At 58.5% G+C, this 56,762-nt stretch carries 51 protein-coding genes, 2 pseudogenes and 1 riboswitch (2 of these 54 running past the window's edge); of the genes and pseudogenes, 29 read left to right on the top strand and 24 right to left on the bottom strand.

Annotation, left to right across the window (positions count from 1 at the left end; translation table 11 throughout):
• The 3 genes from rpoD to rpsU form a co-directional block, all read right to left on the bottom strand.
• On the bottom strand, window positions 1-127 hold the beginning of the coding sequence (rpoD, locus tag DT594_RS10435; RefSeq protein ID WP_149332600.1) for an RNA polymerase sigma factor RpoD. 1,730 nt of this gene lie to the left of the window's left edge; 127 of the gene's 1,857 nt are visible here — the first part of the coding sequence; its start codon is at window positions 125-127; the stop codon falls past the left edge of the window.
• Window positions 128-226: 99 nt separating this feature from the next.
• Complete coding sequence (gene dnaG, locus DT594_RS10430) at window positions 227-2,095, bottom strand: DNA primase (protein WP_149332599.1); 1,869 nt, start codon at window positions 2,093-2,095, stop codon at window positions 227-229.
• A gap of 296 nt (window positions 2,096-2,391) precedes the next feature.
• On the bottom strand, window positions 2,392-2,607 hold the full coding sequence (rpsU, locus tag DT594_RS10425) for a 30S ribosomal protein S21 (RefSeq protein ID WP_022961595.1): 216 nt from the start codon (window positions 2,605-2,607) through the stop codon (window positions 2,392-2,394).
• Between the two features lie 240 nt (window positions 2,608-2,847).
• Between rpsU and tsaD the strand changes: the two genes are divergently transcribed.
• On the top strand, window positions 2,848-3,876 hold the full coding sequence (gene tsaD, locus DT594_RS10420) for a tRNA (adenosine(37)-N6)-threonylcarbamoyltransferase complex transferase subunit TsaD (protein WP_149332598.1): 1,029 nt from the start codon (window positions 2,848-2,850) through the stop codon (window positions 3,874-3,876).
• A gap of 8 nt (window positions 3,877-3,884) precedes the next feature.
• Here the strand turns inward: tsaD and plsY are convergent, their stop codons facing one another.
• Window positions 3,885-4,469, bottom strand: coding sequence for a glycerol-3-phosphate 1-O-acyltransferase PlsY (plsY, locus tag DT594_RS10415; protein ID WP_149332597.1), 585 nt, complete (start codon window positions 4,467-4,469; stop codon window positions 3,885-3,887).
• 105 nt (window positions 4,470-4,574) lie between these two features.
• Between plsY and folB the strand changes: the two genes are divergently transcribed.
• Both folB and folK read left to right on the top strand, forming a co-directional pair.
• Complete coding sequence (gene folB, locus DT594_RS10410) at window positions 4,575-4,937, top strand: dihydroneopterin aldolase (protein WP_149332596.1); 363 nt, start codon at window positions 4,575-4,577, stop codon at window positions 4,935-4,937.
• Complete coding sequence (gene folK / locus DT594_RS10405) at window positions 4,934-5,482, top strand: 2-amino-4-hydroxy-6-hydroxymethyldihydropteridine diphosphokinase (protein WP_149332595.1); 549 nt, start codon at window positions 4,934-4,936, stop codon at window positions 5,480-5,482. Before folB ends, folK begins: the two co-directional genes overlap by 4 nt.
• A 91-nt stretch (window positions 5,483-5,573) precedes the next feature.
• Here the strand turns inward: folK and DT594_RS10400 are convergent, their stop codons facing one another.
• The 11 genes from DT594_RS10400 to DT594_RS10350 form a co-directional block, all read right to left on the bottom strand.
• Window positions 5,574-6,818, bottom strand: a complete 1,245-nt coding sequence (locus DT594_RS10400; RefSeq protein ID WP_149332594.1) for a multifunctional CCA addition/repair protein — start codon at window positions 6,816-6,818, stop codon at window positions 5,574-5,576.
• Between the two features lie 105 nt (window positions 6,819-6,923).
• Window positions 6,924-8,477, bottom strand: coding sequence for a SpoVR family protein (locus DT594_RS10395; protein ID WP_149332593.1), 1,554 nt, complete (start codon window positions 8,475-8,477; stop codon window positions 6,924-6,926).
• Window positions 8,474-9,745: a YeaH/YhbH family protein gene (locus DT594_RS10390; RefSeq protein ID WP_149332592.1), complete on the bottom strand. Its 1,272-nt coding sequence runs from the start codon at window positions 9,743-9,745 to the stop codon at window positions 8,474-8,476. The genes DT594_RS10395 and DT594_RS10390 overlap by 4 nt, the downstream gene beginning before the upstream one ends.
• 162 nt (window positions 9,746-9,907) lie before the next feature.
• The gene (locus DT594_RS10385; RefSeq protein ID WP_149332591.1) at window positions 9,908-11,830 is read right to left on the bottom strand and encodes a PrkA family serine protein kinase; all 1,923 of its coding nucleotides are present in this window, start codon (window positions 11,828-11,830) and stop codon (window positions 9,908-9,910) included.
• 329 nt (window positions 11,831-12,159) lie between these two features.
• Window positions 12,160-12,480, bottom strand: a complete 321-nt coding sequence (glpE, locus tag DT594_RS10380; RefSeq protein WP_149332590.1) for a thiosulfate sulfurtransferase GlpE — start codon at window positions 12,478-12,480, stop codon at window positions 12,160-12,162.
• Window positions 12,477-13,295 (bottom strand): symmetrical bis(5'-nucleosyl)-tetraphosphatase, encoded by an 819-nt coding sequence (locus DT594_RS10375; RefSeq protein ID WP_149332589.1) that lies wholly within the window; start codon window positions 13,293-13,295, stop codon window positions 12,477-12,479. Before DT594_RS10375 ends, glpE begins: the two co-directional genes overlap by 4 nt.
• Window positions 13,296-13,334: 39 nt before the next feature.
• Window positions 13,335-13,718 (bottom strand): Co2+/Mg2+ efflux protein ApaG, encoded by a 384-nt coding sequence (apaG, locus tag DT594_RS10370; protein ID WP_149332588.1) that lies wholly within the window; start codon window positions 13,716-13,718, stop codon window positions 13,335-13,337.
• Window positions 13,715-14,521: a 16S rRNA (adenine(1518)-N(6)/adenine(1519)-N(6))-dimethyltransferase RsmA gene (rsmA, locus tag DT594_RS10365; protein WP_149332587.1), complete on the bottom strand. Its 807-nt coding sequence runs from the start codon at window positions 14,519-14,521 to the stop codon at window positions 13,715-13,717. Before rsmA ends, apaG begins: the two co-directional genes overlap by 4 nt.
• Complete coding sequence (gene pdxA / locus DT594_RS10360; protein ID WP_149332586.1) at window positions 14,518-15,510, bottom strand: 4-hydroxythreonine-4-phosphate dehydrogenase PdxA; 993 nt, start codon at window positions 15,508-15,510, stop codon at window positions 14,518-14,520. Before pdxA ends, rsmA begins: the two co-directional genes overlap by 4 nt.
• A complete protein-coding gene (locus DT594_RS10355; RefSeq protein WP_149332585.1) occupies window positions 15,510-16,814 on the bottom strand; it encodes a peptidylprolyl isomerase in 1,305 nt (434 codons plus the stop codon). Before DT594_RS10355 ends, pdxA begins: the two co-directional genes overlap by 1 nt.
• A complete protein-coding gene (locus tag DT594_RS10350; RefSeq protein WP_149332584.1) occupies window positions 16,804-19,482 on the bottom strand; it encodes an LPS-assembly protein LptD in 2,679 nt (892 codons plus the stop codon). The genes DT594_RS10355 and DT594_RS10350 overlap by 11 nt, the downstream gene beginning before the upstream one ends.
• A 138-nt stretch (window positions 19,483-19,620) precedes the next feature.
• Here DT594_RS10350 and DT594_RS10345 point away from each other — a divergent pair, with 138 nt between their 5' ends.
• Genes DT594_RS10345 through djlA form a run of 3 tightly spaced genes read left to right on the top strand, consistent with a single transcriptional unit; the run spans window position 19,621 to window position 22,144 of the window.
• Window positions 19,621-20,646, top strand: coding sequence for an aminoglycoside phosphotransferase family protein (locus tag DT594_RS10345; RefSeq protein WP_149332583.1), 1,026 nt, complete (start codon window positions 19,621-19,623; stop codon window positions 20,644-20,646).
• The gene (gene murU, locus DT594_RS10340) at window positions 20,643-21,311 is read left to right on the top strand and encodes an N-acetylmuramate alpha-1-phosphate uridylyltransferase MurU (RefSeq protein WP_149332582.1); all 669 of its coding nucleotides are present in this window, start codon (window positions 20,643-20,645) and stop codon (window positions 21,309-21,311) included. Before DT594_RS10345 ends, murU begins: the two co-directional genes overlap by 4 nt.
• 5 nt (window positions 21,312-21,316) lie before the next feature.
• Window positions 21,317-22,144 (top strand): co-chaperone DjlA, encoded by an 828-nt coding sequence (djlA, locus tag DT594_RS10335; RefSeq protein WP_178091499.1) that lies wholly within the window; start codon window positions 21,317-21,319, stop codon window positions 22,142-22,144.
• On the opposite strand, the gene DT594_RS10330 is transcribed toward djlA, so the two are convergent.
• Window positions 22,119-23,015, bottom strand: coding sequence for a DUF3530 family protein (locus DT594_RS10330; protein ID WP_149332580.1), 897 nt, complete (start codon window positions 23,013-23,015; stop codon window positions 22,119-22,121). The two genes, djlA and DT594_RS10330, sit on opposite strands and share 26 nt — an antisense overlap.
• Window positions 23,016-23,114: 99 nt before the next feature.
• On the opposite strand from DT594_RS10330, the gene rpe reads away from it, so the two are divergent.
• The 8 genes and pseudogenes from rpe (at window position 23,115) to DT594_RS10290 (ending at window position 29,902) form a co-directional block, all read left to right on the top strand.
• Window positions 23,115-23,789: a ribulose-phosphate 3-epimerase gene (rpe, locus tag DT594_RS10325; protein WP_149332579.1), complete on the top strand. Its 675-nt coding sequence runs from the start codon at window positions 23,115-23,117 to the stop codon at window positions 23,787-23,789.
• Window positions 23,789-24,571: pseudogene (locus tag DT594_RS10320) on the top strand (phosphoglycolate phosphatase). Before rpe ends, DT594_RS10320 begins: the two are co-directional and overlap by 1 nt.
• Before the next feature lie 70 nt (window positions 24,572-24,641).
• A complete protein-coding gene (gene trpE, locus DT594_RS10315; RefSeq protein WP_149332577.1) occupies window positions 24,642-26,120 on the top strand; it encodes an anthranilate synthase component I in 1,479 nt (492 codons plus the stop codon).
• A gap of 10 nt (window positions 26,121-26,130) precedes the next feature.
• On the top strand, window positions 26,131-26,727 hold the full coding sequence (locus DT594_RS10310; protein ID WP_149332576.1) for an aminodeoxychorismate/anthranilate synthase component II: 597 nt from the start codon (window positions 26,131-26,133) through the stop codon (window positions 26,725-26,727).
• 17 nt (window positions 26,728-26,744) lie between these two features.
• Entirely contained in the window at window positions 26,745-27,791 is a 1,047-nt protein-coding gene (trpD, locus tag DT594_RS10305) for an anthranilate phosphoribosyltransferase (protein WP_149332575.1), read from the top strand.
• Window positions 27,788-28,582, top strand: coding sequence for an indole-3-glycerol phosphate synthase TrpC (gene trpC / locus DT594_RS10300; protein WP_149332574.1), 795 nt, complete (start codon window positions 27,788-27,790; stop codon window positions 28,580-28,582). The genes trpD and trpC overlap by 4 nt, the downstream gene beginning before the upstream one ends.
• A 173-nt stretch (window positions 28,583-28,755) precedes the next feature.
• Window positions 28,756-29,325, top strand: a complete 570-nt coding sequence (locus tag DT594_RS10295; protein ID WP_149332573.1) for a cytochrome b — start codon at window positions 28,756-28,758, stop codon at window positions 29,323-29,325.
• Between the two features lies 1 nt (window position 29,326).
• Window positions 29,327-29,902 (top strand): YceI family protein, encoded by a 576-nt coding sequence (locus DT594_RS10290; RefSeq protein ID WP_149332572.1) that lies wholly within the window; start codon window positions 29,327-29,329, stop codon window positions 29,900-29,902.
• A 60-nt stretch (window positions 29,903-29,962) separates the two neighbouring features.
• On the opposite strand, the gene DT594_RS10285 is transcribed toward DT594_RS10290, so the two are convergent.
• Complete coding sequence (locus DT594_RS10285; RefSeq protein WP_149332571.1) at window positions 29,963-30,871, bottom strand: LysR family transcriptional regulator; 909 nt, start codon at window positions 30,869-30,871, stop codon at window positions 29,963-29,965.
• A gap of 251 nt (window positions 30,872-31,122) precedes the next feature.
• Between DT594_RS10285 and DT594_RS10280 the strand changes: the two genes are divergently transcribed.
• Both DT594_RS10280 and DT594_RS10275 read left to right on the top strand, forming a co-directional pair.
• Window positions 31,123-32,307 (top strand): acyl-CoA dehydrogenase, encoded by a 1,185-nt coding sequence (locus DT594_RS10280; protein WP_096347023.1) that lies wholly within the window; start codon window positions 31,123-31,125, stop codon window positions 32,305-32,307.
• Window positions 32,308-32,467: 160 nt separating this feature from the next.
• Complete coding sequence (locus tag DT594_RS10275) at window positions 32,468-33,649, top strand: CaiB/BaiF CoA transferase family protein (RefSeq protein WP_149332570.1); 1,182 nt, start codon at window positions 32,468-32,470, stop codon at window positions 33,647-33,649.
• A gap of 5 nt (window positions 33,650-33,654) precedes the next feature.
• Here the strand turns inward: DT594_RS10275 and DT594_RS10270 are convergent, their stop codons facing one another.
• Window positions 33,655-34,380, bottom strand: coding sequence for a DUF3617 domain-containing protein (locus DT594_RS10270; RefSeq protein ID WP_149332569.1), 726 nt, complete (start codon window positions 34,378-34,380; stop codon window positions 33,655-33,657).
• Between the two features lie 197 nt (window positions 34,381-34,577).
• Here DT594_RS10270 and DT594_RS10265 point away from each other — a divergent pair, with 197 nt between their 5' ends.
• The 5 genes from DT594_RS10265 to pgaD all read left to right on the top strand — a co-directional run bounded on the left by DT594_RS10265 (window position 34,578) and on the right by pgaD (window position 41,337).
• Window positions 34,578-34,817, top strand: a complete 240-nt coding sequence (locus DT594_RS10265) for a hypothetical protein (RefSeq protein ID WP_149332568.1) — start codon at window positions 34,578-34,580, stop codon at window positions 34,815-34,817.
• A gap of 292 nt (window positions 34,818-35,109) precedes the next feature.
• Window positions 35,110-37,512 (top strand): poly-beta-1,6 N-acetyl-D-glucosamine export porin PgaA, encoded by a 2,403-nt coding sequence (gene pgaA / locus DT594_RS10260; RefSeq protein ID WP_178091498.1) that lies wholly within the window; start codon window positions 35,110-35,112, stop codon window positions 37,510-37,512.
• Window positions 37,512-39,518, top strand: a complete 2,007-nt coding sequence (gene pgaB / locus DT594_RS10255; RefSeq protein ID WP_149332566.1) for a poly-beta-1,6-N-acetyl-D-glucosamine N-deacetylase PgaB — start codon at window positions 37,512-37,514, stop codon at window positions 39,516-39,518. Before pgaA ends, pgaB begins: the two co-directional genes overlap by 1 nt.
• On the top strand, window positions 39,515-40,855 hold the full coding sequence (pgaC, locus tag DT594_RS10250) for a poly-beta-1,6-N-acetyl-D-glucosamine synthase (protein WP_149332565.1): 1,341 nt from the start codon (window positions 39,515-39,517) through the stop codon (window positions 40,853-40,855). The genes pgaB and pgaC overlap by 4 nt, the downstream gene beginning before the upstream one ends.
• Window positions 40,852-41,337: a poly-beta-1,6-N-acetyl-D-glucosamine biosynthesis protein PgaD gene (gene pgaD / locus DT594_RS10245; RefSeq protein WP_096347030.1), complete on the top strand. Its 486-nt coding sequence runs from the start codon at window positions 40,852-40,854 to the stop codon at window positions 41,335-41,337. The genes pgaC and pgaD overlap by 4 nt, the downstream gene beginning before the upstream one ends.
• A gap of 159 nt (window positions 41,338-41,496) precedes the next feature.
• Here pgaD and DT594_RS10240 read toward each other — a convergent pair.
• The 4 genes and pseudogenes from DT594_RS10240 to ahcY form a co-directional block, all read right to left on the bottom strand.
• Window positions 41,497-42,954, bottom strand: a pseudogene (locus tag DT594_RS10240) (DEAD/DEAH box helicase); the annotation flags it as partial.
• 112 nt (window positions 42,955-43,066) lie between these two features.
• Complete coding sequence (locus tag DT594_RS10235) at window positions 43,067-43,834, bottom strand: substrate-binding periplasmic protein (protein ID WP_149332564.1); 768 nt, start codon at window positions 43,832-43,834, stop codon at window positions 43,067-43,069.
• 43 nt (window positions 43,835-43,877) lie between these two features.
• Window positions 43,878-44,726 (bottom strand): methylenetetrahydrofolate reductase [NAD(P)H], encoded by an 849-nt coding sequence (metF, locus tag DT594_RS10230; protein ID WP_096347032.1) that lies wholly within the window; start codon window positions 44,724-44,726, stop codon window positions 43,878-43,880.
• Window positions 44,727-44,801: 75 nt separating this feature from the next.
• Window positions 44,802-46,211, bottom strand: a complete 1,410-nt coding sequence (gene ahcY, locus DT594_RS10225; protein WP_149332563.1) for an adenosylhomocysteinase — start codon at window positions 46,209-46,211, stop codon at window positions 44,802-44,804.
• Window positions 46,212-46,232: 21 nt separating this feature from the next.
• A riboswitch (S-adenosyl-L-homocysteine riboswitch) is annotated at window positions 46,233-46,461 on the bottom strand.
• Between the two features lie 107 nt (window positions 46,462-46,568).
• Between ahcY and DT594_RS10220 the strand changes: the two genes are divergently transcribed.
• Window positions 46,569-47,036 (top strand): c-type cytochrome, encoded by a 468-nt coding sequence (locus DT594_RS10220; RefSeq protein ID WP_149332562.1) that lies wholly within the window; start codon window positions 46,569-46,571, stop codon window positions 47,034-47,036.
• Window positions 47,037-47,045: 9 nt separating this feature from the next.
• Here the strand turns inward: DT594_RS10220 and metK are convergent, their stop codons facing one another.
• Entirely contained in the window at window positions 47,046-48,230 is a 1,185-nt protein-coding gene (gene metK / locus DT594_RS10215; RefSeq protein ID WP_149332561.1) for a methionine adenosyltransferase, read from the bottom strand.
• Complete coding sequence (locus DT594_RS10210) at window positions 48,227-49,249, bottom strand: ArsR/SmtB family transcription factor (RefSeq protein WP_149332560.1); 1,023 nt, start codon at window positions 49,247-49,249, stop codon at window positions 48,227-48,229. Before DT594_RS10210 ends, metK begins: the two co-directional genes overlap by 4 nt.
• A 236-nt stretch (window positions 49,250-49,485) precedes the next feature.
• Between DT594_RS10210 and tkt the strand changes: the two genes are divergently transcribed.
• The 7 genes from tkt to DT594_RS10175 form a co-directional block, all read left to right on the top strand.
• Entirely contained in the window at window positions 49,486-51,483 is a 1,998-nt protein-coding gene (gene tkt / locus DT594_RS10205) for a transketolase (RefSeq protein ID WP_149332559.1), read from the top strand.
• Between the two features lie 77 nt (window positions 51,484-51,560).
• Window positions 51,561-52,616 carry an erythrose-4-phosphate dehydrogenase gene (gene epd / locus DT594_RS10200; RefSeq protein WP_149332558.1) on the top strand — a complete coding sequence of 352 codons (1,056 nt, stop codon included), beginning with the start codon at window positions 51,561-51,563 and terminating at the stop codon, window positions 52,614-52,616.
• A 76-nt stretch (window positions 52,617-52,692) separates the two neighbouring features.
• The gene (locus DT594_RS10195) at window positions 52,693-53,859 is read left to right on the top strand and encodes a phosphoglycerate kinase (RefSeq protein WP_149332557.1); all 1,167 of its coding nucleotides are present in this window, start codon (window positions 52,693-52,695) and stop codon (window positions 53,857-53,859) included.
• A 68-nt stretch (window positions 53,860-53,927) separates the two neighbouring features.
• Window positions 53,928-54,992 carry a class II fructose-bisphosphate aldolase gene (fba, locus tag DT594_RS10190; protein WP_149332556.1) on the top strand — a complete coding sequence of 355 codons (1,065 nt, stop codon included), beginning with the start codon at window positions 53,928-53,930 and terminating at the stop codon, window positions 54,990-54,992.
• Between the two features lie 51 nt (window positions 54,993-55,043).
• Window positions 55,044-55,337 carry a hypothetical protein gene (locus DT594_RS10185; RefSeq protein WP_149332555.1) on the top strand — a complete coding sequence of 98 codons (294 nt, stop codon included), beginning with the start codon at window positions 55,044-55,046 and terminating at the stop codon, window positions 55,335-55,337.
• Between the two features lie 87 nt (window positions 55,338-55,424).
• Complete coding sequence (locus tag DT594_RS10180; protein ID WP_149332554.1) at window positions 55,425-55,895, top strand: hypothetical protein; 471 nt, start codon at window positions 55,425-55,427, stop codon at window positions 55,893-55,895.
• A gap of 39 nt (window positions 55,896-55,934) precedes the next feature.
• A protein-coding gene (locus DT594_RS10175) for a PQQ-dependent sugar dehydrogenase (protein WP_149332553.1) crosses the window boundary here: on the top strand, window positions 55,935-56,762 show its 5' portion. It continues 273 nt past the right edge of the window; the window shows 828 of its 1,101 coding nt (coding positions 1-828); it begins with the start codon at window positions 55,935-55,937; its stop codon lies off the right edge, out of view.

Raw genomic sequence — 56,762 nt, 5'->3', positions numbered from 1 at the left:
CCTGCTCCGGATCGGAAATATCTTCCGGGAGATGGTCGTTGACTTCCGCATACGTCAGATAGCCTTGCTCGCGACCGCGGGCAATAAGCTCTTTCAGACGGGATTGCTGTTGCGCTTTTCCGGACATAACAACCCTTTGGATGCCTTGGTATACAAAAAAGTAAGCTGCGGATTATACCCTGATTTCCGGCCGTAAAGCCAGTTGGGCAGTCCTTAGCTTGTCTGATTACTGATCTGGAGCGTGCGCTGGGCGCCTGTGCAGGAGCTCGCGCAGTTGTTGCTTTTCCTCGGTGGTCAGCGGTGTATGCGCTGATTTGTCGAGAAGCTGTTCGATGCGTCGCTCGGTTTGTCGTGCTACCAGACTATTAATGGTGTCGAAAAACTGTTGTTCAAGGTTGGCGTCAGGAATATTCAATAACCATTCCTTTTCTGCCAGTTGACTGAGCTGCTCGCCCATCTCGGTACCATGCCAGCGCGCAAGTAATTGCACGGTACTCAGTGTAGGTGTTTTCTGCAGCGCTTCAATCAAGCCGACCAGCAATTGCGCCTGTTCACCCTTTTCATCGGCAAACTGGTTAGCTTCTTTAACCAGCCCAGCCAGCTGTGGGTGATGCAGCAGGGTCCGCGCGGCATTCAGTAACGGGTTCTCCACGCCGGCGCGTTCAGCTTTACGTGGCTTGTTACTGCGCTGGGCTACACGGCGCGGCTGATATTCCTGGCTGTCGCCCCAGCTCTCGGGCTCTACGTCCTGATAGTCTGCATACTCGTCCGTTGCAGCAGGTGGGGGAGGCGGTGGCGGCAGGCTGTCCAGATCCATCCCGGTCAGCTTTTCCAAAGATTGGCGCAGTAAACGTTTGAGCATGCTGCCGGGGATTTGTTCAATCAACGGCAGCGCCAGGGTCGCCAGGTGCGCTTTGCCTTCCAGGGTATTCGGGTTGGCTTCCTCGGACAGGTGGCGGAACATGTAATCGGTCAGTGCCTGCGCCTGTTGCGCCATGCGCGCGCGGAAAGCGTCCTGCCCCTCACTGCGGATCAGCGTGTCTGGGTCCTGGCCTTCAGGCAGGAACATGAAGCGCACATGACGACCGTCCTCGAGTACTGGCAAGCAGGAATTCAGTGCACGCCAGGCTGCTTGGCGCCCGGCCTTGTCACCATCGAAGCAGAACACCACAGTGTTGACGATGCGAAACAGCCGTTTGAGGTGCTCTTCGCTGGTCGCGGTACCCAGTGTGGCTACCGCGTTCGTCACGCCGTGCTGGGCGAGGGCGATAACGTCCATATAGCCTTCAACCACGAGGACGTCGTCCAGTTGACGATTCTGCTGGCGCGCTTCAAACAGGCCGTAGAGTTCACGGCCCTTATGATAGACCGGGGTTTCCGGGGAGTTGAGATACTTGGGCTTGTCGTCGCCCAATACCCGCCCACCAAATCCCAGCGTACGGCCGCGGCTATCGCGAATCGGAAAGATGATGCGATCACGAAACCGGTCATAGCGTTTGCCGCTGTCGGGGTTTTCCACCACCAGACCAGCTTCGATCAGCGCCTTGACCTCGGTGCTGTCCTTGCTCAGGTGGTTCATCAGATTGTCCCAGCCGGGCGGAGCAAAGCCGATATCGTAGAGTTTGGCAATCTGGCCGGTCAGGCCGCGCTGTTTCAGATAGTCGACTGCGCGGCGTTTTTGCGCATGATGGCGCAGTTGCTGTCGGTAATAGGCGGCGGCTTGCTCTAGTAGTGCGTAGAGCGGGCTGTCCTGGCGCGGCGCGCGGGGCTCCCGGCGTGAGCCTGGGCGCTGTTCTTCGCGCGGCACATCAACGCCGGCATGCCGCGCCAGCTCTTCGACCGCCTGGGGAAAGTCCAGCCGCTCGAAATCCATGACGAAGCTCAGCGCATTGCCGCCGGCGCCACATCCGAAACAATAGTAGAACTGCTTGTCTGGGCTGACGCTGAAAGAGGGCGATTTTTCGTTATGGAATGGGCACAGGGCCGAGAAGTTCTTGCCGGTTTTCTTCAGCTTCAGGCGTGAGCCAACCACCTCAAGGATGTCTGTGCGGCCGAGGAGGTCGTCAATAAAGCCTTGAGGAATCAAACCTGCCATCGGGACTGCCTTGCGATGTCGATATCCGCCGCAGTAAGTAGCGCGGCTCTCGTCTTTGCGCGGACTGGTTGGGTCGAGTTACGCCATCTCGGGGTGCGTTCGGCCTGATCATGCCAGCCTCCACGCGCCACTTTAGCAGCCAACGAAATCAGCCAAGCACAAAAATCCAGCCCATTCCAATACGTTGGAAGGCCGGAAAGATGCGTAGAGCTTAGCAGTATCAGCCTGTCTGGATCACTACCTTGCGGTGCAGACCCGGCGAGCCCGATCGGACTCGCAAACAGACAGACTGAAACTCAGTACAGGCGTACGTGACGACGCTGTTCGCGCTGAAGCTTCTTGGCGTGACGCTTTACAGCGGCAGCAGCCTTGCGCTTGCGCTCGGTAGTGGGCTTCTCGTAAAACTCGCGGCGGCGGACTTCAGCCAACACACCAGCTTTTTCGCAAGAGCGCTTGAAGCGGCGCAGTGCGACGTCGAAGGGTTCGTTCTCTTTTAATTTGACGGCAGGCATTTCGTACCTTTCTGACAATGTGCTGTGGGTCATAACCCTCGGCCGTGGCCGTGGGCGATTGCATTTCTAAGGGGAGCGGATGTTACCGCCTTCATTCGGGAAATGCAAAACAAGATTCGATGTCAGTGTGAAAATCCCGCTGGCAGATGGGCATCGACACCCGGAAAGTCTGGTCTGGCGGCCAAGGGGCGATTATCATGCATGCCCACTTTCCTGATGTCCATCGGTAGCTGATTTATTATGCGTGTTCTGGGTATAGAAACTTCCTGCGATGAAACCGGCATTGCGCTCTACGACAGCGAGCGCGGGCTGCTGGCGGACGCCTTGTTCAGTCAGATCGATCTGCATCGGGTGTACGGCGGCGTCGTACCCGAGCTGGCGTCGCGTGATCACGTGAAGCGCCTGGTACCGCTGATGCGGGAAGTATTCGCGAGCGCTGGCGTGGCCGAGGGTGATGTCGACGGCGTGGTCTATACCGCCGGCCCCGGCTTGGTAGGTGCGCTGCTGGTGGGCGGCGCTTGCGCGCGGGCGCTGGCGTTTGCCTGGGGCGTACCGGCCTTGGGTGTGCACCATATGGAAGGCCATCTGCTGGCGCCGATGCTTGAGGCGTCCCCCCCGGCCTTTCCCTTTGTTGCGCTGCTGGTGTCAGGCGGGCATACCCAACTGGTGCGAGTCGACGGTATTGGCCAGTATCAGTTGCTGGGCGAATCTCTCGACGATGCCGCCGGTGAAGCCTTCGACAAAACCGCCAAGCTGATGGGGCTGCCTTATCCCGGCGGCCCGGAAATCGCCCGATTGGCTGCTTCGGGCACCCCGGGTCGCTTTGTCTTTCCACGCCCGATGACCGATCGCCCCGGTCTGGATTTCAGCTTTAGTGGTCTTAAGACCGCTACCTTGAACGCCTGGCAGCAATGTGTCGCTCAGGGTGATGCTGGCGAGCAGACGCGCTGTGATGTGGCGTTGGCCTTTGAACAGGCGGTGGTCGACACCCTGACAATCAAATGCAAGCGCGCGCTCAAGGCCTGCGGGCTGAATCGCTTGGTGATCGCCGGCGGCGTCAGTGCCAATCGGCACTTACGCGCGTCGTTGGAGGCCATGGCCAAGGGGCTCAAGGGCGAGCTGTTCTATGCGCGCCCGGAATTCTGCACGGATAACGGCGCGATGATCGCCTACGCTGGTTGTCAGCGGCTGATGGCTGGCCAGCACGATCAGTCTGGTATCGAGGCGCGGGCGCGCTGGCCGATGGAAGAGCTACCGCCCATTAACTGAGCGTGACGCTAGTTCTTGAAGTGATTCTCGCTGCCGGTCAGCAAGCGGCCAATATTCAGCCGGTGACGCAACAGAATCAACAGCACCATGATGCTGCAGGGCAGTAACAGCTCTGGTCGCTGCCAGGCGAGCCAGGGCAGCAGACATACGCAGGCCGTTATCGATGCGACGGAAGCTATGCGCAGGGTGGCAAAGGTGGCCAGCCAGATTGCACTGACGACCAACGCCGCCGGCCAGGACAGGATCAGCAGTGCGCCTGCCGCAGTGGCAACACCTTTGCCGCCGCGCAAACGATGGAATACAGGCAGGATATGGCCGGTAACCGCAGCCAGCGCGATCCAGCCTTGCGCTGCAGACTCAAGCCCTGCACGCTGGGCCAGCCAGACGGCCAGCGCGCCTTTGCCCAGATCGCCGAGCAGGGTAGCCAGCGCCAGGGATTTGCCGCCCACCCGCAGCATATTGCTTGCGCCGGGGTTGCCGGAGCCCATGCTGCGCGGGTCCGGCAGCCGCCGCAACAGGCTGATAAGCACGGCGAAGGAAACCGAGCCGAGTAGATAGGCAATACACAGCAGCAGGATGAATGAAGTGGGCATGGCTCTCGCCGTGATCAAAATTCGATTGTAGTCGACCCGATGGTATTCGGCTCGCTCATGCTCAACACGTTTGTAGAACCCTGAGCGAAAAAACTGGAGCGTCCTGTGGATCAGGTATTTATCAAAGGGTTGTCAGTCGAAGCCGTCATCGGCGTTTATGACTGGGAGCGGACCATTCTGCAACCGCTGGTGCTCGATCTGGAAATGAGTTGGGATATTCGAGCAGCTGCCGCGGGCGATGATTTAAGTGCGACGCTGGATTATGCGGCGGTCAGCACACGGGTGCTTGAGTATGTAGCCAGCAGTCAATTTCAACTGGTCGAAGCCCTGGCCGAACATGTCGCGGCGCTGGTGATGCAGGAATTTGCTGTGCCCTGGTTGCGCCTGCGCGTGACCAAACCGGGTGCGATAGAACAGGCTAGCGGTGGCGTAGGCGTGCTAATCGAGCGCGGGGCGCGTCCCGTATGACCATGGTTTTTCTCGGCGTGGGCAGCAATACCGATCGGGAGCATTTTCTCGGTCGCGGCCTGGATGCGCTTGAGCAGTTATTGGGTCCACTGGATGTATCGCCGGTATTTGAAAGTGACGCGGTGGGCGTATTGGGCCGTCGTTTTCTGAACATGATTGTCGGGGCCGAAACGCACCTGCCGCTGAGCGATCTTGCTTCCGGACTCAAGGCGATTGAGGCAGCCTGCGGCCGGCGTGATTCGCCTTCGCCGAGCCGCATTACGCTGGATATCGACGTTCTTACCTACGGTAATCTGGCGGGTGAGCATCAGGGGCTGACCCTGCCGCGGCCGGAAGTCCGGCGTAATGCTTTTGTGCTCTGGCCCTTGGCCCTGCTGGCCCCGCACGCGATATTGCCTGGCAGTGGCCACACCCATGCCGAGCTCTGGGCAGACTGGCAAGGTAATCAGGCATTATGGCCGGTGGCGTTTGAATGGCGCGGCCGGGCTTTGACGCCGGTGGAATTAATTCAGGCGCATGCTTTGCGCTCGACTTTGGGCAGGTAAAGGTTGCCCGTTCAGTCTCGTTAGAGCGCCCGTATTCGGCCTGATTTTGAAGCTTGCCGCGGCCTGGCGGTGGCCGTCATGAAGCTGGTTTTCAACTGACGATATACTCAGCTTTGAAACCGGCAATCGCTTTTTCCCGTTCACGCTCCAGCCCTTTCCCCAGGTCAGCCCCCTCCAATCCTTGTGCCAGCAGCGATTCGACACTGACACTGCGTGCTGCCGCGGCAGCTGCGCGTAGATAGGCTGCCTGGGGATAAGGCTCGTTCTCCAGCCCGGTGCGGCCGTGGGCATCGGCTTCGCAAGCACCGAGAAACTGCTCAAAGCGTTCTGGCCGGCGGTAGATGTCGAAGGCCTTGAACAGTTTGAGCAATGTACCGGGCTTGAGCTCCAGCGCGCGGTGGCAGTGGGTGTGGTATTCACAAGTGAGCAGCGCCAGTTCCTGACATTCGCGCGGTGCCTTGCAGCGCTGATTTGCCGCTTTTACCGCGGCCAGACCCTTGGTTTCATGGCCATGGTGCTTGGGCCAATGGACGGGGTCGGTCAGCCCCTTGCCCAGATCATGCAGCAGGCAGGCCCAGCGGGCAGCCAAGGTCAGTTGCATCCGGGCGGCGGCTTGCAGCACCAGCAGCAAGTGCTCGCCGGTATCGACTTCCGGATGGTGGACCTTGGGCTGGGGCACGCCGAACAGGCGGTCTACCTCCGGCAGGAGCTCGGCCAGCGCCCCGCAATCACGCAGTACCCGGATAAAAATCTCGGGGTTGGGTTCCATCAGCGCTCGGCTGATTTCCTTCCAGCTACGCTCCGCGGTCAATGCCTGTAGCTCGCCGCTCTCCGCCAGCTCACGCATCAGTTGCATGGTCTCAGGGGCGACCTTGAAACCCATGCGGTGATAACGGGCGGCGTAGCGGGCAACGCGTAACACGCGCATCGGATCTTCGACAAAGGCGGGGGACACATGCCGCAGCAGGCGAGCGGCGAGGTCGCGTTGGCCCCCATAGGGGTCTATCAGCTTGCAGTCGGCGTCCATGGCCATGGCATTGATGGTCAGGTCGCGGCGAATCAGATCCTGCTCCAGCGTCACGTCCGGGCTGGTGTGGAAGGTAAAGCCGCCATAACCCTGGCCGCTTTTGCGCTCGGTCCGCGCCAGCGCATATTCTTCGCCGGTTTTTGGATGCAGGAACACCGGAAAGTCCTGGCCAACCGGTCGAAATCCGGCTTCGAGCATGGCCTCCGGCGTAGCGCCGACGACTACCCAATCATAATCACTGAAGGGGTGGCCAAGCAGTTGGTCGCGCACGGCGCCGCCAACCAGATAGGTGGAATAGGTAGATGACATTGAGTCTAGGGTCTCGAACCAGTTTTCAGCTTCAAGCTTCAAGCTTCAAGCTGAAAACTGCAAGCTTCTCCCTCTAGGCAGAGGTGTTGCCTTTGCTGGGGCTGGTTAGATAGGCGGAATATTCAGATCGAAGCGCGGCAGCTTGTCACTCGGGCTTTCCGGCCGCGGCGGGACGTGCATCTGGGTCATCATTACGGCGCCATCCAGGCTGTGCAGGTGGATATCAAAGCCCCACAACCGGTGCAGATGCTTGAGCATTTCCCCAGTGGACTCGCCCAGAGGCTTACCGTCGTGACGCTGGTGGTGCAGGGTGAGTGACCGGTCACCGCGGCGGTCCACTTCCCACACCTGTATGTTGGGCTCACGGTTGCCCAGGTTGTATTGGGCGGCCAAGTGTTCGCGTACCGCCCGATAGCCGCTGTCGTCGTGAATGGCTGAAACCTGCAGATGGTCATCGGATTCGTCATCGGCTATGGCGAACAGCTTCAGGTCACGTATTACCTTGGGCGAAAGGTATTGCAGGATAAAGCTCTCGTCCTTGAAGGTGCGCATGGCGAACTTGAGTGTTTCCAGCCAATCACTGCCGGCAATGTCCGGGAACCAGCGGCGATCTTCTTCGGTGGGCGCTTCGCAGATACGCCGGATGTCCTGCATCATCGCAAAGCCCAATGCATAGGGATTGATACCGCTATACCACTGGCTGTCGAACGGTGGCTGATAGATCACGCTGGTGTGCGACTGCAGAAACTCGATGATGAAGCCTTCTGTGACCTTGCCCTCGTCATACAGATGGTTGAGCAGGGTGTAATGCCAGAAGGTGGCCCAGCCTTCATTCATCACTTGGGTCTGGCGTTGCGGATAGAAGTATTGCGCGACCTTGCGCACGATACGCACCACTTCACGCTGCCAAGGCTCGAGCAGCGGCGCGTTCTTTTCGATGAAATACAGCAAGTTTTCCTGTGGCTCGCTAGGGTAACGCGGCTCCTGAGCCAGCTTGTCCCGCGCGCTGGCACTGACGGGGATGGTGCGCCAGAGCTCGTTGACCTGCCGTTGCAGATGCTCCTCACGTTCCTGTTGGCGCAGGCGCTCTTCTTCGGCTGAGATGGGATAGGGACGTTTGTACCTATCAACCCCGTAATTCATCAGCGCATGGCAGGAGTCGAGAATATCCTCGACGGCATCGATGCCATGACGCTCCTCGCATTCGTTGATGTAATGCCGGGCGAACACCAGGTAATCGATGATCGCGCTGGCATCGGTCCAGCTGCGGAACAGGTAGTTGCCCTTGAAGAACGAGTTGTGGCCGTAGCAGGCATGGGCGATGACCAGCGCCTGCATGGTCATGGTATTTTCTTCCATCAGATAGGCAATGCAAGGATCCGAGTTGATCACGATCTCGTAGGCCAGGCCCATCTGCCCGCGTTTATAGTTCTTTTCGGTATGCAGGAAATGCTTGCCATAGGACCAATGGTGATAGCCCAGCGGCATGCCAACGGAGGCGTAGGCGTCCATCATCTGCTCAGCGGAAATCACTTCAATCTGATTGGGGTAGGTGTCGAGTCCGTAGACATCGTGGGCGATACGACCAATTTCCTGGTCGTATTCGCGGATCAGGTCGAAGGTCCATTCCGATCCGGTGGAGATAGGTTGCCGGGTCATGTGGCCATCCTCTTCTGAAACAGCTTGCGAAAGACTGGGTAGATATCACCCGCATCGACTATCTGTTGTTGAGCGAAACTGTCGGAGAACATCTCGGTGACTTGCTCGTATTCGTACCAGAGAGCCTGATGCTCACGCGGGGTGATTTCCACATAGCAGTAATATTGCATGGCCGGCATGATCTGCTTGAGCAGCAGCTCGCGGCAGATTGGCGAGTCGTCGTTCCAGTTGTCGCCGTCCGACGCCTGGGCGCAATAAATGTTCCATTCTCCGGGCGCATAGCGTTCATCAACGATCTGCTGCATCAAGCGTAGAGCGCTGGAGACGATAGTGCCGCCGGTTTCGCGAGAGTAGAAGAACTCTTCCTCGTCCACCTCCTTGGCGCTGGTGTGGTGGCGAATAAAGACCACCTCGATCCGCTCGTAATTTCGCCGCAGAAACAGATAGAGCAGGATATAGAATCGCTTGGCCAGATCTTTGGTCGCCTGGGTCATCGAGCCGGATACATCCATCAGGCAAAACATGACGGCCTTGGAGCTCGGGTTGGGCTGTTTGGTAATCAGGTTGTAGCGCAGGTCGAAGGTATCCAGAAACGGGATCCGGTCAATACGCTTTTGCAGGGCGTCTATTTCCTCCTGCAGTACTTTCTGATCTATCAGATTGTCAGGTTGTTGCTGGCGCAGTAACTCCAATTCCTTGGTGGCTTCACGCAAGCGACGGCGGCTGCTGCCGCTCAACGCGATACGCCGGGCGTGTGAGGCGCGCATAGAGCGCACTATGTTGATCCGGGACGGATTGCCTTGCTGGCTGATACCGGCACGCACTGGTTTGAAGGTGTCGGTGCCGGTCAGGTGGCGCTTGACCAGATTGGGCAGGGCCAGATCTTCGAACATGAAGTCAAGAAACTCGTCCTGTGTAATCTGAAATACAAACTCATCCATCCCTTCGCCGCTGTCACCGGCCTGGCTGCCACCCTGGCCGCCACCGCCGCCATCTGGCCGGGGAATGCGGTCGCCAGTGCTGAAATCACGGTTGCCAGGATGCACACCGGTCTTCCGCCCACCCTGGCCGTGGTGGAAAATCGGCTCATCGATATCCCGGCCAGGAATGCTGATCTGCTCGCCGCCAGCGATGTCGGTAATCGAACGGCGACCCACGGCTTCTTCGACCGCTTTCTTGATATGGGTCTTGTAACGGCGCAGGAACCGTTGCCGGTTCACTGTGCTCTTGTTCTTGCCGTTTAGGCGACGATCGATAACGTAGCTCATGACCCCTCCGGGCCAGCGCCGAGTTGCAGCTTCAAGCCTCAAGCTTCAAGCGACAAGCCAAACGCTGGCGGTGTCTTGCTCAAGTGACTTCTGCGTGTGCCGTCTAGGTTTGCTTGCAGCTTGTAGCGTCAAGCTTGCAGCGGCCCAATAACGACTTTGCCGTTATTGGGCCTTACGCACGCGCAGATACCATTCCGAAAGCAGACGTACCTGTTTTTCCGTGTAGCCACGCTCGACCATGCGGCTGACAAAATCGCCGTGCTTCTTCTGATCTTCTTTGGAGGCCTTGGCGTTGAAGCTGATGACCGGGAGCAGATCTTCGGTATTGGAGAACATCTTCTTCTCAATCACTATCCGCAGCTTCTCGTAAGACAGCCAGGATGGATTCTTGCCATTGTTTTGCGCGCGGGCGCGAAGCATGAAGTTGACGATCTCGTTGCGGAAATCCTTCGGGTTGCTGATGCCGGCGGGCTTTTCGATCTTTTCCAACTCCTCATTAAGTGCGACGCGGTTGAGGATTTCGCCGGTGTCCGGGTCGCGGTACTCCTGGTCTTGAATCCAGAAATCGGCGTACATCACGTAGCGATCAAAGATGTTCTGCCCATACTCGCTGTAGGACTCCAGATAGGCGGTCTGGATTTCCTTGCCGATAAAGTCGACGTAACGCGGCGCCAGGTATTCCTTGATAAAGCGCAGGTAACGCTCGCTGACATCGTTGGCGAATTGCTCCTGCTCGATCTGCTGTTCGAGTACATACAGCAGGTGCACCGGATTGGCCGCGACCTCGCTGTTGTCGTAGTTGAAGACCTTGGACAGGATCTTGAAGGCAAAACGGGTCGACAGACCGTTCATGCCCTCATCCACACCAGCGGCGTCACGGTATTCCTGGATTGACTTGGCTTTGGGGTCGGTGTCTTTGAGGTTTTCACCGTCGTAAATCCGCATCTTCGAGTAGACGTTGGAGTTTTCCGGTTCCTTGAGGCGTGACAGCACAGTGAACTGCGCAAGCATTTTCAGCGTATCGGGGGCGCAGTGTGCGTGGGCCAGCGAGCTGCTGGTCAGCAGCTTCTGATAGATCTGAATTTCGTCCGTCACGCGCACGCAGTAGGGCACCTTGACGATATAGATGCGGTCAATAAAGGCTTCGTTGTTCTTGTTGTTGCGGAAGGTATGCCATTCGGATTCGTTGGAGTGGGCCAGAATCACGCCGTTAAACGGAATCGCACCGAGGCCCTCGGTGCTGTTGTAGTTGCCCTCCTGGGTAGCCGTCAGCAGCGGGTGCAGCACCTTGATCGGCGCCTTGAACATCTCGACGAATTCCATCAAACCCTGGTTGGCACGGCACAGCGCGCCTGAGTAGCTGTAAGCATCAGGATCGTTCTGCGGGAATTCTTCCAGTTTGCGGATATCCACCTTGCCAACCAGCGCGGAGATGTCCTGGTTGTTTTCATCACCTGGTTCGGTCTTGGCGATGGCGATCTGCTGCAGGATCGAGGGGTACAGCTTCACCACCCGGAACTGGCTGATATCGCCATTGAACTCGTGCAAGCGTTTTACCGCCCAGGGCGACATGATGCTGTTGATGTAGCGTCGCGGAATGCCGTAGTCCTCTTCGAGAATCGCGCCGTCTTCATCGGGGCTGAACAGTCCCAACGGCGACTCGAATACCGGCGAACCCTTGATCGCATAAAAGGGTACCTGCTGCATCAAGGATTTGAGTTTTTCCGCCAATGACGACTTACCGCCACCCACCGGACCCAGCAGATAGAGGATCTGTTTGCGCTCTTCCAGACCCTGGGCGGCGTGGCGGAAGAAGGAGACAATATGCTCGATGGCGTCCTCCATGCCGTGAAAATCCGCGAAGGCAGGGTAACGTTTGATCATCTTGTTGGAGAAAATGCGTGAAAGCCGGGGGTCCATTGAGGTGTCAACCTGCTCCGGCTCACCAATGGCGCGAAGCAGGCGCTCTGCTCCGGTGGCGTAGGTGAGCGGATCGGTTTTGCAGAGGTCGAGATACTCTTGCAGGCTGTACTCTTCCTGCCGGGTGGTTTCAAAACGGTTCTGGAAATGACTGAATATGCTCATGACTGACCTCTCTGATACCTGAATGAGGTCTGCGACTTCCGGCCATAGGCCAGCCTGACGGCCGTTAAAGGGCGACAGCATTTCCTTGATGCAATAATCCCCCAGTACCAACGCGCGCAGGCATGGCGGGGAGTCTGTCGGACCGTCCAGCGGGCAGGATATGGCTCCCCGGCGGGGTCCGGCAGGCTCCCGTTTTATCGGAAGCCGGCAGACCGGCTTTCATGTAATGAATGCCTCAGCTACAGAATAGAACGTTTAGCCGGTACTGGCACAACCGTTCGGAAAAAAATGCGGGAAAATAATATTGCCGGGTATTTGTCAGCGAATTGTCAGCTGCTGCTGATATTGCTTGGATACTGCGCGCGCCATAATTCGAATCCACCGTCCAGGCTGTAGACATGCTCGAAGCCTAAGCTGGCTAGATAGGCCGCTGCTGGCTGGCTCGAATTGCCATGGTAGCAGCAGACTATCAGCGGGGCGTGCTTGTCGGCTGTGGCGACGTAAGCGGGCAGGCTGTCGTTATCCAGACGCACGGCGTCGCTGATATGGCCCTGGGCGTAGCTCTGAGGATCGCGGATATCGACCAATGCTGCGCCCTGCTCCAGCAGTTGGTTGGCCTGTTCGGGGCTGATACGTTGAAACTCGCTCATGTCGGTTCTCCACAGCTGCACTGGTGACGCTCACCGGTATCCAGATTCATCAAGGTCATACTGTTGCCCCAGACGCAGCCGCTGTCCAGCGCGTGAATACCCGCTACGCCGGTTTTTGCCTCCAACGCGGCCCAGTGACCGAATACCACCTGGGTCTGGGGATCGCGCCGGGGATAGGTAAACCAGGGTGCGAAGCCTTTGGGCGCGGCGCCGACGCCTTCCTTGGTTTTCAGATCCAGAGTGCCATCGGCCTTGCAAAAGCGCATGCGGGTCAGATAGTTGGTTATGCAGCGCAGGCGTGCCGGGCCGGTTAGCGAGGGCTTCCAGCGGTCAGGCTCGTTGCCGTACATTTCATCCAGGAACAGCGGCAGACGCTCGTCGCAGCGCAATACCTCTTCGACCTCGGCAGCACGTTTGAGCGTTTGCTTGACGGTCCAGGTGGGCGGTAGTCCGGCGTGCGTCATCAGCACACCCAGACGCTCATCCCAATGCGCCAAGGGGCGCCGACGCAAGCTGGTTAGCAACTGCTCACGGTCATCGGCCTTGAGAATCGGCAACAGCGTGTCGGATTTACGCAGGCGGCTGGCGTCGCGGCTGGCTGCCAGCAGATGCAGATCGTGATTGCCCAGCACGGCAATACAGGCGCTGCCCAGGCTATCGATAAAACGCAGGGTGTCGAGCGAATCCGGGCCGCGATTGACCAGATCGCCGACCGACCAGAGCACGTCGCAGGAGCGATTGAATGCGACCTCGTCGAGAAGGCATTTAAGGGGCTTCAAGCAACCCTGAATGTCGCCAACGGCGTAGGTAGTCATAGCGTTGCCTTGTGGGCGGTGGCGTTAGCAGTATCTGAGTCAGTTCAGGGCGTTGGGTTTGGCCAGGCGGAACAGCGCGATGGGCGCGGCAAAGGTGTGACCGTCTTTGGCACGCATACCATAGCTGCCCTCCATGGTACCGACTGGGGTTTCCAGTAGGCAGCCGCTGGTATAGGAGAAGCTGGCGCCGGGCTCCAGTAGCGGCTGTTCGCCTACCACACCGGGACCCTGCACTTCCTTGAGCTCGCCATTGCCGTCAATGATCTTCCAGTGCCGATCAATCAATTGCGCCGCGATGGCCCCCGTATTCTTGATGTGGATCGTATAGGCGAATGCATAACGGCTGGCACTGGGGTCGGATTGCTCGCGCAGGTAGCGACTCTCGACTTTAATCTCGATGGCGTAAGCAGTATGGGTGCTCATTGTATAGTCCTGTCTCTGGCTAACCGATTGGCCAGACGTACGAAACCGGCCAAGTCTATTTGTTCCGGTCGCAGGGTTGGGTCTATGCCTTCAGCCTCAATGCTTTCAGCATTGATCAAGGATTTGAGTGTGTTGCGCAGGGTTTTGCGGCGCTGATTGAATGCCTCGCGAACGACCAGCTCAAGCATGCCGACATCATCAGCCGGGTGCGGCAGTTCTGCATGCGGCGTGAGGCGAACGATAGCCGAGTCGACTTTAGGCGCCGGGCTAAACGCGCCGGAACCGACATCGAACAGGTGCTCTACCTGGCAGTGATACTGCACCATGATGCCCAGACGGCCGTAATGATTCATGCCGGCCCCTGCGGCCAGGCGCTGCACCACTTCTTTCTGCAGCATGAAGTGCATATCGGCGACGCAGTCGGATTGGGCAATCAGGTGAAACATTAGCGGTGTTGAAATGTTATACGGAAGGTTGCCGACAATACGCAGCTTTTGCCCCGTTTCTGCCAGCGCCCGGAAGTCGAACTTCAGCGCATCGCCCTTGTGCAGGGTGAACTGCGGGCTGGCGCCAAAACGGGCCAAGAGCAACGGATGCAGGTCATGATCGAGTTCGACCACATCCAGCTGCGCGCCACTGGCTAACAGGCCTTCGGTAATAGCGCCCTGACCCGGGCCGATTTCTACCAGACGCTGCCCCTCTTTGGGGCTCACGGCACGCAAGATACGGTTGATCACCCCGGCGTCATGCAGGAAATTCTGGCCAAAACGCTTGCGCGCCCGGTGCGGGGCAAACTGATTCATACTGACTCCGTGGCGTCGATCATGTCGATGGCGGTGTTTAATGCAACATTCAGGCTACCGACATCGGCTTTACCGCTGCCGGCAAGATCCAGCGCGGTACCGTGGTCTACCGAGGTGCGGATAATGGGCAGGCCCAGAGTGATATTGACGGCATTGCCGAACCCCTTGTGCTTGAGCACAGGCAGCCCCTGATCGTGATACATGGCGAGCACCGCATCGGCCTGATCCAGATGTTTGGGGGTAAACAGCGTGTCGGCGGGCAAGGGGCCCTGAAGGTTCATGCCTTCAGCTCGCAGCCGCTCCAGCACAGGGGTTATGACATCGATTTCCTCGCTACCCATATGCCCGCCTTCACCCGCGTGGGGATTAAGCCCGCAGACCAGAATACGCGGCGCGGCGATGGCAAATTTCTGCTGCAGATCCTGGTGCAGTATGCGGGTGATCTGTTCCAGCAATGGCTGAGTAATAGCATCCGCGACAGCGCGCAGTGGCAGATGCGTTGTCACCAGCGCCACTCGCAGACCGGGGCAGGCGAGCATCATCACCACCAGCGGCGTACCGGTGAGTTCGGCAAAAAACTCGGTATGCCCCGAGAAACGGATGCCGGCGTCATTGATAATGCCTTTATGCACGGGGGCGGTGACGACGGCGGCAAAATGCCCTGCCTCACACCCGTGGCCCGCCAGGCGCAGGGTATCCAGCACGTAGTGAGCGTTGGCTGGATCGAGCACCCCCGGCTGGCACGGAGCGGCCAGCTTTACGGGCAGAACACTCAACTGGCCAGCGGCCTGAGCAGTGGGAGTGGTGGACGGATCAAAAACGCTCAGTTCGATGTCTAGGCCCAGCAAGCGGGCGCGTGCGTTCAGCAGGTCGGGGTCAGCGATGACTACCCTCTGGTGCTTGCAGGGTTGTATCGCAAGCATCAGACACAAATCCGGGCCAATGCCCGCCGGCTCGCCGGCGGTCAGGGCGATGGCTTTGCAAGACACTATATCTTGATCTCGACATAGGCTTCGTCACGAATTTCCAGCAGCCAGGTCTGCAGTTCCTGCTCGTATTTGCGATTGCGCAACAAGCTCATTGCCTGTTGTTCACGCATCTCGGAGGTCATATCGACGTTGCGACGACCCTGGACTTCCAGGATGTGCCAGCCAAATTCAGACTGAAAGGGTGCGGAAACGGTATTTTCGCTGATCTCGGTCATGACCTCGCGGAACTCGGGCACCATGCTGTCGGGCATAACCCAGTCCAGCGATCCACCGTTCAGGGCAGAGCCCGGGTCTTCGGAAAATGCGCTGGCCAGAGTGGCAAACGACTCGCCATTGCGGATGCGCTCGTAGATGCGCTGAATCAGCTGCGCAGCTTCCTCCTCGGTGCGAATTTCGCTGGGCTTGATCAGTATGTGGCGAACGTCAAACTCTTCTACCATCTGACCTTCACCGCCCCGAGTCTCCAGCAACTTGAGAATATGGAAGCCAGCAGGCGAGCGCAGTGGTTGGGTCACTTCGCCGGTGTCCAGCGCCGCTACGGCGCTAGCGAACGGGCCGGGCAACTGGGCACTGCGGCGCCAGCCAAGCTCGCCGCCTTCCAGCGCTGTATCGCCGCGGGAGCGGGCGACCGCCAGATTGGTGAAATCAGCTCCAGCGTTCAGCTCTTGATAGATATCGTTGGCGGTTTCACCGATCGCGCGGACCTCATCCGGGCTCGCGCTTTCCGGGATCGGCAGCACGATCATCGCCAGGCGGTACTCTTCTGCCGTTTCCAGGCGACCCATTTCCGAGTCGAGGAAGTTGCGCACCTCCTGATCGGAAACCTGGATACGCTCTGCAACGCGGCGCTGACGCACCCGGTTGATGATCATTTCGCGACGAATCTGTTCACGCGCCTGGTCATAGCTAATGCCATCACGCTCGAGTGCCGCGCGGAACTGCTCAGTCGTGACATTGTTGCGCTGGGCCAACTGCTCCATGGTCTGGTTCAGCGTGGCGTCATCGATACGAATGCCGGCACGCTCGCCCATCTGCAGCTGGATGCTTTCGACCACCAGGCGATCAAGCACCTGTTGGCGCAGAACGTCGTCAGGCGGCAGTTGGGTGCCGCGCTCGCGCAGCTGACGTTGCAATTCTTGCATACGTTGATCCAACTGGCTGGCCATGACCACGTCGTTGTCGACGATGGCCGCGACCCGGTCCAGTGGTACCACCTGGGCATGCAGCCCGGTGCTGAAAATCAAGCCTGCGCACAGACTGAGTAAAGCGGGATATAACTTAGAAACTTTTACCTTAAAAACCATTGTTTTCACGCTCTCTGTAACCAGGGATGCCTTGATCGAACAGGCTTTCGACACGGTTGCCGGTGACATTGCCCAATCCCTTGAGCACGATCTGAATGAAAATGCCACGGTTGCTTGAATCGTCAGTCACCGTCTCATATTCGTCGTAGTCTACCCAGTACCGGTTGATGACACGGACCTTATAGCAGCAGCTGTCGTACTCCAGACCACCGAATGCTTCCAGGGTTCGGTCACGGGTGAAATCGTGCTGCCAGCGGGCAATAACGCTCCACTGATTGTTGATTGGCCATATCGTCGACAAGTCTGACTGATCGATACGGTCGTTGGCATTGCGCCTGAAGGTACCAGACAGGGCATCGAAGGTATTGATGTTGTTTCGGAACCGGTAACCCGCGTTGATGATTTTGCGGGGCTCTGGCTGATAGTTGAAAATCGCGCTACCGGCGTCCTCGTTGTTGTTGTCCGGATTCCAGATGACATCGCTGCGGAAGCGCCATGCATCACTCATCTGGTACATGAACTCGCCAGCGTAAGCGGATGTTGATTGCGTTGGATCGGTAGTCGCTCCGGCGCCATCGGGTAGCAGCGCAACATCGCGATCACTTAAGTAAAAGATCTGGCCCAGGCTGCCGCGGATTCGCTCACGCCCAGCGTCATCAAGGAATCTGCTGGTGGCACCCAGGGTGAATTGATTGGCGTCACTTATACGGTCGCTGCCACTGAAGCGGTTGTCGCGGAACAGCGAGCTGTAGCTGAAGGCAAACTCATTTGTGTCAAACAGAGGCTGGTCGCTCTGGTCGCGATAGGGTGCATAGAGATAATAGGCCCGGGGTTCAAACGTCTGCCTGAATGTCTGCCCGAACCAATTCGCTTGCCGATCGAAATACAAACCGCCATCCAGGCTCGCAAGAGGCGTGACGTTGCCCGGGGTTGTTTCAGCGCCGGCGTAGTCAAAGCCGTCATTTCTATCATCGAAGTCGAGGTCATACTGAGTCATAACCGCCTTTACGGTGGGAGTCAGGAAGCCCCAGCTGGTGGTCATCGGGTATTCAAGTGCAGGCGCTGCTACTACGCGGCTGCCGGTGGCCCGCTGCAAGCCAACAAGGCTTTCGTCGGGTTCGCGGATGCCAATATTGGCGTCATCAAACTGAACGCCGTCGCGGCCCGAGAGCAAACCGCTGTTAAGGTCACGGTCAAAGTAGCTGTACTCGGTGCGATAGTTGAACCTTAGGCCAGTGCCGGCTATGCGGTTGGCGCCATCCAGGCGTAGCTGGGGCAGCCGGTCATAGGGCGTGACTGAGGTAATATCAGCCAGCTCGTAGCTATGCACCGCGGCCTCAAAGCGCCAGGTATTGCCCGCGTAGGTGCTGCTGACACGCTGATTGACGTAGGTGTCCGGCCGCGACTCCAACGATGAGTTGAGGTGCTGGAAATAGAAGGGATCGCTGATGTCGCTGTAATCGACATTGGCTCTCCAGCGTGGTGCCAGCAGGTTGTCATGTCGCAGCTGGTACATCCAGCGCGTATCGCCGAATTCGCTGTCATCAAGGTAGGCGGCGTTGATCTGTGACTGGCTCTGCTCGTTCATATGTCGAGCTTCACCCTCCATCAGCAGGCCGCGCTTGCTCATGAAGCGTGGATACAAGGTGGCGTCGTAATTGGGCGCGAGATTGAAATAGTAAGGTACGGTCAGCTCTGAGCCGCTATCGGTGCTGGAGGCAAAGCTTGGGGTCAACAGGCCTGATTTGCGGCGATCATCCAGTGGAAAGTTCATCCAGGGCGTATAAAAAACCGGTACATCCTTGACGCGGAGAGTGACGTGCTTGGCCTCGCCCCAACCCTCTTCGCGATTCAGCTCAATGTCTTTGCTGTGCAATGCCCAGGTGTTTTCGCCAGGCTCGCAGGTGGTGTAGGTCCCGTCGGTCATGACAATCACTGCGTCATCACGGCGCATCAGCTTGGTTGCAGTGCCCCGCGCACGTGATTCATGCACGACGTAACGCACTTGGTCGATGCGAGTTTCACCGGTATCGATCTGCATCCGTGCGCTGTCGCCCAGAACCAGCACTCCCTGGTCGCGCAGGCGGACATTGCCATCCAGCACAATCAGATTATTGGCTTGATCGAAGCTGGCCTGATTCGACTGAGCCTGCAGGCGGCCCTGTTGCAACAGGACGTCACCTTCCAGCGTGCCGGTCTGACTGCCCTGCTCAAAACTGCTGGAGTCCGCGGCAGCGGAAACGGGCAGCTCATTAAAGGGCGTTTCGTTATCGCGGCCTTCGCGTTCGGGCTCCACATACATGCCGCCGCAATAGGGCGCGATGGCTGCCTGCTGTTCGCTGCTGAGCTGCTCGCGGGGAACCCAGTCCAGCTCGCTGTAGTCACCCGTTACAGCAGGGCGGCTGGCAGGGGTCGCCGCGGTGACGCTTTCAGGCGCTTCGACTGGCGCGGGTTCTGTCGCGCGCGGCGCTGGCTGCACTGCCTGAGCCGGCCGGGGCGGCAACGCCGCCGGGGCGGACATCGGGGAGCAATCCCAGCCAGCGCCGCTGCTGCTGGCGCGGCATTCAACCTGATTAGCGGCCACGCTGCTCAAGGGCTGGGCTAACAGCAAGCCACTGACCAGCAACATGGGAAAGGTAGGGCGAAACGGTGGTGTGCGGTAGGCCATTGTATGTTTGTCCGGGCTTCCAGTCGGTGCGCGCAACGCTTGTGCGAGAAGAATGCTATATGCATGCTGCGAGTAATCAGCAAGATAGGGGATAATAAAGCATTGTAGGACGCCAGAGCCAGCGTCCGTCTGAATGGGATGGAAATGATGGATTCTAGAAAAGCACAGCTGCACGCCTGGTTGCCCTCGCAATTGGCTCAGACCTACGCCACGCTGGGCTGGGGTGAGGTCGGCTCGGGCGAGCTGTCGGCGGCCAGTGCGGATGCCAGCTTCCGCCGATATTTTCGTTGGGTGGATGGTTCGCGCAGCATTATCGTGATGGATGCCCCGCCAGAGCAGGAGGATTCTGCACCTTTTGTCAGAATAGCCGCGCTGCTGGCAGAAGCGGGAGTGCGCACGCCGCAAATATATAGCGCCGACCTGCAGAAGGGTTTTTTGCTTCTGGAAGATATGGGTGCCAGTACCTACCTGCAGAGCATTCAACAGGGAATCGACGACGCCACCATCGAGCAACTGTATGCAACTGCGATCACCACGCTGGTGCGTTGGCAGCAAGCCAGTCGGCCGGGGGTATTGGCCGACTACGACGAAACTATCTTGCGCCGAGAACTGCAGTTGTTTCCCGACTGGTATGTCAGTCGGCATCTGCAGCGTCAATTCAGCAGCGCCGAAGAGCAAGACTGGCAAGCACTGTGCAGTCTGGTCCTCGACAGCAATCTGGCCGAGCCGCAGGTGTTCGTGCACCGAGATTATATGCCGCGCAATCTGATGACCGCCGACGGTGAGCCGGGCGTGCTTGATTTTCAGGATGCGCTTTACGGCCCTTTGAGCTACGACGTTACCTCGCTGTTGGCTGATGCCTTCTTTACCCTGCCGCTGAGTCAGCGCGAAGCCTGGTTGGAGCGTTATTGGCAGCAGGCTCGCGAGGCCGGCTTGCCGATGCCAGCTGATTTCCAGACCTTTCGGGCGCAATCCAGATTAATGGGCGTGCAGCGCCACCTGAAAGTGTTAGGTATTTTTGCGCGCATCAATTACCGCGATGGCAAAGCCCATTATTTGAGCGATACGCCGCGTTTCGTCGGATACCTGCGCGAAGCCTGCGCCCAAGATCATCGGCTGGCGCCACTTGAGCGTCTGCTGGACAGCCTGGGTTTGCACGCATGAAAGCGATGATTCTGGCCGCCGGCAAAGGTGAGCGCATGCGTCCCCTGACCCTGCATACCCCCAAGCCCCTGCTTCCGGTAGCAGGTAAGCCTTTGATCCAATGGCATATGGAAGGCTTGAGGCAGGCGGGGGTGACCGATCTGGTGATTAATCACGCCTGGTTGGGCGAGCAGCTGGAGGCGCATTTTGCTGACGGAGCGGCCCTGGATGTGACGATTAAATGGTCCCCGGAAGGCGAGCCGCTGGAGACCGGCGGGGGTATATTCAAGGCATTGCCGTTGCTGGGTGACCAGCCGTTCGTGCTGGTGAACGGCGACATATGGACCCCATTCGAGTTCGCTGGTTTACAGCTGCCGGCGGGCAAGCTCGCGCATTTGGTGCTGGTAGATAATCCCTCCTTCAAGACCCAGGGTGATTTCGTGCTGGTGCAGGGTGACGTACGCAACCCCTCTGGTTCGGCGCAGGCGCTCACGTATTCCGGGCTAGCGGTGCTGCATCCGCAGTTGTTCGAGGGTCAGCAAGGTGGTGCCTTTGCTTTGGCGCCGCTGCTGCGCCAGGCCGCCGACGCTGGTCGGGTGAGTGGCGAGTATTTCGCCGGCCCCTGGGTTGATGTGGGCACGCCCGAACGCCTGGCGGATGCCAGTCGCCTGGCCCAGGGAGCCTGACGCCTGTGCTGTGGCCGGTGACGGTAATCGGTGCGGCGCTGGGCGGCAGCATTGGCGGCGTATCTGGCGGCATTTTTGGCGCTGTACTGGGGCATGCGCTGGATCGTCACTGGCAGTTGCAGCGCTGGAGCGATCTACCGAGGCGCTGCCGCGAGTTGCTGGGCAGAGAAGCAAGTTTCGAACAGGTGCTGTTTCTTTGCCTGGGCCGGCTAGCCAAGGCTGACGGCCGAGTCTTGCCTGCGCATCTGCAGTTGGCTCGGGACTTGATGCAGCAATACCGCTTTGATGACGCTGCGCGCTTGCAGGCCATGCAGTGGTTCAATCAGGGCAAGTTGCCGAGCAAGCGGCTGACGCCGCTGGTGCGGCGACTACTCAAGCGTGAGCCCGCCCGGATCGCCGAGTTGCTTGACTGCTGCTGGCGGATGGCGTTGGCCGATGGCGTGCTCGGGCCGCAGGAACGGGCGCTGCTGGATGAGTGGGGTGGCCAGGCCGGAATGGGTCGGGCAGAGCAGCAGCGTATGCATCAACGGCACCAGCGGGGCTATTCCCGCAGTGATTCCGGGTCAGCTGGAGCTGGCAGCCAGTCCGGCGTGGGCAGTGCTCCGGTGGCTAATCGAGACCGTTTAAAGGAAGCCGCCAGCCTGCTGGAAGTCGGTCTGGATGCGCCGCCTGAGCAGATCAAGCGCGCCTACAGGCGGCAGCTTAGCCGGCATCATCCGGACAAACTGATTGCCCGTGGCGGCAGTGAGCGCGACCCCGGGCTGGCCGGCGAACGCATCCATCTTATTCAGGAGGCCTACGAGCTGATCAAGCGTTACCGGGGGTTTCGCTAAGCGCACGTTTCAGCCATCCGCCAACGCGCTTGATGAGCATCTGCTGTTTCAGATCAGAGTGCCCGCTTTGCGGCCAGATAAGTTGCTGGTAGCGGTTATGAGCCAGGCGCCTGGCTTGCAGTTTGCGCGCTTCAGCGTGTTCGGCGGGAGATATGAGGATATCGTAGGTGGGCCCGGCCCACTGCTCAAGCAGCAGCGTGCTGGTTGTTTCGCCCTCGGCGTTGTGCGGTAGCTCCTGCAATATCAATGCGGCCGTCGGCGGGCTGCCTGTCTCCGCCGCAGCGATCAGCGCCCAGAGCGCACCTTCGCCGCGACCCAGCAGCACGATGGGCAGATTCTTGTCCGCTCCGCCTTCAGCCTCCAGCACTTGCCTCGCCGCCTGAATCCGCGCCAATACCTGGGTTCGATACTGCAGCTCTTGGCTCGTGCTCTGCTCATCGCCCAGGCCGGGCTCGGCGGAGCCGCGCTCAGGCAAGCTGATGGCCAACGTGTGCCAGCCCTCGGCGCTTAGCTGGCGCCGGGCTGGGCCAATCAGCACCGGCCAGTCGGCGTGCTCATCCTGTCCCGCAATAAGAATAATACTGCCCAGGGCTTTGGGCCGCGCAGCAGGAAGAAACAACCCCAGAAAAGCTTGGTCGTCGATGTCCAGGCGCCGCTGTTGAGTAGCTGGGAGCAGTCTTTCCAGACTTTGTTCCTGTACCTTGCTGCGGCTGGGTGCGCTTGCGGTGTCCGTTGTGGCGGTGTCTGTGGGTGCCAGGGGTTCAGCATCGGATTCCTGAGCGCACGCCATTGATGCCATGGCGAGCGTCAGCGCCAGGCCAGCCCAGAGCCTCTTTGCGGGTAGACAGAGCAGAGGTGATGAATGTTGCATAAGCTGGCGTCCCTGGGCATTTCCTCCGAGTATAACAGGGCAGCGCGGGCCTGCTTGGGGTAGACTATGGCCGTTCCGAATTCACTGCTGAGGTCCGTCATGCCTGATTATGCGATTGCCCCTTCGATCCTGTCCGCCGACTTCGCCCGCCTTGGCGAGGAGGTCGACAAGGTGCTGGCCGCCGGTGCCGATATTGTCCACTTCGACGTGATGGACAACCATTACGTACCCAACCTGACAATTGGCCCGATGGTCTGCAGCGCATTGCGCAAATACGGCATTACCGCACCCATCGATGTGCACTTGATGGTCAAGCCGGTGGATCGCATCATCGGTGATTTCCTCGAAGCAGGTGCCTCTTTTATTACCTTCCACCCGGAGGCTAGCGAGCATATCGACCGCTCGCTGCAACTGATTCGTGAAGGGGGTGCCAAGGCCGGGCTGGTATTCAATCCGGCTACCTCGCTGGACAGCCTCAAGTACGTGATGGACAAGGTCGACATGGTGCTCCTGATGAGCGTCAACCCGGGCTTCGGCGGACAGAAATTCATCCCCGGCACGCTGGACAAGCTGCGTGAGGCGCGTGCGTTGATTGATGCCAGCGGCCGCGATATTCGCCTGGAAGTCGACGGCGGCGTCAGCGAGCAGAATATTCGCCAGATCGCCGAAGCGGGTGCCGACACCTTTGTCGCCGGCTCGGCGATTTTCAATAAGCCCGATTACAAGGCGGTGATCGACCGCATGCGTGCCGAGCTGGCCCAGGTCGCACGCTGATGTTGGAGCAGTTGTTCGGCGGACGGCTGCCGAAGCTGGTGATCTTCGATCTGGACGGCACGCTGCTTGACTCGGTGCCGGACCTGGCTAGCGCCATCGATAGTATGTTGCTTGACCTTGGTCGCCCGGCTGCGGGTATCGAGCGCGTACGCGATTGGGTGGGCAATGGTTCTGCGGTACTGGTGCGGCGCGCGCTGGCCGGATCCATCGAGTATGCCAGCGTCGATGAGCAAGAGGCCGAGTTGGCGCATCAGGTTTTTTTGCAGGCGTATTCCGGTGGCCACGCACTGACCGGTGTCTACCCTGGGGTAATGGCTTTTCTCGATGCCCTTAAAACGCGGGGCATTGCGATGGCGGTAGCGACCAACAAGCCGGAACGCTTTGTTGCGCCGCTACTGGAAGAGAAGGGTATGCTGGGTTATTTCGATTGGCTGGTGGGCGGCGATACGCTGCCGGTGCAAAAGCCCGATCCCGCCGCCCTGCACTGGATCATGCAAAAGGCGGGCGTGGCGGTTGCGGATACGCTCTTTATTGGTGACTCACGCAATGACGTGTTGGCCGGTCAGGCGGCCGGAGTGAAAGTGGTGGCGGTCAGTTATGGCTATAACCATGGCCGCCCGGTCAGCCTGGAAAACCCGGATTTGCTGGTTGATTCACTCGACGTGCTCATATAACCTTTCGGTGTTCCCACACCTTACCAAGACGGATCAGCCGTGTTTGTCAGCAACCGCAAACTGATGAGAGTGATCAAGGCCCTCGCCCGCTGGCGTTGGCGCACCTGATTCTGCCTGCCTGCGTCTAGCGCGGGCCTCCTGTGTTTGTGTGACAATTTCCCGCCCCATGAGGCTGATCATGACCCGAGAAGAATTTCTAAGCCTGGCTGCCCAGGACTTTAATCGTGTACCCGTGGTACGCGAAGTGCTGGCGGACCTGGATACACCGCTGTCGACCTACCTGAAACTGGCTGACGCCCCCTATTCCTACCTGCTGGAATCGGTACAGGGCGGCGAGAAATGGGGCCGTTACTCGATCCTTGGCTTGCCCGCCCGTACGGTGCTGCGCGTCTATGGCCATAGCGTGCATGTGCTGGTTGATGGCGTCGAAACCGAACAGCATGATTGTGCCGATCCGCTGGCCTTTGTCGAAGAGTTCAAGGCACGTTATCGCGTGCCGAGCATTCCCGGTCTACCGCGTTTCAATGGTGGGTTGGTTGGCTATTTTGGCTATGACTGTGTTCGGTACGTCGAGCCACGGCTGGCGCATTGCCCCAATCCCGATCCGCTGGGTAACCCGGACATCCTGTTGATGGTCTCGGACGAGGTGGTGGTATTCGACAATCTGGCGGGCAAGCTGCACGCCATCGTCCTCGCCGATCCGGCAGACGACAGCGCTTTCGATGGCGCCAACGCCCGCTTGGAACAGATACTCGACAAGCTGCGCCAGCCGCTCGCCCAGCGCAAACCGCTGTCGCTGGACAATCCGCCCGACCGCGACCTGGATTACCGTGCCAGTTTCACTCGCGAGGATTACGAGCGCGCAGTGGATACCGTCAAGGAATACATTCTTGCCGGTGACTGCATGCAGGTGGTGCCCTCGCAGCGCATGAGTATCGATTTCAAGGCCGAGCCCATTGATCTGTACCGGGCGCTGCGCAGCCAGAACCCCACGCCTTATATGTACTTCTTCAACTTTGGCGATTTCCATGTGGTCGGCAGCTCGCCCGAGGTGCTGGTGCGCGTGGAAGAGGGTGAAGTGACCGTGCGGCCCATCGCCGGTACGCGCCCACGTGGCGCCACCGAAGAGGCCGATCACGCCCTGGAAGTGGATCTACTCTCTGATGCCAAGGAAATCGCTGAGCATTTGATGCTGATTGATCTGGGCCGCAATGACGTGGGCCGCGTAGCGCAGATTGGCAAGGTGCAGGTAACCGAGAAGATGGTTATCGAGCGCTACTCGAACGTGATGCACATCGTTTCCAACGTGAAGGGCCAATTGCTGGGTAATCTGAACGCGATGGATGCGCTGCGCGCGATCCTGCCCGCGGGCACGCTGTCGGGAGCGCCAAAGATCCGCGCGATGGAAATCATCGACGAGCTGGAGCCGGTCAAACGTGGCGTCTATGGCGGTGCGGTGGGTTACTGGGCGTGGAACGGCAATATGGACACCGCAATTGCGATCCGCACCGCCGTGATCAAGAACGGCGAGCTGCACGTGCAGGCCGGTGGCGGGATTGTTGCCGACTCGGTGCCCGCGCTGGAGTGGGAAGAGACCATCAATAAGCGTCGTGCAATGTTCCGGGCTGTGGCCCTGGCCGAACAGTCAGTCGAGTGAGGGAAAAGACATGTTATTGATGATCGACAACTATGATTCCTTCACCTACAACGTGGTGCAGTACCTGGGCGAGCTGGGTGCCGAGGTCAAGGTTATCCGCAACGATGAGCTCAGCGTGGCCGAAATCGAAGCCCTGCAGCCTGAGCGTATTGTCATTTCACCCGGCCCTTGTACACCGAATGAGGCGGGCGTATCGGTGGCGGTGCTGCGGCATTTCGCCGGCAAGCTGCCGATCCTGGGTATCTGCCTCGGCCATCAGGCGATAGGTCAGGCCTTTGGCGGCGAAGTTATTCGCGCGCGCCAGGTCATGCACGGCAAGACCAGCCCGGTATTTCACGAGCACCAGGGTGTTTTTGCCCGGCTGGATAATCCACTTACCGTAACTCGCTATCACTCCTTGGTGGTGCGTCGCGAGCCACTGCCGGACTGCCTGGAAATCACCGCCTGGACCCAGCTCGAAGACGGCTCGATTGATGAGATCATGGGTGTGCGTCACCGTGAGTACATGATCGAAGGCGTGCAGTTTCACCCCGAGTCGATTCTGACCGACCAGGGACACGAGCTGCTGGACAACTTCCTCAAACAACAGGGCGGCCTGCGCGGCTAAGCGGACAAGGAGCGAACATGGATATCAAGACAGCGCTGGCGCGCGTGGTCGAGCAGATCGACCTGAGTACCGAAGAAATGCGCGAGGTCATGCGCGACATCATGACCGGGCAATGCACCGATGCGCAGATTGGCGCCTTTCTGGTCGGCCTGCGCATGAAGGGTGAAAGCATTGATGAAATCACCGGCGCGGCCATGGTCATGCGTGAGCTGGCCTCTGGCGTGAAGGTTAGTGGTGAGCGGGTGGTGGATACCTGCGGCACTGGCGGCGATGGCGCGAACATTTTCAACGTATCCACGGCGGCGGCGCTGGTCGTTGCAGCGGCGGGTGGCAAGGTCGCCAAACACGGCAACCGCGCGGTGTCCGGCAAGAGCGGTAGTGCTGATCTACTGGAAGCTGCCGGCGTCAACTTGGCGCTGACGCCGGAGCAGGTCGGGCGTTGCGTCGAGGCGGTCGGCGTCGGCTTCATGTTTGCGCCGGCGCATCACAGTGCAATGAAACACGCGGTCGGCCCGCGCAAGGAGCTGGGCTTGCGCACCCTTTTCAATATGCTCGGGCCGATGACCAACCCCGCCGGGGTCAAGCATCAGGTTATCGGGGTGTTCACCGACAAGCTCTGCCGGCCCATGGCCGAGGTGCTCAAGCGTTTGGGCAGTGAGCACGTGCTGGTGGTCAGCGCCCGCGACGGTCTGGATGAAGTCAGCCTGGCGGCGCCGACCCATGTGGCTGAACTGAAGAACGGCGAAGTGCACGAGTATGATATAAGCCCCGAAGAGCTGGGCATTCCCAGCCGCAGCCTGATTGGCCTGAGTGTGAATGATGCGGCTGGATCCCTGGCGCTGATCAATGACGCGCTAGGTAAACGCAAGACCGAGGCCGGAGAGAAGGCCGCAGACATGATCATTCTCAATGCTGGCGCAGCACTGTATGCCAGTGATCAGGCCTCCACTTTCCTGGAAGGAGTGCAACTGGCCTCTGATGCCCTGCACTCCGGTCTGGCTCGCGAAAAGCTCAATGAGCTGATCGCCTTTACCGAGATATTTCGCGAGGAAGCTGCACAATGAGTGTGCCAACGATTCTGCAGAACATCATTGCGCGCAAGCATGAGGAGGTGGCCGAGCGCCGACCTCGCGTCAGCGTCCAGGAGCTTGAGCGCCTCGCCGCTGCCGCTGAGCCGCCGCGCGGTTTTGCTGCGGCATTGCAGCGCTGCGCTGAGGCCCGCAGGCCCGGTGTGATCGCCGAGATCAAGAAAGCCTCGCCGAGCAAGGGTGTGCTGCGTGAGGATTTCGACCCTGCAGAGATTGCCCGCAGCTACGAGCTGGGTGGCGCAGCCTGTTTGTCCGTGCTGACCGATGTCGACTTCTTTCAAGGCCATGACGACTATCTGCGCGCCGCACGCGCAGCCTGTAGCCTGCCGGTGATCCGCAAGGACTTCCTGATTGATCCGTATCAGGTGCTGGAAGCCAGGGCGATGGGTGCTGACTGCATTCTGCTGATTGTCTCGGCACTGGATGACGGACTGATGGCCGAGCTGGCCGCCGAAGCGCGGCGTCTGAAGTTGGACGTACTGGTCGAAGTGCACGACGGCGATGAGCTACAGCGAGCGCTGCGCCTGGATACGCCGCTGATTGGCATCAATAACCGTAACCTGCATACTTTTGACGTCACGCTAGTAACCACCCTGGATCTTCTGCCCCGAGTACCTGGCGACAGGTTGCTGGTGACGGAGAGTGGTCTGCTCTCACGCGCTGATGTGGATCTGATGCTGGCTCACGATGTGTACGGCTTCCTGGTCGGTGAAGCCTTTATGCGGGCAGCCGATCCAGGGGCGGAGCTCAAACGACTGTTTTTCTGAGCCTATTTTCTGAGCGTCAGTAGTGCCCAACAATGGCCCCAATATAGAGGGCCATTTTTTTGCGTTCTCGAGAAAGCTATCTGTTTACCGGATGATTCAGAACCAAATATTGCGCTTTTTGTTTGGTTGATTCGATGTGAGAATCCCCCTCATTGACACATTGGACTGAAGTCATGCAGATCAGGAACACGTCTCGCAGCTACGGCACTGCCGCCATTGTTCTCCATTGGCTGGTGGCCGTGACGGTCATTGGTCTGGCTATCCTCGGTCTGTGGATGACCGACCTCACCTATTACAGCCCTTATTACCGCAGCGCGCCGTTCTGGCACAAGAGCATCGGCGTTTCGCTGGCGCTGCTGATTGTGCTGCGTTTGCTCTGGCGCTGGGCAAACCCCAAGCCCGCGCATATTCCCGGTCACAAGCCCTGGGAGCTACGGCTCGCCAGTCTGGTTCACGGACTGCTATACCTGTTACTGATTGTGATCGTGCTCAGCGGCTATCTCATCTCTACCGCAAAAGGGCAGGGCATCGACGTGTTTGGCTGGTTTACGCTGCCCGCACTGATTACCGGCCTGCCAGAACAGGCGGACCGCGCCGGTCTGGTGCATTACTGGCTGGCCATCAGCGTATTGGTGTTAGCAGGCCTCCATGCACTGGGTGCTTTGAAACATCACTTTATCGACCGCGACAATACTTTGCGACGCATGCTTGGCTTGCGTCAGCATTCACCTGAGGAGCATTGATATGAAAAAAACATTCGTCGGCATCGCGCTGGGCGGCTTGATGGCATTAAGTGGCAGTTTGCAGGCTGCTGACTACGTTATCGACAAGGAAGGCCAGCACGCCTTCATCAATTTCAAGATCAGCCATCTGGGCTACAGCTGGCTGTATGGCCGTTTCAACGATTTTGACGGCACCTTCAGCTGGGACGCGGACAAGCCCGAAGCCAGTGAGGTGAATGTCACCATCAATACTACCAGCGTTGACTCCAATCACGCCGAGCGCGACAAGCACTTGCGCAGCGATGATTTCCTCAACGTCGACAAGCATCCGCAAGCCACCTTCAAATCCACCGCCGTGGAAATGACCGGTGATGACACCGCCAATATCACCGGCGATCTGACCCTGAATGGCGTGACCAAGCCCGTGGTGCTGGAAGCCAAGTTCATTGGCGAGGGTGATGACCCATGGGGCAATTACCGCGCTGGCTTCGAAGGCAGCACTACTCTGCGTTTGAAAGACTACGACATTTCCATGGACCTGGGGCCGGCGTCGGAGGAGGTGGAATTGATTTTGTCAGTGGAAGGTGTCCGGCAGTAAATTGGTAATGATGTGCATGAACGGCGAGCCTTGGCTCGCCGTTTTTGTTAGCGCGATCGGCTAAGCCGGGCTTTGGGCGTCGCGATAAGCGCTGGCTTCCGCGACCAACCAGTCCCTGAACGCCTGCAAAGTTGCCGACTCTGCTTTGCGCTCGGGAATCACCAGATGGTAGGCATGGTCACTGTCAAAGCTGTGCGGGCAGGGCGTGATCAGCCGTCCGCTGTCCAGTTCGTCGCGAATCAGGAAAGGCGGGATCAGGGCTACGCCCATGCCATGCACCGCGGCTTTGGCGAGCATGGAAAACAGTTCGAGTCGCGTACCGTTCAAATCGTGCGCAACGCGCATATCTACCGATGCAAACCATTGGCGCCAGGCGTATGGGCGGGTGGTCTGCTGTAGTAACGGCATCTGGCTGACCTGTTCTGCCGTCAGTGACAACTGTGGTGCGATCAGATCCGGGCTGCACACCGGCACCGGAGACTCCTTCATCAAAAAATGCGCCTCGGTACCAGACCAGTCACCATCGCCGAAATAGATCGCGGCATCGAATTCCGTGTCAGCAAACAGAAAGGGCCGAGTGCGGTTGGTCAGGTTGATCGATACATGTGGGTGGGCGTGAAGAAAGCCCTTGAGGCGCGGCAGCAGCCATTGGGTACTAAAGGTAGGAACTGCGGCCAGTTCCAGCGTTGCCGTGCCCTGGTTGCCCATTACCGACAAGGTGTCTCGCTCTACAGCGTCCAATCGGCTGCTGATGCGGCGGCTGTATGTTTCACCCGCCTCGGTCAGTTTGACACCGCGCCGAGTACGGCGGAACAGTTGTACATCCAGAAATTCTTCCAGATTGGCGATCTGTCGGCACACAGCGCTTTGCGTCAGGGCGAGTTCCTCTGCCGCTTTGGTAAAGCTTTCATGTCGGGCCGAAGATTCGAAACAGATAAGGGCCTGGGTAGGGGGAATCTTGCGGCGCATGTTGCCTCCTCTGGAGCAGTTTCAAGCGGTAAGCAGCAAGTTGGTCCGCGCAGTGCCAATACAGTGTGCTTGGCGCGAATGAGGGGTACTTGCAGCTTGACGCTTGTAACTTGCAGCTGTTTTACGGAGTTCCAAAATAGCACAGGTTGCTGAATAAAACGCGTTTGCTGTGTGCGCTAAAGGGGTCTAGTCTTATTGCCACTCGATAGCATCTCCACGATGCTTACCTCATATATCACTACGGAGTTCCCATGGCCGATTCCAAAGCTAGTTTTAACTGGATTGATCCACTGCTGCTTGATTCTCAGTTGACTGAAGAAGAGCGCATGGTGCGTGATTCTGCCGCGCAGTATTGCAACGCCAAGCTGATGCCGCGGGTGCTGGAATCGTTTCGCCATGAGAACACTGACGCGTCGATCTTCCGCGAAATGGGTGAGCTGGGTCTGCTGGGTGCGACTATTCCTGAGCAGTACGGCGGAAGCGGGCTGAATTACGTTTGCTACGGTCTGATCGCCCGTGAAGTAGAGCGCGTTGATTCCGGCTACCGTTCCATGATGAGTGTGCAGTCCTCACTGGTTATGGTGCCGATCAATGAATTCGGTAGTGAAGAGCAGAAACAGAAGTACTTGCCCAAGCTGGCCAGCGGCGAGCACATCGGCTGTTTTGGTCTGACCGAACCTGATCACGGTTCCGATCCGGGCTCGATGATTACCCGTGCACGTTCAGTGGACGGTGGTTATTCGCTCAAGGGCGCGAAAATGTGGATTACCAACAGTCCCATTGCCGACATCTTTGTCGTTTGGGCCAAGACTGATGACGGCGTGATTCGCGGCTTTATTCTGGAGAAGGGCTGGAAAGGTCTCAGTGCTCCGGCGATCAAGGGCAAGGTAGGTCTGCGTACCTCCATTACCGGCCAGATCGTGATGGAAGATGTGTTTGTGCCCGAAGAGAACATGCTGCCGAACGTCACCGGCCTGAAAGGTCCGTTCACTTGCCTGAACTCCGCGCGCTACGGTATTTCCTGGGGTGCTCTGGGTGCTGCAGAGTTCTGCTGGCACACCGCTCGCCAGTACACCCTGGATCGCAAGCAGTTTGGCCGTCCGCTGGCGCAGACCCAGCTGATTCAGAAGAAGCTGGCCGACATGCAGACCGAGATCACCATGGCGTTGCAGGGCTGCCTGCGTCTGGGTCGCATGAAGGATGAAGGAACTGCGGCGGTCGAAATTACCTCGATGATGAAGCGCAACTCCTGCGGCAAGTCGCTGGATATCGCTCGCGTTGCCCGTGACATGCTCGGCGGTAACGGTATTTCCGACGAGTACGGCGTCATCCGTCACGTGGTCAACCTGGAAGTGGTCAACACCTATGAAGGCACTCACGATGTGCATGCGCTGATTTTGGGTCGTGCGCAGACCGGCCTTCAGGCTTTCTTCTGAGGGTATAGGCAAACCGGGCCCAGGGCTCGGTTTGTCGTGGCTGATCTATTGGTTTTCAGGCGCTCTCCAGGGGCGCCTTGTTGTTTGCATTGGTTAGACTTTCCTCAATTCGCACGGCCAGCTTGCCTCTTCAGCAAGCTGGTTGTCTGGAGCTGCTGTTATGGGCGCACTGTCCGGTCTGAAAGTTCTTGATTTATCCCGTGTTCTCGCTGGCCCCTGGGCGGGGCAGATGCTGGCCGATCTAGGCGCTGACGTCGTCAAGATCGAGCGACCGGTGATGGGCGATGATACTCGTGCCTGGGGGCCGCCGTATCTCAAGGATACGCAGGGACGAGACACCTCGGAAGCGGCCTACTATCTGTCGGCCAACCGTAACAAGCGCTCACTGGCAATCGATTTCACCCAGCCGCAGGGGCAGCAGAGCTTGCGAGAGTTGGTAAAGCACGCGGATGTGCTGATCGAGAATTTCAAAGTTGGTGGTTTGGCAGCTTATGGGCTCGATTACGCCAGTCTGCAGGCGATCAATCCGCGGTTGATTTTCTGTTCTATCACCGGCTTTGGTCAGGATGGGCCTTATGCCCAGCGCGCTGGGTACGACTTCATGATCCAAGGTCTGGGTGGTTTGATGAGTGTTACCGGCCGCGCGGATGATGAGGCGGGGGCTGGGCCGGTCAAGGTTGGCGTGGCGTTGACGGACATTCTCACCGGGCTGTATGCCAGCAACGCGATTCTGGCTGCGCTGGCCGAACGGGAGCGCAGCGGGCAAGGCCAATACATCGATCTGGCGCTGTTGGATGTCCAGGTTGCCTGTCTTGCCAATCAGGGCCTCAATTACCTGACTACCGGCCAGTCTCCGCGGCGCATGGGCAATGCGCATCCGAATATCGTGCCTTATCAGGATTTTCCCACGGCCGATGGTGATTTCATTCTCACGGTGGGTAATGATGCGCAGTTTGCCAAGTTCTGCGGCGTCGCTGGCCACCCTGAGTGGGCTCTGGACGGTCGATTTGCCAGCAATGCCGCGCGGGTTGCGCACCGGGTCGAGTTGATTCCACTGATACGACAGGTCACGGTATTTCGTACCACTGCGCAATGGATTGCTGATCTGGAGCAGGCTGGTGTGCCCTGTGGTCCGATCAATAACCTGGAACAGGTGTTCGCTGATCCGCAGGTGCAGGCGCGTGGCTTGAAAATCAGGATGGAGCACCCTTTGTCCGGAGAGCTGGAGTTGGTCGCCAATCCGATTCGCCTGTCGCGAACGCCTGTCAGTTATCGCCTGCCACCACCCATGCTGGATCAGCATGGGTCGGAGGTCCTGCGTGAATGGCTGGTAGCCCAGTGATCCTGTCAGTAGTTGAGTTCAGAGGATTGCAGGGCGCCGCAGTCCGCCGAGACCCAGGTGGATTTCTCACTATGCTCAATATTCACCGGCTCGCCGGTGGCCACGTGCTGCAAATGTTCCGGTGCCTGCTCGGCGTCTAGCTGCATCACCCCCTGACCGGTGAAACGTGTGCGCATTTCTCGCGGGCTGACCATGGTCAGTTCGCCATGCATGTCGCCGTTAAAACCGTCGCTTCCGGTGCAATTGCCGACCACCCGCAGGCTGGACTCGCTGGCTTCCTCCGCTTGCAATGTGCATTCGGGCATGTCCTTGCGGGCGCTGTCGATCAGCTTCTCGGGGTTGGTGAGATTGCGCGCGTCCTCGGCACTGATGCACTCCATGCCCACACCTATCTCGGGTGGGTCGCCGAGCGCTTCACGCAACATCGACCGTTGCTCTTCCGGTAAGTCCTTGAACATATCGTCCTGGGCGGAGCGCAAGGCTGCCTGCAGATCCTTGCCGTTGATCAAGGTAGTCGCTTCGCTGCGCCATAAGCCGGGCTCCGGCTGTGGCGAGATGCTTTGCGCGTGCAGGCCGGTACTCCATAGACCGAGCAGCAGTAAAGTGAAGGCAGATCTTGATGCAATAGGCAGCGCCAAACCAGGCCGAGCCGCTTCTGACCGAGCCACGTCAGGCCGAGCCAGGTCAGGCCGAGCCGCGTCAGGCCGAAACATTCCATGCTTTACGTGCATCACTGGATGCTCCTTTATCGTCGTGTTTGTCTTTGCACGTCTTTCGGGGCTGCGTCGGTAGCATCCCGCCTGATAACTATAGCTGGTGATTTCCCTGTGTGTGGTGGCATGGCCTACGCAGGGTGCCGCTGGCCGTAAACTGTCTATACTTTAGCCGGAGCTATTTCTATCCATTGATTTTAACGGAGGTACGCTACATGCGCCGCATTGCCATATTCTTCGTCACTGCCTTACTGAGTACGCCATTGTTTGCCATGCATTGCCCTGCCGACATGGAGCGCATTGATGCCTTGCTTGAGAGCAATCCACCTGCGGATCCTGCGGTTCTGGAGCGCGTTCAGGAATTGCGCGCTGAGGGTGAAAGTCTGCACAAGGCGGGTAAACACAGCGAATCGGTAGAGGTGCTCGGCGAAGCGCTTACCTTGCTGGAAGAATAAGTTGCACTAGCGTCAACAGCAGGTTGTCTAATCCTGCAGTGGAGCCGCCTTGCTTTGGCGGCTCTTTTTGTTTTGGGCGCCAAAAAAATGTCTTATGCGGCCCTAAATAAATAAAGCGTCAATTTAGTATCATTCCGCGTTACAATTAATAATACTATAGTATTGTCTTGATACTAATAAGCCATCACGGATCGTCGTGCATGGCTCTTTGCTGTATTTGCGCGTTACAAAAGGAGTGACCGATTTGCTCAGTAACTTAGCAGGGAGGCGAGTTATTGCTTGCTGTTTCTCCTTGGGTTTGACTTTGGGCTCCAGTCTTGTCTGGGCTGATCAGGCTTATGTTGATCTGATAGAACGCGCTCGCCTTGGCGACCAGCAGCCTGCATTGGACTACCTGCGCCAACTCCCCTCGCTGACCCCGGTTCAGCAAACAGATCTTCTACTGATAGCCAGTTGGGCTGGTGAAGACGACGAAGTGTTGCGGCTCTATCAGTCCAATACCGCTTTCTATGCAAAAAATCCCGATACCGTAGCGGCAATGGCGCGTGCCCGGCGCAATCGCGGCGAGTGGGAAGAGGCGGTGAATGGCTTCCTGCTAGCCCGCTCTCTAGCGCCAGCTCGAGCCGATCTGCTGCAGGCGCAGTTGATGACCATGGCCGATATGGGCCAAACGCCGGCTGCGATCAAGCGTGCCCGGGTTTGGACTGAACAGGCTCCCAAACAGTTGGAAGCGCGCTTGGCACTGGGTTATGCATTGATGCATGACGGGCAGCAGCATGCGTCGTTGGCGGAGTATGACCGGGCGTGGAAATTGGCCCCCGGCCGGCGCGATGTGTTGCGCGAGTATCTGTTCGCGCTGCAGCGCGCGGGTCTGCCGGTGCTGGCTCTGGGCATTGCCGAGCAGCATCCTGAACTGCTCGGCGACGAGGAGCTCCGCATCATGCGCGCCGACGCTCTGGCTGAGCGCGTGCGCTTGGCCGACACCTCAACCCGTTCCGAATCAGAGCGCTTTGTGATTGCCGACCGGGCACTGGCTCAGGCTGACGCAATGATGCAAGAGTGGGAAGCCTTGCCCGAAGCTCAGGCCGAAGTCATTCGTGTGCGGGTTGACCGTATGGGCGCCTTGCATGCCCGAGTGGACATGCAAGGTGTTGTTGATGAGTACTATGCACTGAAAGACATGCAGGTCGCCCTGCCGCCATATGCGTTGCGCTGGGCCGCCAGTGCCATGCTCTATCTACGCCAGCCTGAACTGTCTGCCGAGCTGTACCGTGAAGTCATTGCTGCCAGCAATGACAAGGACCAGAGCTGGTTGAGTGATCACCAAAGCCTGTACTACGCATTGATTGAAAGCGAAGAGCTGGAAGAGGCTGATCGGCTCAGCAAGCAATTGGCCGAGGCGCAGCCTGAACGCATTTATCCTCTGGGCGTACCCGAGGGACGGCCGAACAATAAATGGCTCGACAGTCAGATTCTGGTCGCCAATAACGCTCTTTACCGTGACGACTTGCCGGCAGCTCAGCAGGCTTTTGATAGCTTGTCCGACGCTGCCCCAGGCAACGTCTCATTGCGCACCAGCCGCGCCAGCGTTTATGCCGCCCGAGGTTGGCCACGGCGCGCTGAAGAGCAGTTGAAGATTGCTGAGAACACTGCGCCCAGAACCGTAGACGTCGAAGCGGGCCAGGCCCTGAATGCCCTGACGCTGCAGGAATGGCGGCAAGCTGATGTGCTGGCCGACGACCTGGTTGAGCGCTTTCCGGAAAATCTTCGTGCTCAACGCGTAGACCGCTTGCGCGACGTTCATCACATGGCCGAGTTGCGGATTGCCGGGTATCGCGGCAAAAGCGATGAAGACAGCGTTTCTGGCGGCAGCGACTTTGGCCTGGAAACAGTAGTGTACAGCTCGCCATTCAAGGAAGACTGGCGGGTGTTCGCCGGCGGTGGTATCGGCCGCGGTGAGTTCGAAGAGGGTGATGCGGATCACGACTGGCTGCGTGCCGGTATCGAGCACCGCATACGCAACAACACCTTGGAGGCTGAATTCTCCAGTCACGAATTTGGCTTTGGCCGCCGCGCGGGCGCCAGGCTGTCGGGTGTCCACGATGCCAGTGATGTCTGGCAGTACGGCTGGTCAGCTGAACTGCTGTCGGCATCAACGCCACTTCGTGCTTTGAACAGCAACATCGACGCAGACAGCCTCACGGGCTACGCGCGCTGGCGTGAAAGCGAGCGGCGGGAAGTCAGCCTGACTGTCCTGCCGATGTCCTTCAGTGACGGTAACGACCGCTTGAGCCTGGTGCTAGACGGCAGTCAGCGGGTATTTACCGCCCCCCGCATGATCCTCGACGCGGGTTTGGAGTTATCCACCAGCCGCAACAGCCAGGGCGGCGAAGGCCCGTACTTCAACCCGGAGTCGGATGCCAGCGTGCTCTCTACGCTGAATCTGTCGCACATTCTGCATCGTCGCTACGAGACGGTCTGGAGTCAGGATCTGCAGTTCGGCCTGGGATATTACGATCAGCGCGACTTCGGTGGCGGCGGCATGGGTTTGCTCGGTTATGGGCAGCGTCTACGCATGAATGATGTGTTTGATAGTGGCTTCCTGCTGTCTGCCTTGAGCAGACCCTATGATGGGGATCGCGAGCAGGAATACCGGCTTGTCCTCGACGTCAACTTCCGATTCAAGGGACTGTGATGATAGTGCTCGGTCGAATTTTCCTGTTATTGACCCTGTTGTTCAGTGCCGCTTGTGCGCAACAGACGATACCTTTCACCGCCCCGCAGGATCGACCGGAAGCACTCGGGGAAGCTGAATGGCCAAAGAACCATGTTCTGGCGCTGGTCTACCACGATGTGCAGGATGCCAATCCGGACAACGCCTTCCTGTCAGTGCGCACCTTGAACATGCTCGACCAGCTTGCCTGGTTGCGCGAGAACGGCTATCAGGCCGTCTCTATCGATCAGATTCTTGAGGCTCGTCAAGGCGGCGCGGATCTCCCGGCAAAGGCTGTGTTGCTCAGCTTCGATGACGGCTTCAGCAGTTTCCGGGAGCGGGTGCTGCCGGTACTCAGAGCCTATCAGTGGCCCGCCGTGCTGGCACCGGTGGGTGCCTGGATGGATACGCCGGCCGATCAGGCGGTTGATTTTGGCGGTCTTGCCGTACCGCGTGAACGTTTCGCCACCCGCGCGGACATTCGCGAGATAGCCGACTCGGGATTGGTCGAAATTGCAGCTCATACCGATAACCTGCACTTCGGTACGCTGGCTAACGTGCAGGGCAACATGCTGCCTGCAGCGGCCAATCGCCAATATGATTCGGCCACCGGTCAGTACGAAACAGTCGAGGCCTATAAGACCCGGTTGAATACCGATGTTCAGCGGATCAGTCAGAAATTACGTGAGGTCACCGGGCGCAGCCCGCGGGTCTGGGTATGGCCGTATGGCGCTGCCAGTGGCATGGCGCTGGAAGTGATAGACAAGAACGGCTACCAGATGGCGATGACGTTGGAAGGTGGTTTGGCGACGGTGCAGAACCTTCGTGATACCGGGCGTTATTTGATCGGGGAAGATCCCAGCACCCAAAGCTTCGCTGCGGCCGTCAGCGGTATGCAGAATACCGCGGCAAAGCGGATTGCTCATGTGGATCTGGATTACGTTTATGATCCCGACCCGGTGCAGATGGAGGCTAACCTGGGCGTGTTGATTCAGCGTATCGCCGATCTGCGCATCAATACCGTATTTCTGCAGGCTTACGCTGATCCCACCGGCGACGGCACGGTCAAGGAGCTGTACTTCCCCAACCGTCACTTGCCTATGCGTGCTGACTTGTTTAATCGCGCTGCCTGGCAGTTGCGTACCCGGGCGGGCGTTGATGTCTTTGCTTGGATGCCGGTCTTGAGTTTTGACCTGGATCCGGCGCTGCCTAGGGTGACCGCGATTGACGCTGCCGGCGGTAGTGAGGCGGCAGTGAACCCGGTGCAGTACCAGCGGCTTTCACCATTCGATCCCAGGGTGCGCAAACAGGTAGGCGAGATATATGAAGACCTCGCCGCAAGTGCAAGTTTTCAGGGCCTGCTGTTCCATGATGATGCGCTGCTTTCGGATTTTGAAGATGCCGGTAGTGCCGCACGGGAGGCCTATGCGGCAGTAGGTTTGCATTCGGATTTGAATGCGTTGCGGTCTGATCCGGAGCAAATGGCTGCCTGGACGCGTTTCAAGAGCCAGTACCTGATCGATTTCACGCTGGAGCTGGCGGATAAGGTCAAGGCCATTCGCGGGCCGCAGGTGAAGACGGCCCGGAACATATTTGCCATGCCGATCCTCGAGCCGGAAAGCGAGGCCTGGTTCGCGCAGAACATGCATGACTTCCTCAACAACTATGACTGGACCGCCATCATGGCGATGCCTTTGATGGAAGGGGTCAGCAAAGCAGATTCCGACGCCTGGCTGTCGCGTCTGGTGCTACAGGTCAAGCAGTACCCTGATGCGATGAACAAAACCATCTTTGAATTGCAGGCCCGCGATTGGCGCGTGGGTAAGGAAGGTCCGATCGATAGCGAGCTGCTGGTCAGATGGATGCATCGTCTGCAATGGGAGGGAGTACGTCACTTCGGCTACTACCCGGATGATTTCCATACTGATAATCCGCGCCTTGAGCTGATACGCCCTGCATTGTCCAATGCGTGGAGTACCCAGCGATGAAAGAACGGATCATTGCCATTCTGGTGTTAGTGCTGGTGTTGCTGGGCCCTTTGGCCCTGGCCCTGGCCATCACCGGCACATTGCTGCTTAACTTCGTGTTTTTCTACCCGCTGCTGATGTCTGCATTGTGGATAGCCGGGGGGCTGTTCTTCTGGTTGAACTGGGAGCGCAAGTGGCCTTGGTCGCGCGATGGTGACGTGCCTGCTCCCGAGTTAGTGGGCAATCCGCTGGTATCCATCCTGATACCCTGCTTCAACGAAGGCCCGCGCGTGGCGGAAACCGTTGGGGCGGCGCTAGCGCAGCGCTATGAGAACATCGAAGTGGTCGCGATCAACGACGGCTCCAGCGATGACACAGGTGAATTGCTGGATCAGCTTGCCGAGCAAAATCCCCATTTGCGCGTGGTGCATCTGGCCAAGAATCAGGGCAAGGCCGTCGCTTTGCGTATGGGTGCACTGGCTGCGCGCAGCGAATATCTCGTCTGTATTGACGGCGATGCTCTGCTAGCCGAAGACGCCGTTGCCTATCTGGTCGCGCCACTGATTGAGAATCCGCGTGTGGGCGCAGTGACCGGTAACCCCCGGATTCGTACGCGCTCCACGTTGATCGGGCGTATTCAAGTCGGCGAGTTTTCCTCGATTATCGGTTTGATCAAGCGTACGCAGCGAGTGTATGGCCGGGTGTTCACGGTCTCGGGTGTGGTCGCGGCGTTCCGCCGCAGTGCATTGGACCGGGTCGAGTATTGGAGCCCGGACATGATCACCGAAGATATCGACATCAGCTGGAAGTTGCAGCTCGATCACTGGTCGATTTTCTATGAGCCGCGGGCACTGTGCTGGATCCTTATGCCGGAAACGCTACGCGGTTTGTGGAAGCAGCGCTTGCGCTGGTCACGCGGCGGCGCCGAGGTGTTGCGCAAGAATATCGCCAGTATCTGGCAATGGCGTTTCCGCTATATGTGGCCGTTGCTGATCGAATTCTGTCTCTCGGCGGTATGGGCTTTCACCTTCGCCATCACCGTTGTGCTGTGGGCACTGGGCTTGTTTTTCGTGCTACCCGAGAGCCTGCAAGTGGTGCGCATCATACCGCCAGGGTTCACCGGTCTGGTGTTGGCCTCTGTCTGCCTGATGCAATTCAGCCTTAGCCTGTTCATTGAGCGTCGCTATGAGGAGAAGCTCGGGCGCACGCTGTTCTGGGTTATCTGGTACCCGCTGGTGTTCTGGACCATCACGTTGTTCACCACCCTAGCGAGCTTTCCAAGAGTCATGCTCAGGCCGCGGCAGGAACGCGCGCGCTGGATTAGCCCGGACCGCGGTATTGCGAGGAGCGAAAAATGAATCTGATACATACGCCGCGGCACTGGTTGCCCCGCCTGGTTGATATCATCCTGACGGTTATTGCCTGGGTGGTGTTCATCTGGTTGATGTACAACGGCATTATCGACTTGATCGACGATCAAAAGCAGGGACCGCGAATCGAGATGGGTACACAGCTCCTATCGGGGCTGGACAGCTTGCTGTTGTATCTGGTCCTGAGTCTGTTGGTGGCTTGTATCCTCAGTATCTGGGCGACTTATCGCAGAAAGCAGGCAGCCGGTTTCGAGCGCCGTAAGCGCGTGCCAATTATGAGTGATGCAACCCTTTCGAGCAGTTTCGGGGTGGACCCGCGCTTGACCAAGCTGCTCCAGGAGCAGCAGGTGCTGACCGTCCATAATGATGAAGACGGGCACTTGTTATCGGTGGAGATGCCGGACCTGAACAAGCACTATGCCGCTCGCAAGCAGCAGGCAAAGCCGGAGTTGGTAGGCGAACGCACCTGATGCAATAGTAAAGGTGCGCCAGCCGAATCGACATCCGATTGGGCCGGCTGCTGGAGAACTGGAAGATAAAAAAACGGGCCATTCAAGGCCCGTTTTTTTTGCAGCTAGATTGGCTTAACGGCCAAACAGTGCAGGTTTTTCACGCTGTGGTCGATTGCCAGCTGGCTTTCGCGGGCTATCAGTACGCGGCGTGCTTGGCGCAGCCTTGTTGCCGTGAGCCTGATGCCGGCGCTCTTCACTCACGCTGTCCTGTGGCTCGCTATTGGGGCGAGCAGCACGCGGTGGCTGGTTGCTGCGTGGGCGATCACTACGCGGCTTGTCGCTGCGTGGCTTTTCCGAGCGCGGTTTGTCGCTACGGCCTTGGCCACGACCGGCACCTGCACCATTACCGGCGGGGCGTTGGCCTCGGCCGGCACTGGGCGCACCGCGCGCACGTTCGGGACGATCACTGTTCAGTTCGCCCTGCGCCGGTGGCTCAAAGCCTTCCAGCGTGCCTTCGTCAATCTGCTGCTTGGTCATGCGTTCGATGGCCTTGAGCAGTTTCTCTTCGTCCGGGCTGACCAGCGACACGGCGCCGCCGCTGCGACCGGCACGACCGGTACGGCCGATGCGGTGCACGTAGTCTTCGGAAACATTGGGAAGCTCAAAGTTGACCACGTGTGGCAACTGATCGATATCCAGACCGCGTGCGGCGATATCGGTAGCGACCAGAATACGCAGCTTGTTGGCCTTGAAGTCGGCCAAGGCTTTGGTGCGAGCGCTCTGGCTCTTGTTGCCGTGAATCGCTGCAGCGGGCAGGCCGTTCTTGTCCAGGTACTCGGCGAGGCGGTTGGCGCCATGCTTGGTACGCGTAAAGACCAGTACCTGCTCCCACGCGCCCATGGTGATCAAGTGAGCAACCAGCGCGCGTTTGTGGCCGGCAGGGACACGATAAACCGTCTGTGAAATGCGTTCGACCGTGGTGTTAGGCGGGGTAACCTGAATCCGCGCCGGATTGTCCAGCAGCTTGTTGGCCAGCTCGGTGATCTCTTTCGAGAAAGTTGCCGAGAACAGCAGGCTCTGACGCTGACTGGGTAGCTTGGCGATGACTTTCTTGACGTCATGCACAAAGCCCATGTCGAGCATGCGGTCAGCTTCGTCGAGTACCAGGATTTCTACTTTGGACAGATCCACGGCGCGTTGGCCGACCAGATCCAGCAGGCGACCGGGGCAGGCAACCAGCACATCCAGGCCGGGAGCAATGGCTTTCATCTGTGGGTTAGCGCCCACACCGCCGAAAATGCAGGCGGTTTTCATTGGCAGCTCGCCGCCGTAAGTCACAAAGCTTTCATGCACCTGAGCAGCCAGTTCGCGCGTGGGTGTCAGTACCAGTACGCGAACCTGTTTCGGCGCGCGACGGTGGGTAGAATCGGGGTGTCCGCCAGGGAACAGCTTTTCGATGATCGGCAGAGCAAAGCCTGCGGTCTTGCCGGTACCGGTTTGAGCGGCGACCATCAGGTCGCGACCTTCAAGTACGGCGGGGATGGCTTGGGCCTGGACGGGAGTAGGAGAGGTATAACCAGTGGCAGCAACGGCGCGCACGAGCACGTCGGAGAGACCGAGAGTAGCAAAGGACATTCAGATAACCCTGTGATGGCCGTTGCGAACAGGGGTTGTCCGTGCGGCCGATAATGAAGAGCGCGGAGTATAACAGAAAGCGCGCTACAGCGCAGTGCGGTCTGCCCGGCGGTTAGGGGGTTGCCAGGCTCAAGAAACCGTCATCGGACTGAAGGCCGTATTCCTGAAGGATTTCGTGGTACTGCTTGGTTTTCTTGAACTCCCGTAATGCCCGGGAAAACTGCTCACTGGGGTCCTGCCATTTTTCCGCACGATGAAACGCCAGATAAAAATCGCTGCTACTCAGTGGTTGCCGATGGAAACTGATCTGATTTTCGATGCCTAGCGTGCGACTGGTGTAAATGCCGACCGGGCGACTCATCGCCACCAGATCGACACGGCCGCGCAGAAGTTTTTGGAAATTGGCTTCGAAGCTGGGCGCGGGCTCGCGGAAGAAGGCGTCTGAACCGATGAATTCGGGATTGTTGTATAGGTAGCCAGGGGATACGCCAATCACCAAGCCGTTTAGGTCGCCGAGATCATTGAAGGCGAAAGGACGCCGCAGATCATGGAACAGCACGGTTTCGTGGCTGGATAACGGCTCGCCAGTGAACAGATATGTGTCCTGGTGATCCTCGTGCGGAGCTATGTCCAGAATCGCATCGGCAGTCCCGGTCGCTACATCGTGCAGTACCCGTCGCCAGGGCATCAGTTGCCAGGTTACCTGGTAGCCAAGCTGGTTGAGCACCTGCTCGGTAATGTCTTTGTCGGCCCCTTTTATCTCGCCGTCTTCTGCGTAAATAAAGGGTGGCCAATCCTCACTGACAATATGCACTGATCCGGCTTGCACGTTCATGCAAGCCATCAGCCAGAGCAGTATCGTCAGAGAGAACAGCTTCATACGGTCGTTTTGCACTCATGCCTGATGGAACGCTTGAACCGTATTACTTGCCGTGCAGATTGCGCCATACGGCCAGGCTCGGTTCTGCCTGGTTCAGAGTATAAAAATGCAGGCTTGGCGCGCCGCCGTCAATCAGACGTTGGCATAATTCGGTAATTACTTGTGTACCAAATGCGGCGATGCTTTCGCTATCGTCGCCGTAGGACTCAAGCTGCTTGCGAATCCAGCGCGGAATTTCAGCGCCGCAGGCGTCAGAAAAGCGCGCCAGCTTGCTGTAATTGGTGATCGGCATGATGCCCGGCACAATCGGAATGTCCACCCCGGCCTTGCGCACCCGATCGACAAAGTAGAAATAGCAGTCGGCGGTAAAAAAGTACTGGGTGATGGCGCTATCTGCACCGGATTTTGCCTTGCGAATGAAGTTCTCCAGATCCGCTTCAAAATGCCGGGCCTGGGGATGGGCTTCGGGGTAGGCGGCCACTTCGATATGAAAGTGATCACCGGTCTCGGCACGGATAAATTCGACCAGCTCGTTGGCGTAGCGCAGTTCACCAGAGGCTTGGCCCATGCCGGAGGGCAGGTCGCCACGTAGTGCGACGATACGCTTGATGCCTGATTCGCGGTACAAGGTCAGCAGGCTGCGCAGATCTTCCTTGCTGTCGCCAACACAGGACAGATGCGGGGCGGTAGGCACCTGCACTTCCTGATCCAGTTGTAATACGGTCTTCAACGTGCCGTCACGGGTAGACCCGCCAGCGCCATAGGTGACCGAAAAAAATTCGGGGTTTTCTGCTGCCAGCGCCTTGCCGGTAGCAATCAATTTTTCGTGTCCGGCTTCGGTTTTGGTGGGAAAGAACTCAAAACTCACCGGTTTCTTTGTTTCTATACTCATGCTCTGTCTCACGCGAGCTTCAGGCCAGGGCATCAGACTTCGTGTGAAGTTTGATGCCCTGGCCTGTCGCTGATTTTAGTAGCGGTAGTCTTCCGGCTTGAACGGACCGTCGACGCTGACGCCGATATAGTCGGCCTGCTTGCTGGTCAGCTTGGTGATCACGCCACCAAAGCCCTTGACCATTTCCAATGCGACTTCTTCGTCGAGCTTCTTCGGCAGTACTTCAACACGCAGCAGCTCGGCTTTCTTCTCGGCTGACAGCTTGGCATAGCCCTGACCGAACAGATGGATCTGCGCCAGTACCTGGTTAGCAAAGGAGCCATCCATGATGCGGCTGGGGTGGCCGGTGGCGTTACCCAGGTTAACCAGGCGGCCTTCGGCCAGCAGGATCAGATAGTCGTCATTGCTGGCGTCGAAGTTGTCCTTGCCGGTGCGGTGCAGCTTGTGAACCTGCGGTTTGACTTCTTCCCAGTGCCAGTTGGCGCGGGTGTAAGCGGTATCGATCTCGTTGTCGAAGTGTCCGATGTTGCAGACGATCGCGCGCTTCTTCAATGCCTTGAGCATATTGGCGTCGCAGACGTTGACGTTACCGGTGGTGGTCACCAGCAGGTCGATGCGGCCGAGTACGTTGGTGTTGATGCACTCGGCAGTGCCGTCGTTGATGCCGTCTTTGAACGGTGAGACCAGCTCAAAGCCGTCCATGCAGGCCTGCATGGCGCAGATCGGATCGACTTCACTGACTTTGACGATCATGCCTTCCTGGCGCAGTGACTGCGCTGAACCCTTGCCCACGTCGCCGTAGCCGATAACCAGTGCCTGCTTGCCGGACAACAGGTGGTCGGTGGCGCGCTTGATGGCGTCGTTGAGGCTGTGACGGCAACCGTATTTGTTGTCGTTCTTGCTCTTGGTCACGGAATCGTTAACGTTGATTGCCGGTACCTTGAGCGTGCCTTTTTTCAGCATGTCGAGCAGGCGATGCACGCCAGTGGTGGTTTCTTCGGTTACGCCGTGCACGTTGTCGAGAATCGCCGGGTATTTGTTGTGCAGGATTTCGGTCAGGTCACCGCCGTCATCCAATACCATGTTGGCTTCCCAGGGCTGGCCATCCTTGAGGATGGTCTGCTCGATGCACCATTCGTACTCTTCTTCGGTTTCGCCTTTCCAGGCAAAGACCGGAACGCCGGCGGCAGCGATGGCAGCTGCGGCGTGATCCTGGGTGGAGAAGATATTGCACGAGGACCAGCGCACTTCAGCACCCAGAGAGACCAGTGTTTCGATCAATACGGCGGTCTGGATGGTCATGTGGATACAGCCAAGAATCTTGGCTCCCTTGAGTGGCTGCTCGGCGTTGTACTTGTTGCGCATGGCCATCAGCGCGGGCATTTCCGATTCGGCGATGATGATTTCACGGCGACCGTAGTCGGCCAGGCTGATATCGGCAACCTTGTAGTCAGTAAAGTTCTTGTCTTTCATTACAGCACTCATGCGATTACTCCATTCGTAGTTAGCGAATGGGCGCGGTTGTTTCTTTAACGACAACGCTCGAGCCTGACGACCTCTTTTGCCTTTTGCTGGCATCGTGCCCACGTGGAGGCTCGGGTTCGGACACGCCGTGAATACGTCCCTGTAGGCTCATCGATGGCATCCTTGCCATCGACGGTCCGACCCCGAGCCTCCCCGGAAGCACTTGGTGCTGGCAGAAAAGCTGCTGGTCGCTGCAGCGCCCCTCGAGCGGGGTCAAAATCGATAGGTCAGGCACATGCTGAAACAGCGCGTACTTGGCCGGCTTAACGGGAGCCGTGATACTGTCCCCCGCTTTTTGTCTCACCTCGGGAAGAAACCATGCAGCCAGTCCCCACCCTGAAAATTTTGTCTTGCCTGTCTTTGTCGCTATTGCTGGCGGCCTGTGGCAATCAGCAAGCCGACCCGGATTCGCCCGAAGGCCAGCGCCAGGCCGTGTTCCAGCAATTTCTGCAGCACAGCGAACCCATGGGCGGCATGCTCGCAGGACGTCTGGCCTTTGATGGCGAAGCTTTCGCCGGCCATGCAGAGCAGTTGGCCGGATTGGCCGACGCCCCCTGGAAGCATTTTTCTGAACCTGACCAGAACAATCCTCAGCCCAATGCTGCGCTGCCCGAAGTCTGGTCCGACGCCGACGGCTTCGCCGAGCGCATCGGTCAGTATCAGACCGCCGTAACGGACCTGAACCTCATTGCTGCCAAGGGCGTCGACAGTCCCGAGCAGGTCGCTAGTGCTATGCAGGCGGTACAGCAGGCCTGCAAAGCATGCCATGACGGCTATCGCCGTTAGTCTTCAGTGTTAAAGGCTGGCGCGTAACAGCTCGGCCTTGTCGGTCTTTTCCCAGGGGAATGCGGTAAAGGTATCGCCTTTGACCGTCATCTCCACCGGCGTGCGTCCAAAGTGGCCGTAGGCAGCGGTGGCGCGATACATCGGGTGCAGCAGGTCGAGCATGCGCGTGATGGCATAGGGGCGCAGGTCAAAGTGCTCGCGGACCAGTTTGACTATCTTGTCGTCGCTGATCTTGCCAGTGCCAAAGGTGTTGATCGATACGGAAGTAGGTTGCGCCACACCGATAGCGTAGGACACCTGAATCTCACAACGCTCGGCCAGGCCGGCGGCGACGATGTTCTTGGCCACATAGCGCCCGGCGTAGGCTGCACTGCGATCGACCTTGGACGGATCCTTCCCGGAGAAGGCACCGCCACCGTGACGAGCCATGCCGCCGTAGGTGTCGACGATGATCTTGCGGCCGGTCAGACCGCAGTCGCCCACTGGGCCGCCGATAACGAAGTTGCCGGTCGGGTTGATGTGGTACTGGGTGTCGGCATGCAGCAGCTCGGCCGGGATCACGCTCTTAACGATCTCTTCCATCACAGCTTCGCGCAGATCTTTCAGGCTGATGTCCGGGTTGTGCTGGGTGGACAGCACGATGGCGTCGATACCCACGACCTTGCCGTTATCGTAGCGGCAGGTTACCTGGGATTTCGCATCCGGGCGCAGCCAGTTGAGCGTGCCGTCCTTGCGAACTTCAGACTGACGTTCCACCAGGCGGTGGGCAAAGGTCACCGGCGCCGGCATCAGTACATCGGTCTCATTGCTGGCGTAGCCGAACATCAGGCCTTGGTCACCAGCGCCCTGGTCTTCCGGCTTCTGACGGTCGACGCCCTGGGCGATGTCCGGTGACTGCTTGCCGATGATGTTGATCACACCGCAGGTATCGCCGTCGTAGCCGACGTCGGAGGAGGTGTAGCCGACGTCCTTAATTACATTGCGTACCAGGTCTTCCAGGTCAACCCAGGCGCTGGTGGTGATTTCACCGCCAACGATGGCGACACCGGTCTTGACCATGGTTTCGCAGGCAACGCGGGCAAATTTGTCTTCGCTGATGATCGCGTCGAGTACGGCATCGGAGATCTGATCGGCAAGTTTGTCCGGATGGCCTTCGGAGACGGATTCGGAGGTAAAAATGGAGTAATCGCTCATGCTGCGGTCCCTTCTGTTGGGAAAACGTGTTCAATAAGTGGTTTGCTGAACTGCTGAAGCTGAATCTGAAAGCCATTACGCAGGCCGATATACAAACTGTTGCCGGGCACTAGTCCGGCTTCGCCGGCCCAATAGCTCAGGTCAAGTTGGTCAAAACCGAGCCACAAGTCGCCACAGGTTTCGCGTACCCAGCTCTGGTTGTGACTGCATAGCTCGGTGAGAATCAGGCTGCCGCCGGGTTTGATCAGACCGGCAAAACGCTTCAACGCTTCTGCTGGGGCGGGCATATGGTGCAGCACCATATTGCATACCAGGCAATCGGCCGGCGCTAACGGCAGCGGCTGCAGCGCATCGGCAAGCAGGCATTCGACATTGTTCAGGCCGGCGTCGGCACATTGCTGGCGGGCGCGGTCGAGCATCGAGGGCGCGTTATCCAGCCCCACGACTTTTTCAAAGCGGCTGGCCAGGTCGGGTAGAAAGCCGCCTTCGCCGGGGCCGATTTCCAGCGCCAGGGCATTGGCCGGCAGGTTCAGGCTATCAATCAGGCCGAGCAGCGGTTCGCGGTACAGGCCAAAGTGGGCAATCAGATCCTGCTGGGCTGGGGTGCCATCGGTAAAGCGAGCGAAAAACTGCCGTGACAGGTCGGCGCGCTGGCTGTGCACTTCGGCTATCGCCTCGGCCAGTGCCGTTTCCAGTGGCAGCGCATCTATACCGCCCAACAGTTGGCTGTGCACGCCGAACCAGGGCTGGTTGGTATCAGGCAGGCTGCGGCGATAGAAGATCGAATTGCCTTCGCGCCGGGTGCTGACCAGTCCGGCATTGGCCAGCACCTTCAGGTGGTGGCTCATGCCGGACTGGCGCATGGCGAAAATTCTTGCCAGCTCCAGTACGCCGAAGGAGTCATTGCGCAGCACCCGCAGAATATCCAGGCGTAAAACGTCGCCCGTGGCCTTGCAGAAGGTGGCGAGCTGTTCGGTGGCGCTGGAGGCGGGCGGCGCTATGTGCGCTATCTGATTCATGCAGGCAGTGTAGGTGGGTAAGGGGAGGCCTGCAAGATCTATATCAAAATTAATTGATATAGATTGGCGCGGTCGACGTGCGTGTGCATTTTCAGGCGCGGGTGGACCCGGTGCGGGTTTCTCGGGGTTTTCATTGCCCATGGACGCTGTTTGCGCGAAAATGCCCGGCCTTGTTATTGGACTGCGGCCCGAAACGGCGCCCGGTTCATCTGTCTTGTCAGCCACAGGAGTTACCCATGCCCAGCCGTCGTGACCGTGCCAATGCCATCCGTGCCCTCAGCATGGATGCCGTGCAGAAAGCCAATAGCGGCCATCCCGGCGCGCCCATGGGCATGGCGGATATCGCCGAGGTGCTCTGGCGTGACTATATGAAGCACAACCCGGTTAATCCGAACTGGGCTGATCGTGATCGTTTTGTCCTCTCGAACGGGCACGGCTCGATGTTGATCTATTCGCTGCTGCACCTGACCGGCTATGACCTGTCGATCGATGAGTTGAAGAACTTCCGTCAGCTGCACAGCAAAACTCCAGGGCATCCCGAATTTGGCTACACCCCGGGCGTCGAGACCACCACCGGCCCGCTGGGCCAGGGTCTGGCCAATGCGGTTGGCTTTGCACTGGCGGAAAAGATCATGGCCGCGCAGTTCAATAAGCCCGGGCATGACATTGTTGATCACCACACCTACGTGTTCATGGGCGATGGCTGCCTGATGGAAGGTATTTCCCACGAGGTCTGTTCACTGGCGGGCACTCTGGGTCTGAGCAAGCTGATCGGCTTTTATGATGACAACGGCATCTCCATTGACGGCGAAGTGCATGGCTGGTTTACCGATGACACGCCCAAGCGTTTCGAGTCCTATGGTTGGCAGGTGATTCGCAACGTCAATGGTCACGATTCTGACGAGATCAAGACTGCAATCGAGACCGCACGCAAGAGCGATAAGCCGACACTGATCTGCTGCAAGACCATCATCGGTTTTGGTTCGCCGAACAAGCAGGGCAAGGAAGACAGTCACGGCGCCGCGCTGGGCGATGCGGAAATTGCCCTGACACGGGAAAAGCTCGGCTGGAATCACGCGCCTTTCGAGATTCCCCAGGATATTTATGCCGAGTGGGATGCGCGTCAGGCAGGTGGCAAAGCTGAAGCCGCCTGGGATGAGCGCTTTGCTGCTTATCAGGCTGCCTTCCCGGATCTGGCCAGCGAGTTCAAGCGGCGCATGGCCGGCGAACTGCCTGCCGATTTTTCCGAGAAGGCCTCGGCCTTTATCCGCGATGTGGCGGACAAGGGCGAAACCATTGCCAGCCGCAAGGCCAGCCAGAACTGTCTGCATGCCTTTGGTCCCTTGCTGCCGGAGCTGCTTGGCGGCTCCGCCGATCTGGCCGGTTCCAACCTGACCCTGTGGAATGGCTGCAAGCCGGTGACCCAGGAAGACGCCTCCGGCAACTACATGTATTACGGCGTGCGCGAGTTCGGCATGAGCGCGATCATGAACGGCGTGGCGTTGCATGGCGGTCTGATTCCCTACGGCGCGACCTTCCTGATGTTTATGGAATACGCGCGTAACGCGGTACGCATGTCCGCTTTGATGAAAGTGCGGGTGCTCTATGTATTTACTCACGACTCTATCGGTCTGGGTGAGGACGGCCCCACGCACCAACCGGTCGAGCAGCTGTCCAGCTTGCGCAGTACGCCGAACCTGGATACCTGGCGCCCGGCAGACACGGTCGAGTCGGCTGTTGCGTGGAAGTACGCAGTAGAACGCAAGGATGGCCCCAGCGCGCTGATCTTCTCGCGGCAGAACCTGCCTTATCAGATTCGCGACACTGAAACCGAAACGGCGATTGCCCGCGGCGGCTATGTGCTGAAAAACTGCGCCGGCGAGCCGCAGCTGATTCTGATCGCGACCGGTTCCGAAGTGGGCTTGGCGATGCAGGCCTGCGAGAAACTCACCGAGCAAGGCTACCGTGTACGGGTAGTGTCCATGCCGTGCACCAGCGTATTCGACCAGCAGGATGCCGAATACAAGCAGGCCGTTCTGCCGCTGGAAGTCGGTGCGCGGATCGCCATCGAAGCTGCGCATGGCGACTTCTGGTACAAGTATGTAGGCCTGGATGGCCGCGTGATCGGCATGAACACCTTCGGCGAGTCGGCGCCCGCGCCGGCATTGTTTGAAGAGTTCGGCTTCACTGTCGACAACATTCTGGCTGCGGCCGAAGAGCTGTTGGAAGACTAATTTAGCGACAAGCGGCAAGCAGCCTGGTGTAGCTTGTCGCTTTACCTTGTAGCTTGAAGCCTAACGGAGTTGCTTGAATGCCTTCCCCCGGTCCTTACCGCATTGCGCTCAACGGCTACGGCCGTATTGGCCGTTGCGTGCTGCGCGCGCTGCATGAACGCGCCGGGGCTGGTATTCAGGGCGCCGGCATGCAGATAGTCGCGCTGAACGATCTGGCCGACCAGGCCAGCATCGAATACCTGACCCGATTCGATTCCACCCACGGGCGTTTTCCCGGAGAGGTCAGGGTTGAGGGTGATTGTCTGATGATTGATGGTCAGCCGGTACAGGTACTCAGCCAGCCGCAACCCGAGACGATCGACTGGAAAGCGCTGAATATCGACCTGCTGCTGGAGTGCTCCGGGCAGTACACCTCGCGTGAGGAAGCTTCGCGTTTTACTCACGCGGGCGTGCCCCGGGTGCTGTTTTCTCAACCGATGGCCAATGAGTCTGCGGTGGACGCCACTGTGGTATTTGGCGCCAACCACCAGCAGCTCGATCCCCAGGCGCGCTTGGTTTCCAATGCGTCCTGCACGACCAATTGCAGCGTACCGCTACTCAAGCTGCTAAATGAACAGATCGGCCTGGAATATGTCTCAATTACCACGATCCATTCGGCAATGAATGATCAACCGGTGATTGACGCCTATCATCATACGGATCTGCGCCGCACGCGGTCGGCCTTCCAGTCGATGATCCCGGTATCCACCGGTTTGGCGCGAGGTATAGAAAGGCTTTTGCCGGAGCTGGCGGGGCGGGTTCAAGCCAAGGCGATCCGTGTGCCCACCCTGAACGTGTCGGCATTGGATATAACCTTGCAGACCCAGCGCGACACCAGTGCCGAAGAAATCAACCGCCTGCTGCAGGCGGCGTCCCAGGGCACTTTCAAGGGACTGGTGGATTACACTGAATTGCCGCACGCCAGCTGTGATTTTAATCACGATCCGCATTCAGCGGTGGTGGATGGCAGCCAGACTCGGGTATCCGGACCGCGCATGGTGAATTTGCTGGTCTGGTTCGATAACGAGTGGGGTTTTGCCAATCGTATGCTGGATGTTGCCGACTACTGGCTACAGATCGCCAGCCGGGACTGAAGAACTCACGATCTGAGTGCGTTTGTTACGCCCTCAGCGCTGAAACAAAATTGATTGGTTTTACTAGGAGCAGGGCATGAGCGTATTGACCATGAACGAGTTGGAGCTGAAGAACCAGCGCGTCTTGATCCGCGAGGATCTGAATGTACCCGTCAAGGATGGCAAGGTTAAGAGCGATGCGCGCATTCTTGCTGCCCTGCCCACCATCAAGCTGGCCCTGGAAAAGGGTGCGGCAGTGATGATCTGTTCGCATCTCGGCCGGCCGGAAGAGGGCGTATTCAGCGACGAAGACAGCCTGGCGCCGGTAGCCGCCTATCTGTCCAAGGCTTTGGGTCGTGATGTGCCGCTGGTGAAAGATTATCTGGCGGGCGTCGAAGTGCAGCCCGGTGAGCTGGTGCTGCTGGAAAATGTGCGCTTCAACAAGGGCGAGAAGAAAAATACCGATGAGTTGGCGCAGCAGTACGCGGCGCTTTGTGATGTGTTTGTGATGGATGCCTTCGGTACTGCGCACCGAGCCCAGGGTTCTACCCATGGGGTTGCGAAATTCGCCAAGGTCGCCTGTGCCGGCCCGCTGCTGGCCGCCGAGCTGGATGCGCTGGCCAAGGCACTGCTCAAGCCGACGCGGCCGATGACCGCCATCGTCGCTGGCTCCAAGGTGTCTACCAAATTGGATGTGCTTAACGCATTGTCTGAAAAATGCGATCAACTGATTGTCGGTGGCGGTATCGCCAACACCTTCCTCGCCGCGGCGGGCTATCCGGTGGGTAAATCCTTGTATGAGGCTGATCTGCTGGAAACGGCGCGTGCGATCGCCGATAAGGTCAGCGTGCCTTTGCCTATCGATGTTGTGGTAGCCAGCGAGTTCGCCGAGAGCGCCAAGGCGACCGTCAAGCTGGTAGCCGAAGTAACGGCGGATGACATGATTCTGGATATCGGGCCGCAAACCGCCGCGCATTTCGCCGAGCTGCTCAAGTCCGCCGGCACCATTTTGTGGAATGGGCCCGTGGGTGTGTTTGAGTTCGACCAGTTCGGCAATGGCACCAAGGCGCTGGCGCTGGCGATTGCCGATAGCCCGGCGTTCTCGATCGCCGGTGGCGGTGACACCCTGGCGGCTATCGACAAATATGGCGTGGCCGAACAGATTTCCTATATTTCTACTGGCGGCGGTGCTTTTCTGGAATTTGTCGAAGGCAAGGTGCTGCCTGCAGTCGCAGTGCTGGAAGAGCGCAAGTCCGGCCAATAACTTGCAGCCTGCCGCCCGCTGCGGCAGGCTGAAACACGGTTTTATTAATGATTACTGGAGAATATCAAATGGCTCTTATCAGCATGCGTCAGATGCTCGATCACGCTGCCGAATTCGGTTACGGCGTACCCGCGTTCAACGTCAACAATCTGGAACAGATGCGCGCCATCATGGAAGCGGCTGACAAGACCGATTCGCCTGTTATCGTTCAGGCCTCGGCAGGTGCGCGCAAGTACGCTGGCGCACCCTTCCTGCGGCACCTGATTCTGGCCGCGATTGAAGAGTTTCCGCATATTCCGGTGTGCATGCACCAGGACCATGGCACCAGCCCTGCGGTATGCCAGCGCTCGATTCAGCTGGGCTTTTCCTCGGTGATGATGGATGGCTCGCTGGGCGAAGACGGCAAGACCCCCACCGAATACGATTACAACGTTGACGTCACCCGTCGTACCGTGGAAATGGCTCATGCCTGCGGTGTGTCGGTTGAGGGTGAGTTGGGTTGCCTGGGCAGCCTGGAAACCGGCCAGGCCGGCGAGGAAGACGGCATCGGCGCAGAAGGCACTCTGGATCACAGCCAGATGCTGACCGACCCTGAAGAAGCCGCCGACTTTGTCAAAAAGACCCATGTGGACGCCTTGGCCATCGCCATCGGCACCAGCCACGGTGCCTACAAGTTCACCAAGCCGCCAACGGGCGATATTCTGGCCATTGACCGCATCAAGGCGATCCACGCACGCATCCCCAATACCCATCTGGTGATGCATGGCTCCTCCTCGGTACCCCAGGAGTGGCTGGCGATCATCAACGAGTACGGTGGTGACATCAAGGAAACCTACGGCGTGCCCGTGGAAGAAATCGTTGAAGGCATCAAGTTCGGCGTGCGCAAGGTGAATATCGACACCGATCTGCGTCTGGCCTCGACCGGTGCAATGCGCCGCCATATGGCTAAATACCCCAGCGAATTTGATCCGCGCAAGTTCTTCGGTGAAACCGTCAAAGCCATGCGCGATGTCTGTATCGCTCGCTATGAAGCCTTTGGCACCGCTGGCCATGCCTCGAAGATCAAGCCGGTTAACCTGGAAGCGATGTTCGCTCGTTACGCCAGCGGCGAACTGGACCCCAAGATCAACTAAGTAGGAGAGGGGGAGTTCTCCCCCTTATCCGCCCCGCCCGAGATACTCATAATGCAACCACCCCAAGACAACGGTGCCAATGACGAACAGGCCGATGAGATCTTTGCCCATGAGCGTTTGCTTGAGGCGATTGAAAAGCAGTTGGCCAGCAACGAGCCGGCGTTCGCCCAGGCGACGCTGAACAAGCTCACATTGGTAGGCTACAGCCGCGAGGACAGCATGGACTTGATGGCTGCGGTCCTGGCCCATTGCATCGGCGTGATGCTGGACACTGATCAGCCGTTTGATATGACCGCATACGAAGCAGGGCTGCGCAATCTGCCCGAGTTGCCGTCCGCCAGTTGAGCCAACGTACATATCAGGTTACAGGCCTGACGTGTCTGCGGGTCTTTTGAGTGCCACACTTTCAACAATAAACAGGATGTCCTCGCGATGTTGATAACCGTTCTGCGCGTGTTGTTTTTCTTCCTCCTCAGTGTGCTGGTGGCTACCGTTCTGGGTACGCTGATGCAGAGCCAGTTGAACCTCTATGAGCTGCAACAATTGGGTACCCCGATTTCGATGGAGCAACGCATGCTCACCAGCCTGCGGGATCTCACCGGCTTTACCCCGATCTTTGCGTTGATGGTGACGGTCACATTTATCTGTGCGCTGCCTGTGGCTGCGGGTATGTCGCGTATTTTCAAACCCTGGCGTGGCTTGTTGTTCGCGCTCGCAGGCGGCGTTGGCATTTGGGTGGCGTTCCGAGTGGCGGATCATTTCCTGCCAATGCCGACCTTTATCGCGGCCACCCGTGAAACAGCAGGCTTGCTGTTGATGATGGCGGCAGTCGCGGTGGGTAGCTGGTTATTCGGTCGCCTGACGCGTCCGGTGGTCAAACGCGGCCTACGGGTTCTGGGCTGATTTCTCTTAATTGCACCGATTGAACTGGAGGTTTATGACATGTGGAAAAAAAGCGCCTTGCTGGCTGCCGTGACAATGGCCTCTGCCTGGAGTGTTCAGGCCGCTGATTACCGTGTCGAGACGCTCGCCGAAGGCCTTGAAAATCCCTGGTCATTGGCCTTTCTGCCGGACGGCGGCATGTTGATCACCGAGCGCACGGGTCAGCTTCGGTACATCAATGCCGCGGGCGAGTTGCAAGCCGAACCGGTTAGCGGTGTGCCTCAAGTTTATGTATCAGGCCAAGCCGGTCTGTTCGAAATCGCGCTGGATCCCGAGTTCGCGCAGAACAAGCGCGTGTTCCTGAGTTACGCCTGTGGCACGGCCAAGGCCAATCATGCCTGCTTGGCTAGCGCTACGTTCAATGGCCAGGCGCTGACGGAGGTCGACGAGATCTTCCGCGTTACGCCGGCCAAAGCAGGCTCGGCGCATTACGGCGGCCGGATCGCGTTTCTGCCGGATAATACCTTGTTGCTGGGACTGGGCGACGGCTTCAACTACCGGGAAGAGGCACAGAAGACCGGCAGCCATATAGGCTCGATTGTGCGTCTGAATCGCGATGGCTCGGTCCCGGAGGACAATCCCTATGTCGGTCAGGACAATGCGCTGTCAGAGCTTTACAGCGTCGGCCATCGCAACGTGCAGGGGCTGATCTATGATGCTGAAGGCGAGCGTGTGCTGGCCCACGAACACGGACCACGTGGGGGCGACGAGATCAACCTGATCGAACCCGGTAATAACTATGGCTGGCCGAAAATTACCTATGGAGTGGACTACAGTGGCGCGGTTATCAGCCCGCATACTGAGTTGCCGGGGCTGGAGCAACCCCTG

It is taken from the genome of Halopseudomonas laoshanensis (assembly GCF_008365385.1).
In the GTDB taxonomy this organism is placed as follows: domain Bacteria; phylum Pseudomonadota; class Gammaproteobacteria; order Pseudomonadales; family Pseudomonadaceae; genus Halopseudomonas; species Halopseudomonas laoshanensis.
This window is presented reverse-complemented; position numbering and strand designations above follow the sequence as displayed.

Excerpts from the sequence above, each read along its gene's own strand:
- DT594_RS10390 (WP_149332592.1), bottom strand. The coding sequence starts at position 9,745 with ATGAGCTACGTTATCGATCGTCGCCTAAACGGCAAGAACAAGAGCACA.
- fba (WP_149332556.1), top strand. The coding sequence starts at position 53,928 with ATGGCTCTTATCAGCATGCGTCAGATGCTCGATCACGCTGCCGAATTC.
- DT594_RS10385 (WP_149332591.1), bottom strand. The coding sequence starts at position 11,830 with ATGAGCATATTCAGTCATTTCCAGAACCGTTTTGAAACCACCCGGCAG.
- tsaD (WP_149332598.1), top strand. The coding sequence starts at position 2,848 with ATGCGTGTTCTGGGTATAGAAACTTCCTGCGATGAAACCGGCATTGCG.
- pgaD (WP_096347030.1), top strand. The coding sequence starts at position 40,852 with ATGAATCTGATACATACGCCGCGGCACTGGTTGCCCCGCCTGGTTGAT.
- pgaB (WP_149332566.1), top strand. The coding sequence starts at position 37,512 with ATGATAGTGCTCGGTCGAATTTTCCTGTTATTGACCCTGTTGTTCAGT.
- murU (WP_149332582.1), top strand. The coding sequence starts at position 20,643 with ATGAAAGCGATGATTCTGGCCGCCGGCAAAGGTGAGCGCATGCGTCCC.
- trpE (WP_149332577.1), top strand. The coding sequence starts at position 24,642 with ATGACCCGAGAAGAATTTCTAAGCCTGGCTGCCCAGGACTTTAATCGT.
- DT594_RS10395 (WP_149332593.1), bottom strand. The coding sequence starts at position 8,477 with ATGACCCGGCAACCTATCTCCACCGGATCGGAATGGACCTTCGACCTG.
- DT594_RS10330 (WP_149332580.1), bottom strand. The coding sequence starts at position 23,015 with ATGCAACATTCATCACCTCTGCTCTGTCTACCCGCAAAGAGGCTCTGG.
- DT594_RS10220 (WP_149332562.1), top strand. The coding sequence starts at position 46,569 with ATGCAGCCAGTCCCCACCCTGAAAATTTTGTCTTGCCTGTCTTTGTCG.
- trpD (WP_149332575.1), top strand. The coding sequence starts at position 26,745 with ATGGATATCAAGACAGCGCTGGCGCGCGTGGTCGAGCAGATCGACCTG.
- DT594_RS10290 (WP_149332572.1), top strand. The coding sequence starts at position 29,327 with ATGAAAAAAACATTCGTCGGCATCGCGCTGGGCGGCTTGATGGCATTA.
- DT594_RS10295 (WP_149332573.1), top strand. The coding sequence starts at position 28,756 with ATGCAGATCAGGAACACGTCTCGCAGCTACGGCACTGCCGCCATTGTT.
- DT594_RS10210 (WP_149332560.1), bottom strand. The coding sequence starts at position 49,249 with ATGAATCAGATAGCGCACATAGCGCCGCCCGCCTCCAGCGCCACCGAA.
- glpE (WP_149332590.1), bottom strand. The coding sequence starts at position 12,480 with ATGAGCGAGTTTCAACGTATCAGCCCCGAACAGGCCAACCAACTGCTG.
- DT594_RS10195 (WP_149332557.1), top strand. The coding sequence starts at position 52,693 with ATGAGCGTATTGACCATGAACGAGTTGGAGCTGAAGAACCAGCGCGTC.
- folK (WP_149332595.1), top strand. The coding sequence starts at position 4,934 with ATGACCATGGTTTTTCTCGGCGTGGGCAGCAATACCGATCGGGAGCAT.
- metK (WP_149332561.1), bottom strand. The coding sequence starts at position 48,230 with ATGAGCGATTACTCCATTTTTACCTCCGAATCCGTCTCCGAAGGCCAT.
- DT594_RS10400 (WP_149332594.1), bottom strand. The coding sequence starts at position 6,818 with ATGTCATCTACCTATTCCACCTATCTGGTTGGCGGCGCCGTGCGCGAC.
- plsY (WP_149332597.1), bottom strand. The coding sequence starts at position 4,469 with ATGCCCACTTCATTCATCCTGCTGCTGTGTATTGCCTATCTACTCGGC.
- DT594_RS10375 (WP_149332589.1), bottom strand. The coding sequence starts at position 13,295 with ATGACTACCTACGCCGTTGGCGACATTCAGGGTTGCTTGAAGCCCCTT.
- rsmA (WP_149332587.1), bottom strand. The coding sequence starts at position 14,521 with ATGAATCAGTTTGCCCCGCACCGGGCGCGCAAGCGTTTTGGCCAGAAT.
- apaG (WP_149332588.1), bottom strand. The coding sequence starts at position 13,718 with ATGAGCACCCATACTGCTTACGCCATCGAGATTAAAGTCGAGAGTCGC.
- tkt (WP_149332559.1), top strand. The coding sequence starts at position 49,486 with ATGCCCAGCCGTCGTGACCGTGCCAATGCCATCCGTGCCCTCAGCATG.
- metF (WP_096347032.1), bottom strand. The coding sequence starts at position 44,726 with ATGAGTATAGAAACAAAGAAACCGGTGAGTTTTGAGTTCTTTCCCACC.
- DT594_RS10180 (WP_149332554.1), top strand. The coding sequence starts at position 55,425 with ATGTTGATAACCGTTCTGCGCGTGTTGTTTTTCTTCCTCCTCAGTGTG.
- epd (WP_149332558.1), top strand. The coding sequence starts at position 51,561 with ATGCCTTCCCCCGGTCCTTACCGCATTGCGCTCAACGGCTACGGCCGT.
- trpC (WP_149332574.1), top strand. The coding sequence starts at position 27,788 with ATGAGTGTGCCAACGATTCTGCAGAACATCATTGCGCGCAAGCATGAG.
- pgaC (WP_149332565.1), top strand. The coding sequence starts at position 39,515 with ATGAAAGAACGGATCATTGCCATTCTGGTGTTAGTGCTGGTGTTGCTG.
- DT594_RS10345 (WP_149332583.1), top strand. The coding sequence starts at position 19,621 with ATGGAAATGATGGATTCTAGAAAAGCACAGCTGCACGCCTGGTTGCCC.
- DT594_RS10185 (WP_149332555.1), top strand. The coding sequence starts at position 55,044 with ATGCAACCACCCCAAGACAACGGTGCCAATGACGAACAGGCCGATGAG.
- rpe (WP_149332579.1), top strand. The coding sequence starts at position 23,115 with ATGCCTGATTATGCGATTGCCCCTTCGATCCTGTCCGCCGACTTCGCC.
- DT594_RS10280 (WP_096347023.1), top strand. The coding sequence starts at position 31,123 with ATGGCCGATTCCAAAGCTAGTTTTAACTGGATTGATCCACTGCTGCTT.
- DT594_RS10265 (WP_149332568.1), top strand. The coding sequence starts at position 34,578 with ATGCGCCGCATTGCCATATTCTTCGTCACTGCCTTACTGAGTACGCCA.
- ahcY (WP_149332563.1), bottom strand. The coding sequence starts at position 46,211 with ATGAGTGCTGTAATGAAAGACAAGAACTTTACTGACTACAAGGTTGCC.
- DT594_RS10270 (WP_149332569.1), bottom strand. The coding sequence starts at position 34,380 with ATGCACGTAAAGCATGGAATGTTTCGGCCTGACGCGGCTCGGCCTGAC.
- rpsU (WP_022961595.1), bottom strand. The coding sequence starts at position 2,607 with ATGCCTGCCGTCAAATTAAAAGAGAACGAACCCTTCGACGTCGCACTG.
- DT594_RS10350 (WP_149332584.1), bottom strand. The coding sequence starts at position 19,482 with ATGGCCTACCGCACACCACCGTTTCGCCCTACCTTTCCCATGTTGCTG.
- DT594_RS10310 (WP_149332576.1), top strand. The coding sequence starts at position 26,131 with ATGTTATTGATGATCGACAACTATGATTCCTTCACCTACAACGTGGTG.
- DT594_RS10285 (WP_149332571.1), bottom strand. The coding sequence starts at position 30,871 with ATGCGCCGCAAGATTCCCCCTACCCAGGCCCTTATCTGTTTCGAATCT.
- DT594_RS10275 (WP_149332570.1), top strand. The coding sequence starts at position 32,468 with ATGGGCGCACTGTCCGGTCTGAAAGTTCTTGATTTATCCCGTGTTCTC.
- DT594_RS10355 (WP_149332585.1), bottom strand. The coding sequence starts at position 16,814 with ATGGTTTTTAAGGTAAAAGTTTCTAAGTTATATCCCGCTTTACTCAGT.
- dnaG (WP_149332599.1), bottom strand. The coding sequence starts at position 2,095 with ATGGCAGGTTTGATTCCTCAAGGCTTTATTGACGACCTCCTCGGCCGC.
- DT594_RS10235 (WP_149332564.1), bottom strand. The coding sequence starts at position 43,834 with ATGAAGCTGTTCTCTCTGACGATACTGCTCTGGCTGATGGCTTGCATG.